This window comes from Actinoplanes sp. NPDC048796 (assembly GCF_040650035.1).
Classification (GTDB): Bacteria; Actinomycetota; Actinomycetes; order Mycobacteriales; family Micromonosporaceae; genus Actinoplanes.
Genome location: NZ_JBEZGO010000010.1, coordinates 228,199 through 283,520 on the forward strand (window position 1 = coordinate 228,199; position 55,322 = coordinate 283,520).

The 55,322-nt window shown below is 71.3% G+C and carries 55 protein-coding genes and 2 pseudogenes (2 of these 57 only partly in view); 19 read left to right on the top strand and 38 right to left on the bottom strand.

Annotation, left to right across the window (positions count from 1 at the left end; genetic code table 11):
• From AB0C26_RS33995 to AB0C26_RS34035, 9 genes are all read right to left on the bottom strand, one after another.
• Positions 1–260: the start of a YceI family protein gene (locus AB0C26_RS33995; RefSeq protein WP_360255963.1), read on the bottom strand. 415 nt of this gene lie to the left of the window's left edge; only the first 260 of its 675 coding nucleotides appear in the window; its start codon is at positions 258–260; its stop codon lies off the left edge, out of view.
• 214 nt (positions 261–474) lie between these two features.
• On the bottom strand, positions 475–1,458 hold the full coding sequence (locus AB0C26_RS34000) for an LLM class flavin-dependent oxidoreductase (RefSeq protein WP_360255965.1): 984 nt from the start codon (positions 1,456–1,458) through the stop codon (positions 475–477).
• An 89-nt stretch (positions 1,459–1,547) separates the two neighbouring features.
• Positions 1,548–2,150: a class I SAM-dependent methyltransferase gene (locus AB0C26_RS34005; RefSeq protein ID WP_360255967.1), complete on the bottom strand. Its 603-nt coding sequence runs from the start codon at positions 2,148–2,150 to the stop codon at positions 1,548–1,550.
• Positions 2,131–2,925, bottom strand: a complete 795-nt coding sequence (locus AB0C26_RS34010) for an ABC transporter permease (protein ID WP_360255969.1) — start codon at positions 2,923–2,925, stop codon at positions 2,131–2,133. Before AB0C26_RS34010 ends, AB0C26_RS34005 begins: the two co-directional genes overlap by 20 nt.
• The gene (locus AB0C26_RS34015; RefSeq protein ID WP_360255971.1) at positions 2,922–3,911 is read right to left on the bottom strand and encodes an aliphatic sulfonate ABC transporter substrate-binding protein; all 990 of its coding nucleotides are present in this window, start codon (positions 3,909–3,911) and stop codon (positions 2,922–2,924) included. The genes AB0C26_RS34010 and AB0C26_RS34015 overlap by 4 nt, the downstream gene beginning before the upstream one ends.
• A gap of 17 nt (positions 3,912–3,928) precedes the next feature.
• The gene (locus AB0C26_RS34020) at positions 3,929–4,738 is read right to left on the bottom strand and encodes an ABC transporter ATP-binding protein (protein ID WP_360255973.1); all 810 of its coding nucleotides are present in this window, start codon (positions 4,736–4,738) and stop codon (positions 3,929–3,931) included.
• A 57-nt stretch (positions 4,739–4,795) separates the two neighbouring features.
• On the bottom strand, positions 4,796–6,373 hold the full coding sequence (locus AB0C26_RS34025; protein WP_360255975.1) for a hypothetical protein: 1,578 nt from the start codon (positions 6,371–6,373) through the stop codon (positions 4,796–4,798).
• Positions 6,349–6,966 (bottom strand): prepilin-type N-terminal cleavage/methylation domain-containing protein, encoded by a 618-nt coding sequence (locus AB0C26_RS34030; protein ID WP_360255977.1) that lies wholly within the window; start codon positions 6,964–6,966, stop codon positions 6,349–6,351. The genes AB0C26_RS34025 and AB0C26_RS34030 overlap by 25 nt, the downstream gene beginning before the upstream one ends.
• The gene (locus AB0C26_RS34035) at positions 6,963–8,639 is read right to left on the bottom strand and encodes a putative Ig domain-containing protein (RefSeq protein WP_360255979.1); all 1,677 of its coding nucleotides are present in this window, start codon (positions 8,637–8,639) and stop codon (positions 6,963–6,965) included. Before AB0C26_RS34035 ends, AB0C26_RS34030 begins: the two co-directional genes overlap by 4 nt.
• Positions 8,640–8,777: 138 nt before the next feature.
• Here AB0C26_RS34035 and AB0C26_RS34040 point away from each other — a divergent pair, with 138 nt between their 5' ends.
• Positions 8,778–9,293: a SigE family RNA polymerase sigma factor gene (locus tag AB0C26_RS34040; protein ID WP_360255981.1), complete on the top strand. Its 516-nt coding sequence runs from the start codon at positions 8,778–8,780 to the stop codon at positions 9,291–9,293.
• The gene (locus AB0C26_RS34045; protein WP_360255983.1) at positions 9,290–10,120 is read left to right on the top strand and encodes a hypothetical protein; all 831 of its coding nucleotides are present in this window, start codon (positions 9,290–9,292) and stop codon (positions 10,118–10,120) included. Before AB0C26_RS34040 ends, AB0C26_RS34045 begins: the two co-directional genes overlap by 4 nt.
• Positions 10,121–10,152: 32 nt before the next feature.
• Here AB0C26_RS34045 and AB0C26_RS34050 read toward each other — a convergent pair whose 3' ends face one another.
• The 8 genes from AB0C26_RS34050 to AB0C26_RS34085 form a co-directional block, all read right to left on the bottom strand.
• The gene (locus AB0C26_RS34050) at positions 10,153–10,449 is read right to left on the bottom strand and encodes a DoxX family protein (protein WP_360255986.1); all 297 of its coding nucleotides are present in this window, start codon (positions 10,447–10,449) and stop codon (positions 10,153–10,155) included.
• Positions 10,446–12,665, bottom strand: a complete 2,220-nt coding sequence (locus tag AB0C26_RS34055) for a bifunctional diguanylate cyclase/phosphodiesterase (protein WP_360255988.1) — start codon at positions 12,663–12,665, stop codon at positions 10,446–10,448. Before AB0C26_RS34055 ends, AB0C26_RS34050 begins: the two co-directional genes overlap by 4 nt.
• A gap of 66 nt (positions 12,666–12,731) precedes the next feature.
• Positions 12,732–13,787, bottom strand: a complete 1,056-nt coding sequence (locus AB0C26_RS34060; protein ID WP_360255991.1) for an amidoligase family protein — start codon at positions 13,785–13,787, stop codon at positions 12,732–12,734.
• Positions 13,784–14,614, bottom strand: a complete 831-nt coding sequence (locus AB0C26_RS34065) for a hypothetical protein (protein WP_360255994.1) — start codon at positions 14,612–14,614, stop codon at positions 13,784–13,786. The genes AB0C26_RS34060 and AB0C26_RS34065 overlap by 4 nt, the downstream gene beginning before the upstream one ends.
• Positions 14,611–15,126 carry a SigE family RNA polymerase sigma factor gene (locus AB0C26_RS34070; protein ID WP_245923704.1) on the bottom strand — a complete coding sequence of 172 codons (516 nt, stop codon included), beginning with the start codon at positions 15,124–15,126 and terminating at the stop codon, positions 14,611–14,613. The genes AB0C26_RS34065 and AB0C26_RS34070 overlap by 4 nt, the downstream gene beginning before the upstream one ends.
• Before the next feature lie 55 nt (positions 15,127–15,181).
• Entirely contained in the window at positions 15,182–16,111 is a 930-nt protein-coding gene (locus AB0C26_RS34075; RefSeq protein WP_360255998.1) for a diacylglycerol kinase family protein, read from the bottom strand.
• Between the two features lie 11 nt (positions 16,112–16,122).
• On the bottom strand, positions 16,123–17,676 hold the full coding sequence (locus tag AB0C26_RS34080; RefSeq protein ID WP_360256001.1) for an alkaline phosphatase D family protein: 1,554 nt from the start codon (positions 17,674–17,676) through the stop codon (positions 16,123–16,125).
• 98 nt (positions 17,677–17,774) lie between these two features.
• A complete protein-coding gene (locus AB0C26_RS34085; RefSeq protein ID WP_360256004.1) occupies positions 17,775–19,007 on the bottom strand; it encodes a histidinol-phosphate transaminase in 1,233 nt (410 codons plus the stop codon).
• A gap of 220 nt (positions 19,008–19,227) precedes the next feature.
• Here AB0C26_RS34085 and egtA point away from each other — a divergent pair, with 220 nt between their 5' ends.
• From egtA to egtD, 4 genes are read left to right on the top strand one after another with little or no spacing between them, the layout of a single operon-like run.
• Positions 19,228–20,412, top strand: a complete 1,185-nt coding sequence (gene egtA, locus AB0C26_RS34090) for an ergothioneine biosynthesis glutamate--cysteine ligase EgtA (RefSeq protein WP_360256007.1) — start codon at positions 19,228–19,230, stop codon at positions 20,410–20,412.
• Positions 20,409–21,731: an ergothioneine biosynthesis protein EgtB gene (egtB, locus tag AB0C26_RS34095; protein ID WP_360256009.1), complete on the top strand. Its 1,323-nt coding sequence runs from the start codon at positions 20,409–20,411 to the stop codon at positions 21,729–21,731. The genes egtA and egtB overlap by 4 nt, the downstream gene beginning before the upstream one ends.
• Positions 21,731–22,462, top strand: a complete 732-nt coding sequence (egtC, locus tag AB0C26_RS34100; RefSeq protein WP_360256012.1) for an ergothioneine biosynthesis protein EgtC — start codon at positions 21,731–21,733, stop codon at positions 22,460–22,462. Before egtB ends, egtC begins: the two co-directional genes overlap by 1 nt.
• On the top strand, positions 22,459–23,406 hold the full coding sequence (egtD, locus tag AB0C26_RS34105; protein WP_360256014.1) for an L-histidine N(alpha)-methyltransferase: 948 nt from the start codon (positions 22,459–22,461) through the stop codon (positions 23,404–23,406). Before egtC ends, egtD begins: the two co-directional genes overlap by 4 nt.
• Positions 23,407–23,459: 53 nt before the next feature.
• On the opposite strand, the gene AB0C26_RS34110 is transcribed toward egtD, so the two are convergent.
• From AB0C26_RS34110 to AB0C26_RS34120, 3 genes are all read right to left on the bottom strand, one after another.
• Complete coding sequence (locus AB0C26_RS34110; RefSeq protein WP_360256017.1) at positions 23,460–24,692, bottom strand: delta-60 repeat domain-containing protein; 1,233 nt, start codon at positions 24,690–24,692, stop codon at positions 23,460–23,462.
• A gap of 154 nt (positions 24,693–24,846) precedes the next feature.
• Positions 24,847–25,101 carry a hypothetical protein gene (locus tag AB0C26_RS34115; RefSeq protein WP_360256019.1) on the bottom strand — a complete coding sequence of 85 codons (255 nt, stop codon included), beginning with the start codon at positions 25,099–25,101 and terminating at the stop codon, positions 24,847–24,849.
• Positions 25,101–31,235 carry a polymorphic toxin-type HINT domain-containing protein gene (locus AB0C26_RS34120; RefSeq protein ID WP_360256022.1) on the bottom strand — a complete coding sequence of 2,045 codons (6,135 nt, stop codon included), beginning with the start codon at positions 31,233–31,235 and terminating at the stop codon, positions 25,101–25,103. The genes AB0C26_RS34115 and AB0C26_RS34120 overlap by 1 nt, the downstream gene beginning before the upstream one ends.
• 154 nt (positions 31,236–31,389) lie before the next feature.
• Here AB0C26_RS34120 and AB0C26_RS34125 point away from each other — a divergent pair.
• The 3 genes and pseudogenes from AB0C26_RS34125 to AB0C26_RS34135 all read left to right on the top strand — a co-directional run.
• Positions 31,390–31,590 (top strand): annotated as a pseudogene (locus AB0C26_RS34125) (aminoglycoside phosphotransferase family protein); the annotation flags it as partial.
• A 459-nt stretch (positions 31,591–32,049) separates the two neighbouring features.
• A complete protein-coding gene (locus AB0C26_RS34130) occupies positions 32,050–32,496 on the top strand; it encodes a hypothetical protein (RefSeq protein ID WP_360256024.1) in 447 nt (148 codons plus the stop codon).
• Between the two features lie 60 nt (positions 32,497–32,556).
• The gene (locus AB0C26_RS34135) at positions 32,557–33,699 is read left to right on the top strand and encodes an alpha/beta fold hydrolase (RefSeq protein WP_360256100.1); all 1,143 of its coding nucleotides are present in this window, start codon (positions 32,557–32,559) and stop codon (positions 33,697–33,699) included.
• Here AB0C26_RS34135 and AB0C26_RS34140 read toward each other — a convergent pair.
• Positions 33,696–34,271: a DinB family protein gene (locus tag AB0C26_RS34140; protein ID WP_360256027.1), complete on the bottom strand. Its 576-nt coding sequence runs from the start codon at positions 34,269–34,271 to the stop codon at positions 33,696–33,698. The two genes, AB0C26_RS34135 and AB0C26_RS34140, sit on opposite strands and share 4 nt — an antisense overlap.
• Before the next feature lie 137 nt (positions 34,272–34,408).
• Here AB0C26_RS34140 and AB0C26_RS34145 point away from each other — a divergent pair, with 137 nt between their 5' ends.
• Positions 34,409–34,561, top strand: a complete 153-nt coding sequence (locus AB0C26_RS34145; protein ID WP_360256029.1) for a hypothetical protein — start codon at positions 34,409–34,411, stop codon at positions 34,559–34,561.
• A gap of 46 nt (positions 34,562–34,607) precedes the next feature.
• Here the strand turns inward: AB0C26_RS34145 and AB0C26_RS34150 are convergent, their stop codons facing one another.
• Positions 34,608–35,654, bottom strand: a complete 1,047-nt coding sequence (locus AB0C26_RS34150; RefSeq protein WP_360256032.1) for a hypothetical protein — start codon at positions 35,652–35,654, stop codon at positions 34,608–34,610.
• A 46-nt stretch (positions 35,655–35,700) separates the two neighbouring features.
• On the opposite strand from AB0C26_RS34150, the gene AB0C26_RS34155 reads away from it, so the two are divergent.
• On the top strand, positions 35,701–36,168 hold the full coding sequence (locus AB0C26_RS34155) for a YfbM family protein (protein WP_360256102.1): 468 nt from the start codon (positions 35,701–35,703) through the stop codon (positions 36,166–36,168).
• Positions 36,169–36,188: 20 nt separating this feature from the next.
• Here the strand turns inward: AB0C26_RS34155 and AB0C26_RS34160 are convergent, their stop codons facing one another.
• Together AB0C26_RS34160 and AB0C26_RS34165 are read right to left on the bottom strand one after the other, a co-directional pair.
• Entirely contained in the window at positions 36,189–36,656 is a 468-nt protein-coding gene (locus AB0C26_RS34160; RefSeq protein WP_360256034.1) for a hypothetical protein, read from the bottom strand.
• A complete protein-coding gene (locus AB0C26_RS34165; protein WP_360256036.1) occupies positions 36,653–37,291 on the bottom strand; it encodes a hypothetical protein in 639 nt (212 codons plus the stop codon). Before AB0C26_RS34165 ends, AB0C26_RS34160 begins: the two co-directional genes overlap by 4 nt.
• A gap of 60 nt (positions 37,292–37,351) precedes the next feature.
• On the opposite strand from AB0C26_RS34165, the gene AB0C26_RS34170 reads away from it, so the two are divergent.
• Positions 37,352–38,224, top strand: coding sequence for a hypothetical protein (locus tag AB0C26_RS34170; RefSeq protein WP_360256038.1), 873 nt, complete (start codon positions 37,352–37,354; stop codon positions 38,222–38,224).
• Between the two features lie 78 nt (positions 38,225–38,302).
• The gene (locus tag AB0C26_RS34175) at positions 38,303–38,776 is read left to right on the top strand and encodes an NUDIX hydrolase (protein ID WP_360256039.1); all 474 of its coding nucleotides are present in this window, start codon (positions 38,303–38,305) and stop codon (positions 38,774–38,776) included.
• 47 nt (positions 38,777–38,823) lie between these two features.
• Here AB0C26_RS34175 and AB0C26_RS34180 read toward each other — a convergent pair whose 3' ends face one another.
• From AB0C26_RS34180 to AB0C26_RS34200, 5 genes and pseudogenes are all read right to left on the bottom strand, one after another.
• On the bottom strand, positions 38,824–39,231 hold the full coding sequence (locus AB0C26_RS34180) for an RpiB/LacA/LacB family sugar-phosphate isomerase (RefSeq protein ID WP_360256041.1): 408 nt from the start codon (positions 39,229–39,231) through the stop codon (positions 38,824–38,826).
• Between the two features lie 10 nt (positions 39,232–39,241).
• On the bottom strand, positions 39,242–40,387 hold the full coding sequence (locus AB0C26_RS34185) for a zinc-binding dehydrogenase (protein ID WP_360256044.1): 1,146 nt from the start codon (positions 40,385–40,387) through the stop codon (positions 39,242–39,244).
• A 23-nt stretch (positions 40,388–40,410) separates the two neighbouring features.
• Positions 40,411–40,548, bottom strand: a pseudogene (locus tag AB0C26_RS34190) (dehydrogenase); the annotation flags it as partial.
• Positions 40,549–40,614: 66 nt separating this feature from the next.
• On the bottom strand, positions 40,615–41,481 hold the full coding sequence (locus AB0C26_RS34195) for a helix-turn-helix transcriptional regulator (protein ID WP_360256048.1): 867 nt from the start codon (positions 41,479–41,481) through the stop codon (positions 40,615–40,617).
• A 23-nt stretch (positions 41,482–41,504) separates the two neighbouring features.
• A complete protein-coding gene (locus AB0C26_RS34200; RefSeq protein ID WP_360256104.1) occupies positions 41,505–42,248 on the bottom strand; it encodes an SDR family oxidoreductase in 744 nt (247 codons plus the stop codon).
• Positions 42,249–42,332: 84 nt separating this feature from the next.
• Between AB0C26_RS34200 and AB0C26_RS34205 the strand changes: the two genes are divergently transcribed.
• Entirely contained in the window at positions 42,333–42,812 is a 480-nt protein-coding gene (locus tag AB0C26_RS34205) for a flavin reductase family protein (RefSeq protein WP_360256051.1), read from the top strand.
• On the opposite strand, the gene AB0C26_RS34210 is transcribed toward AB0C26_RS34205, so the two are convergent.
• Positions 42,809–43,171, bottom strand: a complete 363-nt coding sequence (locus tag AB0C26_RS34210; RefSeq protein WP_360256054.1) for a hypothetical protein — start codon at positions 43,169–43,171, stop codon at positions 42,809–42,811. The genes AB0C26_RS34205 and AB0C26_RS34210 overlap by 4 nt on opposite strands.
• A gap of 84 nt (positions 43,172–43,255) precedes the next feature.
• On the opposite strand from AB0C26_RS34210, the gene AB0C26_RS34215 reads away from it, so the two are divergent.
• Positions 43,256–44,689: a hypothetical protein gene (locus AB0C26_RS34215; protein ID WP_360256057.1), complete on the top strand. Its 1,434-nt coding sequence runs from the start codon at positions 43,256–43,258 to the stop codon at positions 44,687–44,689.
• Positions 44,690–44,692: 3 nt separating this feature from the next.
• Here the strand turns inward: AB0C26_RS34215 and AB0C26_RS34220 are convergent, their stop codons facing one another.
• Positions 44,693–45,460, bottom strand: coding sequence for a PIG-L family deacetylase (locus AB0C26_RS34220; protein ID WP_360256059.1), 768 nt, complete (start codon positions 45,458–45,460; stop codon positions 44,693–44,695).
• 106 nt (positions 45,461–45,566) lie between these two features.
• On the opposite strand from AB0C26_RS34220, the gene AB0C26_RS34225 reads away from it, so the two are divergent.
• Positions 45,567–46,736 carry a phosphodiester glycosidase family protein gene (locus AB0C26_RS34225; RefSeq protein ID WP_360256061.1) on the top strand — a complete coding sequence of 390 codons (1,170 nt, stop codon included), beginning with the start codon at positions 45,567–45,569 and terminating at the stop codon, positions 46,734–46,736.
• 70 nt (positions 46,737–46,806) lie between these two features.
• Entirely contained in the window at positions 46,807–48,264 is a 1,458-nt protein-coding gene (locus AB0C26_RS34230) for a GGDEF domain-containing protein (RefSeq protein WP_360256063.1), read from the top strand.
• Positions 48,265–48,471: 207 nt separating this feature from the next.
• Here the strand turns inward: AB0C26_RS34230 and AB0C26_RS34235 are convergent, their stop codons facing one another.
• The 4 genes from AB0C26_RS34235 to AB0C26_RS34250 are packed head-to-tail and all read right to left on the bottom strand — an operon-like array spanning position 48,472 to position 51,363.
• Positions 48,472–49,140 (bottom strand): glycosyltransferase, encoded by a 669-nt coding sequence (locus AB0C26_RS34235; protein ID WP_360256066.1) that lies wholly within the window; start codon positions 49,138–49,140, stop codon positions 48,472–48,474.
• On the bottom strand, positions 49,137–49,742 hold the full coding sequence (locus tag AB0C26_RS34240) for a class I SAM-dependent methyltransferase (protein ID WP_360256069.1): 606 nt from the start codon (positions 49,740–49,742) through the stop codon (positions 49,137–49,139). The genes AB0C26_RS34235 and AB0C26_RS34240 overlap by 4 nt, the downstream gene beginning before the upstream one ends.
• Positions 49,739–50,464: a PIG-L family deacetylase gene (locus AB0C26_RS34245; RefSeq protein WP_360256071.1), complete on the bottom strand. Its 726-nt coding sequence runs from the start codon at positions 50,462–50,464 to the stop codon at positions 49,739–49,741. Before AB0C26_RS34245 ends, AB0C26_RS34240 begins: the two co-directional genes overlap by 4 nt.
• On the bottom strand, positions 50,458–51,363 hold the full coding sequence (locus AB0C26_RS34250; protein WP_360256073.1) for an acyl-CoA dehydrogenase: 906 nt from the start codon (positions 51,361–51,363) through the stop codon (positions 50,458–50,460). Before AB0C26_RS34250 ends, AB0C26_RS34245 begins: the two co-directional genes overlap by 7 nt.
• 101 nt (positions 51,364–51,464) lie before the next feature.
• Here AB0C26_RS34250 and AB0C26_RS34255 point away from each other — a divergent pair, with 101 nt between their 5' ends.
• A complete protein-coding gene (locus AB0C26_RS34255; RefSeq protein ID WP_360256076.1) occupies positions 51,465–51,827 on the top strand; it encodes a VOC family protein in 363 nt (120 codons plus the stop codon).
• Here the strand turns inward: AB0C26_RS34255 and AB0C26_RS34260 are convergent, their stop codons facing one another.
• The 3 genes from AB0C26_RS34260 to AB0C26_RS34270 are packed head-to-tail and all read right to left on the bottom strand — an operon-like array spanning position 51,828 to position 54,545.
• Positions 51,828–52,427 carry a carboxymuconolactone decarboxylase family protein gene (locus AB0C26_RS34260; RefSeq protein WP_360256078.1) on the bottom strand — a complete coding sequence of 200 codons (600 nt, stop codon included), beginning with the start codon at positions 52,425–52,427 and terminating at the stop codon, positions 51,828–51,830.
• Between the two features lie 10 nt (positions 52,428–52,437).
• Entirely contained in the window at positions 52,438–54,165 is a 1,728-nt protein-coding gene (locus tag AB0C26_RS34265) for a DUF6461 domain-containing protein (RefSeq protein ID WP_360256081.1), read from the bottom strand.
• Positions 54,162–54,545 carry a DUF6220 domain-containing protein gene (locus AB0C26_RS34270; protein WP_360256083.1) on the bottom strand — a complete coding sequence of 128 codons (384 nt, stop codon included), beginning with the start codon at positions 54,543–54,545 and terminating at the stop codon, positions 54,162–54,164. The genes AB0C26_RS34265 and AB0C26_RS34270 overlap by 4 nt, the downstream gene beginning before the upstream one ends.
• A 58-nt stretch (positions 54,546–54,603) precedes the next feature.
• Between AB0C26_RS34270 and sigJ the strand changes: the two genes are divergently transcribed.
• A protein-coding gene (sigJ, locus tag AB0C26_RS34275) for an RNA polymerase sigma factor SigJ (protein WP_360256085.1) crosses the window boundary here: on the top strand, positions 54,604–55,322 show its 5' portion. 136 nt of this gene lie beyond the right edge of the window; only the first 719 of its 855 coding nucleotides appear in the window; it begins with the start codon at positions 54,604–54,606; its stop codon lies beyond the right edge, outside the window.

Below are 55,322 nucleotides of genomic sequence, written 5' to 3' on the forward strand. Positions count from 1 at the left end.
TCGGGGCTGGACAGGTGCGTGTCGCGGTCCGGGTTGTGCGTGGTGATGCTGGCCGCCTCGATGGACGCGGTCACCGACGAGCGGGCCGGGTCCTCACCGATGACAATCGTGGCGGTGCCCCGCGCGAACTCACCCCGGATCGGGCTGACCATCATGTGCTGGGCGAGGAAGCCGAGCCGTTTGTGGGCCTCGTCGAGCACATAGACGCCCGGGTCGGGAATGGTCAGGCCGTTCCATTCGCGGATCGGTCGGTCGACCATAGCTTCGCTTCACCCCTCGCCCCGTCGGTTACCCACCGATCTTAGGACGTTCGATTTTGAATTACCTGAGTGTGCGCAGGTCAGTGGCCGGGAACACTGTCGTGAAAGCGCGTCTTGGCCCGATTTGCGAGAGGCCCGCATCACAATGACGGAGCGTTCGTAGCGCAGGGTTTCAACAACCGAAACAAAGAGTCAACAGTGACAATCGCCACTGCTATCGGCTTTTGCCGGTGAGCTCGATCGAATGGATCCGGTCGGCCAGATCGGAGGCGTGGTGGGCCACGATCAGCTCGTCCGCGCCGACCGAGGCGGCGAAGGCATTCAGCTGGTCGGCCACCTCGTCGGCGGTGCCGGTGGCGGTGTAGCGGGTCATCGCGGCCAGCGACGCGCCGTTCGGCGAGGCCAGGAAGGCGTCGATCTCGGCGTCGGTGAAGTTCGCGCCGCGCGCGCCCCGGGTCAGCATCGAGCGCGTCCGCGCCCGGTAGGCGGTCGTCCTCTGCTCCTCGGCCGTCGCCCGGTCGTCGGCCGCGAAGACGTTCATGCCGGCGATCACGTACGGCTGGTCGAGCTGGTCGGACGGGCGGAACTTCTCGCGGTAGACGGTCACCGCGGTGTGCAGGGCGTCCGGGGCGAAGTGCGAGGCGAACGCGTACGGCAGGCCCAGCTGCGCGGCCAGGTTGGCGCCGAACAGCGACGAGCCGAGGATGTAGAGCGGCACGACCTCGTCGGCGCGCGGCACCGCCTGCACGCCCGGGACCCGCGAGCGGCCGTTCAGGTATCCCTGAAGTTCCTGCACGTCCGCCGGGAACGAGTCGGCCGAGCTGTTGTCGCGGCGCAGCGCCAGCATCGTGTTCTGGTCGCTGCCCGGCGCGCGTCCCAGGCCGAGGTCGATCCGGCCCGGGAACAGCGTCGCCAGGGTGCCGAACTGCTCGGCGATGACCAGCGGCGAATGATTGGGCAGCATGATCCCACCGGCGCCGAGCCGGATCGTCGAGGTGTGCGCGGCGACGTAGCCGATCACCACGCTGGTGGCCGACGACGCGATCGTCGGCATGTTGTGGTGCTCGGCGTACCAGACCCGGCGGTACCCGCTGCGCTCCGCGGCGCGGGCGAGCTCGACGCTCGCCTCGAAGCTGTCCCGCGCGGTCTGACCGGCGGAGATGGGCGCGAGGTCGAGCAGCGACAGCGCTGGCGCCATGGTGGGGTTCCTCCCGAAAAGTAGGTTCATGTTTGAACCTACTCCGCGGTCCTTACCTCGACACTGTGCCGGGCGTCACGGGCCGGGCGTCACCGGCGGCGGAACGCGTCCAGCAGGAACCACTCGTCGTCGTGGTGCACGAGCCGCTCGAGCCCGGGCCGCGCGGCCAGCGCCGCGTGCACGTTGAAGCCGTCGTAGTTGCCGCCGTCGGCCCGGTTGCTGAAGTGGACCGAGACGAGGTCGCCGCCCGGTTCCAGCCGCTCGACGAGCCCGTCGAGCAGCCGGTCGAGGTCCTCGGCGGACAGGTAGTAGAGCAGGTCGCCGACGACGATCAGATCGAACGTGCCCTCGGGCAGGCCGGCCGGCAGGTTGGCTTGCTCGTAGCGGACGTTCGGCAGGTCGGCCAGGCTGTCCCGGGCCGCGGCCACGGCTTCGGCGACCGAGTCGACCGCCAGCACCTCGTCACAGCGCTCGGCCAGCATCCGGGTGAGGAGGCCGATCGAGGCGCCCGGCTCGTAGCAGCGCCGGTAGCGCTCGCGAGGCAGGCTCGCCATCGTCACCGCGTACTTACGCCGGTCGTGCCATTTGGTCGCCAGGTCCCACGGGTCGTCCTTCACCAGGTACATGTTGGTGAAATGATCGACGGAGACCGAGGCCTGCGGGGGTTGCGCGTCATCCAGAGCTCTTGCCACGCCCTGAATTGTGCAACAAGCGGCTTTCGGCCACGCCGAGCACCGTGTCGCAGAGCTTGCCGATCACCGCCAGCAAAATGATGGCGAGCAGCATGATGTCGGTGCGCCCGGTGTTCTGACTGTCGATCAGCAGGAAACCCAGCCCCATCGACGACGCGATCAGCTCGGCCGCGACCAGGAAGAGCCACCCCTGAGCGAGACCGAGCCGCAGGCCGCTCAGAATGGCCGGAGTCGCCGCCGGGAAGAGCACTGTGCCGAGAAGACCGAGGCCCTTCCTTCCGTACGCCCGTCCGACCTCCACCAGCTGCGGATCGATGTGCGCGAGCGCGGCCGACACGGTCGTGTAGACCGGGAAGAACGCCCCGATCGCCACCAGCACGATCTTCGGCGTCTCCCCGATACCGAGCCAGAGAAGCAGCAACGGCACCCACGCGAGCGACGGCACGGCCCGGACGGCCTGGATGGTCGGCGAGAGGGCGACCGACGCCGTACGGGAAAGACCCACCAGCCCACCCAGGGCGAGCCCCGCGGCGCCACCCACCGCGAAGCCGATCAGGACGCGCTGGGTGCTGATGGCGATGTGGTGCCAGAGCTCGCCCCGCCCGAGCAACTCGGTGAACGCGGTCGCGACGTCGGTGGGCGGCGGCAACTGGGCGGTCGAGTAGACACCGGAGGTCGCGACCACCTGCCAGAGACCGAGCAGGGCCAGCGGCAGAACCAGGCCCACGGCGCCACGGCCGGGCCTGAGGTTCCTTTTGGTGGCCAGCAGCGTCACGACGCGTCCGTGGCGAACTTGGGTTCGAACAGCGAGTCGATCGCTTCCCGGGCCGACGCCTCGCTCTTCACGGTGGCGTCCGCCACCAGGACCGGCAGGATCTTCTCGAAGACCGCCTTCTGGGCCGCGCCCGGCACCGGGTCGATGTCGAGTTCGGTGCGCTCGGTGAGGACCAGCTTCGCCACCTCGGGCGAGATCTTGGCCTCGCGGGCGTAGAGCGCGACGGCGCGGTCCGGGTTGTCGAGGATCCACTTGCGAGCCCGCTCGTACGCGTTGACGACCGCCTGCGCGAGCTCGGGTTGCTTCCGCAGGAAGCTCTCGGTCGCGTTCAACACTCCGTACGAGTTGAAGTCGATGTTGCGGAAGATCAGCTTGGAGCCCTGGTCGAGCTGGCTCTGCGCCATGATCGGGTCGAGGCCGGACCAGGCGTCGACGTTGCCGCGCTCAAGCGCGGTCCGCCCGTCGGCGTGCTGCAGGTTCACCACTGTGACGTCGCTCGGCTTCAGTCCCGCGCTCTCCAGCGAGCGCAGCAGGAAGAAGTACGGGTCGGTGCCCTTGGTGGCCGCGATCTTCTTGCCCTTGAGCTGGGCCACCGAGCTGATCGGGGAGTTCTGGCCGACGACGATGGCCGCCCATTCGGGCTGACTGAAGACGTCGATCGTCTTGATCGGCGAGCCGTTGGCCCGGGCCACCAGCGCGGCCGCCCCGGCCGTCGAGCCGACGTCGATCGCGTCGCCGCGCAGCGCCTCGTTGGCCTTGTTGCTGCCGGCCGACAGCTGCCACGTGACGGTGACGTTCTTGCCGGCCAGTTCGGTCTCGAGCCACTTCTGATCCCGCAGCACGAGGCTGGCCGGGTTGTAGTACGCGTAATCCAGCCGCAGCGTCGCCCCCTGGCTCTGCTCGGCGCCCGCGTCCTCCCCCTCGACACATCCGGCCAGCAGCATCGTGACCGCCACCGCGGCGGCCGCCGCCCGTATCTTCCGCATCTCGCTCATCCTCTCGATCACAAACGCACGGGGGTGTGGACGCCGAGCTCACCGAGAAGCACGACCCGCAGCGCGGCCAGGTCGGCGTCACCACGATCCCGCGGCCGCTCCCCCGGCACCTCCCGGATCAGCCGCACGCCGGCCGCGCCGCCGCTCCTTTCGTTCGCGCCGCCCTTCTCGTTCGCGCCGAGCAGGACCACGCGGTCGGCCAGGTGCAGCGCCTCGTCCACGTCGTGGGTGACCAGCAGGACGGTGGTTCCGGCGGCCTTCTGTACCTCGGCCAGCAGGTCCTGCATCCGCAGGCGGGTGAGCGCGTCGAGCGCCGCGAACGGCTCGTCCAGCAGCAGCACCCCCGGCCGCCGCGCGAGCGCGCGGGCCAGCGCGGCCCGCTGCGCCATGCCGCCGCTGATCTGCCGGGGCCGGTGCCGGGCGAACGCCGCCAGCCCGACGACCTCGAGCCAGTGCGCGACCTCCTGCCGCGCCCGCTCCCCGGTCACCCCGCGCGGAAGCCCGTACGCCACGTTCTTCTCGACCGTGCGCCAGGGCAGCAGCCGCGGCTCCTGGAACACCACCGCACACCGCGGCTCGATGCCGTCGACGGCCCGGCCACCGACCCGGACCGACCCCTCACTCGGCGTGTCGAGCCCACCGGCCAGCCGCAGCAGCGTCGACTTCCCGCACCCCGACGGCCCGAGCAGGGCGACGACCTCACCCGCGGCCACCTCGAGCGACACCCCGGCCAGCACGGGTCGCCGCCGCCGGTCGGCCGTGAACGCCTTGCCCACCCCGTCCAGCGTGAGCGGAACCGCGCTCACGGCTGAATACATGTCGATGCGTCCATGGCCGGGAGCATACCCAGCATTCCTACATGTTCAATAGACTTATTACTTCTCGATCAGATCGGTCAGCGGCGTCGGCTTGCTGATGTTCGCCGGAGCGTTCCACTTCTGCAGCTCGGAACTGTTGCAGACGGCCACCTTCACCTTGCTCGTGCCGTCCCCGTGCACGTCCCGCGGCTTCGCGTTCTGGTCGGTCGGGGTCAGGCAGAAGCCGGCGGAGTCCTTGATCCGGTAGCTCGTCCCGTAGTCGCCGGTGGCGTGGTAGACGGTCCACTGCAGCTCGGGTGGTATCACCGTGGCGTCCGGGTCGCAGCGCACCACAGTGGTGTAGGCGTTCGCCGCTGTATTGAGGGGCGACTTGAGACAGAAAGGCTTGTTGTAATTCTTGTCGCTTTCATACCCTTTCCGGAGGTACGTAACGACGATCGGGCCCGTCTTGTAGACCGCTGGCGGGGTCGGCACCGGGTGGACCCACCGCTGGTTCCAGTCGACGACGCCGTTCGGCGATTGCTTGCAGAACCAGGCGATCATGTACGTCGAGCCGTAACTCTGATCGGTCACGTCGAGGCATCGGCTGAACTGTGCGTAGTTGACGAGCTGGGCGGTGTCGTCCCCGGCCATGCCGGTGCCGACGCCCGCGCCCGATCGCCAGATATACCTGGTGTAGTCAATGGTCTTGTTGTCCGACTCGATACATCGTCCTATGGAGATGCCACCGCTCGTGGCGGCCGGGGTCGTCACGTTCATACAGAGCGAGGAGTCCGCCGTCCCCTTCGTCAGATTGGTCACGGTGAAACGGCTGGTGCCGTCCAGCGCCCATTGGAACGTCCGATACGCGAACTTCGAGTCCTGGCTCGCGGGGCACGGACCGAACACGACCGGGTCGCCGCTCTTATGGGCCGAGCCCGAGTCCAGGCACATTCCGTAGTTGGCCTTGTTGTCCGACGACTCCGAGTTGATCAGTTTGAGGTAGAGGTCCTCGGTGTAACCGAACTGCTGGCGGCTGCTGCCGTCGCAAGCCTGCATCGTCGGCTTCGTGCCGGCGACCGGTGACCGGCTCGGCCCGGCGTCGATGCACTGGGTGCCTTTCACCCCGGCCGGAACACTGTCGATGCGCAGCTGACCACCGGGAATGTTGGTGTTGCTGGTGGTGAAGAGATACGTCGCGGTCAGCGTCCGGCTCACCTTCCGGCTGGTGCCGGTCGACGTCACCGCGGCGGTCGTCGGCACGCTGGTCGGCGGGCACGACAGCGGCTTGCTCTCCTGGTCGAAATAGGCCAGCGACACCTCGTACTTCAAGCTCTCGGTCGTGCCGGGCACCATCGCGTCGCCGGAGAGCGTACAACCGGGGAGGTTTTCCAACAGGCCGCTGTTCACGCCCTTGTCCGTCATCTTCGCGGCCGCCCGCACCTTGGCCATCATCATGTCCATGCCGGCCTGGGCGGCGTTGAGCGCGCTGTTGCGGTCCTGCAGGTTGCGGGTCGAGGTGATCTGCCGCAGCACGACCGGGGCGATCACGGCCGACATGGCCAGGACGATCGTGATGATGAGCAGCGCCATCGGCATCGAGCCGCGCTCGTCGGTCCGGGGGATCCTGATCACGCCGGCCTCCCGCTGCTGCACGGGTTCTCCGAGTTGGTGTTACGCGTGGTGTTCTCCGCGCTGAACAGCGTGTCGAACGGGATGGTCGTCGTGCCGACGGTGGCGTTGAGACGCAGCCGGATCTGGTAGAACTCGGGCGTGTAACCGGAACCCATGGCGTCGGCGCCGGCGCTGGCCGTGGCGTACGGCTGCTGGGTCGGGGTGATCACCGTGAAGGGCGGCGTGTCCGGCATCTGCGCCAGCTCGCCGGCGACGACCGTGGCCTTCCCCGGGCTGCCCGGCGCCGTCCAGCTGGCCAGGGTGAGCACGTCCTTGTCGAAGACGAGCTGACGGCACCCGGTGGGCAGGGCGAACTCCAGGTAGTAGCGGCCGCCGACGGGCACCTCCGCTTTGAGGGACACCCAGCTCGCGTACCGCAACTGGGTGTCCAGCCGGCGGAAGGCGGCCGCGACCTGGTCACGGGCGAAGGACGTGCCTTCCGTACGGTTGACGGCCGAGTACACCTGCATGATGCCCCCGAAGACCACCACCAGGACCACGCTCATGATCCCCATGGCGACGATCAGCTCCAGCAGGCTGTAGCCGCCGTCCTTCTCTTCCCGCTCAGCGTTCACGTGATCGTCCAGACGAAGGTGAGGACCGACGTCTGCGGCGGCAGCAGGTTCGCCGAGGTCAGCGTGACGACGTACGTACCAGGTGTGTCCGGTTTGCCGCTGATGTTGCCCGACGAGGGGTTGAGCTCGAGCCCCGGCGGCAGGCCGGTCGCCGTGATGCGCGGGCTCAGGCCGAGCACCGATCCGTTGTCGGTGGCCTTGAGGTTCACCTGCTTGCCGGCGGGCGATGTCTGGTCCGGTGCGAGCGGGTCGGGCGAGGTGAAGGAGAGCAGCGTCGTCGTCGTGATGGTCAGCACGAACGACTGCGTCGCCTTGTTGCCGAGAGCGTCGGTGACCGTGATCGCCGGAAGGTAGCGGCCCGGCACGGTGGCGACACCGGAGATGACGCCGGTGCTCGTATTCGGGGTCACCCCGACGGGCAGATTGGTCACGGCGTACGTGTAAGTGCCGTAGCCGCCGGAGGCCACCGGACTGATGCTGACCGCCGAACCCAGGGCCACCGTCTGGTCGGGCACCGCGGCCAGGGCGAGGCCGGGATAGACGACGTAGTTGAATTTCGTCGTCCCGGTGACCTGGTTCTCGTCAGTCACCGTGACCGTGACCGGATAGGTGCCGTCCGCCGTCGCGGTCCCGGTGATCAGTCCGGTGTCGGAGATGTCGAGCCCCGGGGGCAGGCCGTCCGCCGTGAAGGTCTTCGTCCCCCAGCCGTTCGCCGCGGTCGCCTGCACGGAGACCGGATCGCCGGCCCGGCTGCTCGTGGTCGCCACCGTCACCGTCGGCATCAGCACGATCTGGAAGGTGACCGGGAACGTGACGTTGCGCTCCTGCGGCGGCGCCTCGGTGACCTTCACTCGGTAGTCCTGGATGAGCGGCCCGGCGGTCGTGGCGCCGGTGACGAAACCGTTCCCGGCCAGGGTCAATCCCGCCGGCAGCGGGTCGACCACACTCCAGGTGTTGGGCAGCTGGCCGCCCTCGACCTTCAGCTCGACCGACCGGTCGAAGCCCTTGTAGAACACGGCGGTCTGTTGCGGCTTCGGCCCCGTCGGCGACGGCCGGTAGATGTCGAACGTCGGCTCCGCGGCCCGCGCCACCAGCGTCGAGGTGACGTACTGGCAGCGGCCCGAGCCGCAGGCTCTGTTGTTCCACTCGAGCAGCACCACGACCCGGAAGAACTGGAGGTCGTCCGGGGTGTTGAGCCACGACGGCGGGTTCTTGTCCGGGTCGTAGCCGACGCAGTCGCCGCTGACGCGCACGTCGCAGGAGCCGACATAGATGGTGCGGTCGAAGTTGACACCGTCCCACAGCAGGGTCCGGGTCTCGGTCGGTACGGCGGCGTCGTCACCGGAGGTGGCGGTGGCGCCGAGCAGCGGGTCGGAGGAGGCGAACGTCTTCGCCAGATAGGGCTGCACGATCGCCGGGGCCGCGCTGAACTGCTGCTTGACCTTGATCGCGCTGCGGCCGGTCAACAGCGAGCTGCCCTTGAGCCCACGGACCTGCTCGATCGCCATGTTGGCCAGCTGGACCGCGTTCTGCTGGTTCCGCTGCCGCGCGACGGCCTGGAAGCTGGAGATGAAGAACGGCACGGCCGCGGCCATCGTGATCATCACGAGGGTCAGCGCCGTCACCGTCTCGATGATGGTGAACCCCTCGTCCGCGCCCGGATCGCGACCCATGCACCCCTCCTCCACAGGCCCCATCGGCAGCGAAACGGCGAAAAGTAGGGAAACGGGCCACAAGAGCGGAACCCGGCTTGCCCGGCGCTCGCGAGGCCTTCTATCGTCGGGCCTTCGGATCTTCGGGAGGGCGGTGCCGTGCGCGAGCAGGCCTTCCACGCCTTCTTCGAGGCCCACCACGTCGAGCTGTCCCGCCTGGCCTACCTGCTGACCGGCGACCCCACCGCCGCCGACGACCTCGCGGCGGACGCGCTCACCGAGGTGTGGCGGCATTGGGAACGGGTCGCGGCCGCGGACGACCCCGCCGCGTACGCCAAGGGGATCGTCGCCAACCTGGCCAAGAACTGGATCCGCCGCCAGGGCCGGTCCCGCCGCGGCCTCGACCTGCTCGGCTTCCCGCGCCCGAAGCCCGCGCCGGACGTGCCCACGGTCCTCGACGTGCGCAGCGCCCTGCGCCGGCTGCCCTACCGGCGGCGGGCCTGCGTGGTGCTGCGGTACGCGTTCGACCTGCCGGAACAGGAGGTGGCCGACATCCTCGGCATCGCCGTCGGCACGGTCAAGAGCCAGACCTCACGCGGCGCCAAGCAGCTCGCCGAGCTGCTGGACGACCTGCGGCTGCCCGACCAGCTCGGCGGATGGGAGGTGGCCCGGTGACCGAGGACTTCCTCCGCTCCGAACTCCAGCGGGCGGGCGCGGAACACACCCCCGACCGTACGGCGATGCTGAACCGCATGGCGGCCAACCGCGCGGCCACCTCGTCCCCCCGGGGCCGCCGCCTCCGCCTGGCCGGCGCCGCCGCGGCCGTGACCACGGTCCTGGGCCTGGGCGGCGTGGCCCAGTGGGCCCTGGCCGGCGAACACGACCCGGCCCCACCGGCCGCTCCGCCACCGGCCGCCGCGCCCACCACCACGTCCCCGGCGCCCACCACCCCGTCCCCGGCGCCGTCGCCCACCACCCCGTCCGCGACGCGGTCGCCCGCCGCCACCGCCACCGCGACGACGCGGCCGCCCAAGTCGTCGCCTCCGCCCACCTCGCCGCCGGTCATCCCTTCCACCGGCACGGCGGAGGTACGCGGCCACCCCGGCGACACCCAGATCGAGAAGGGCACGTTGTGGTCTGACGGCTCGGTCGTGGCCGACGGCCAAAGCCAGGTCACCCTGAAAGCCGGAACCGCCCTGACCACCCTCGATCTGGTCCTGCGCCTGGAGCCCGCCACCGGCCTGACCACCGGCCAGGTCACCTCCCCCGACCCCCGCGTCAACGCCACCCTGACCCGCGACGACGGCGCCTTGCTCTACCGCTTCACGCTGGCCAAGGGCGAAACCCTCCCAGCCGGCGCGTACGTCTTCACGGCCCGCTACAACGGCGCCATCGCCGACCGCGACGCCACCCGGGACACGTACGAGGCTTTCGCCGACACCACCGTCGGCAACGAAAACAAGCGCCTCCACATCTACGGCAACTACTTCCCCACCCGCTAGAACTCGGTGGTCGCGCCCACCCCATCCGGCAGTTACCTAAGCTTTCGCGCCGCGCCCCGGCGGCCCCAGGCGATGAACAGGAACAGGGCGAACAGCACCACGGGCGTGATCGCGACGGGGCCGCCGTGGAGGATGAAGACCTGCGTGATGAAGGCGCCGACCATCAGGAGCATGAGCCCGGCGGCGGCCGGGAAGGCCAGGCGCGGGATCAGCAGGCCGATGCCGCCGGCCAGTTCGACCACGCCGATGAAGTAGCGGAACCAGGTGGCGGCGCCCATGTTTTCGAAGGTTTGCACGGCGTTGGCCTCGCCGATGAGCCCCGAACTCATCGCTCGACCGAAAGGAATATCTGTCGGCCGGTCGCGTGGGAGGGTCGTGCCAGCAGGTCGGTGATCTGGGCGGCGGGGGCGGGGCGGGCGAACAGGTAGCCCTGGCCCCGGTCGCAGCCGAGGGAGCGCAGCAGGTCGGCGTGGTGTGCGGTTTCGACGCCCTCGGCGACGGTGGTCAGGTCCAGGCTGCGGGCCAGGTCGACCACCGCCCGGACCAGGGCCGTCTGGCGGCGGTCGGTGGGGTCGGCCGGCATGAAGGACTTGTCGATCTTGAGAGTGTCGATGGGGAGGTCGCGCAGGTAGGCCAGCGACGAATATCCCGTACCGAAATCGTCGATCGCCACCCGGACGCCCTCGGCTCTCAGCGCGTGCAGGTGGGCCAGGGCCTGCACGCCCGAGCCGATCAGCACCCCCTCGGTGATCTCCAGGGTGAGCGCGGCCGGCGGCAGGCCGCTGTCGGCGATCGCGCGGTTGGCCTTGCCGGTGAACGACGGGTCGGTCAGCTGGCGTGGGGAGACGTTGACGGTCACGGCTACGCCGTAGCGGCCGTGCCAGACGGCCGCGTCGGCGCAGGCCCGGCGCAGGACGCGCTCCCCCAGCTCGACGATGAGGCCGCTGTCCTCGGCGACCGGGATGAAACAGTCCGGGCCGATCGGCGGGCGCCCGGCGGGCGTCCAGCGCACCAGAGCCTCGACGGCCACGATGAGGCCGCTCGACAGGGCCACGATCGGCTGGTAATGGACCGTGAACTCGTCGTTCTCCAGGCCCGCCCGCAGGTGCTCCACCATACGTACCCGGTCGATCTGCTCCTGGCGCAAGCGCGGGTCGAAGAGCTCGGCCCGGTCCTTGCCCGCCGCCTTGGCGGCGTAGAGCGCCAGGTCGGCGTCGCTGAGCGCCTCGGCCGCGTCGGCGCCCGGCTCCACCAGGCGGATGCCGGCGCTGCCGGTGACGTGCAGGGTGTGCCCACTGACCTCGAACGGGCCGCGCAGCGCGGCCAGCACGTCCGCGGCCCGGGCGGTCACCTCGATGACGTCGGGGGACGGCAGGAGAAGGGCGAATTCGTCACCGCCCGTACGCCCGAGCACCTCCTCCGGGCGCAGCAGCGGGCGCAGCCGGGCGGCGATCGCGACCAGCAGCTCGTCGCCGAGGGCATGACCGAGGCGGTCGTTGACGTCCTTGAAGCCGTCCAGGTCGAACAGGATCAGCGCGCGCGAGGAGGCCATCCCGGTGGTGAGCAGATGCCGGTTGGGCAGGTCGGTGAGCCCGTCGTGCAGCACCATGTGCCGCATCGCCGACGCCTGCCGCCGGGCCAGCCGCAGGGTGAGCGTCGTCCGGACCAGCAGCATCACGGTGATCACGGCGGTGAAGGTCACCGGCACCCCGATGTCCAGCACGTCCAGTTCATGTTCGTCGATGTCGCGGATCAGCGCGTACGCCGTGGCGGCCGGCCCGATCAGCACCAGCACCAGGTGCACCGCCATCAGCTTCCACGACCCCGCCTTGGGCACCGGGACCGCGTGGCGCGAGGCCATCGCCGGGTGCAGGGCGGCCGCCGCGACCAGGGCGAACGCCGCACCCCACCCGGTGATGCTCAGGTCCGGCCCGCGCACCGTGCCGGCCACCGCGACCAGGAAGAGACGGACATCCGCGGCGACGAACAGCACCGTGGCGAGCAGCACGAGCAGGTGCGGGCGGGTCAGCCGTTCCTGCAAGGCGAAGACCCGCAGGGCCAGGGCGAGCAGCAGCACATCGGCCAGCGGGTAGGCGAGGATTTCCGGGGCGGGATACGTGCCCGCGTCGAAGACGTACGGGTCGTACAGCAGGACCCAGGCGACGAGCACGCCCGTGCAGACGATGACGCCGGTGTCGGCCAGCCCGCCCGAGCGCCCGGTGACCGGATCGCGCGGCGGCAGCAGGGCGAGCCCGCAGAAGGCGAGCAGGAACGTCGCCGGGTGCAGCAGGTCGACGACGTTCCAGGTCGCCGAGCCGGCCCAGCTCAGCATGGCCAGGCCGGCGCACACGGCGGCGCCCGCCAGCAGGCGCCAGGCCACCGCCCGTTCGGGCCGGTACAGGCGTACGCCCAGGATGACGCCGGCGCTCGCGGCCAGCGCGATCACCCCGCTGGTGACGCTCTTGCCGGCCGGCCCGAAAAGCTGGGCACCGCCCAGCATCACCGCGGCGGCGGCCAGCAGCCACCACCACGCGTGCTGCCTCACGCCCTCATCTTCGCCGTCGGCCCCGCCCCGGTTCGCCGATTGTGCGAACTTCCCGGGACCGCGGTCTCACCGGTGGGCGGCCAGCGCCTCCGCGGCGAAATGCAGCAGGTCCTCGACCGACGGGACCGCGCTGACCGGCAGCGGCTCGGGGTCCTCGCAGCGGTCCAGCAGCAGCTCGACCAGCGCCGCCCGGTTCAGGATCTCGTCGGTCGAGATCATTCCGGGCAGGATCCGGATCTCGACGGTGTCGCGGATCGGCTGGTCGGCGAAGAGCTGGGTCAAGTTGACGTCGAAGTACTTGGTCAGGCCGCCCTCGGCGGCCGCCTTGGCCAGGTCGTCGAAGCCGGGCACGCCGTCGGCCGCGGCAACCAGGGACGCGGGCAGCGGGGCGAGCCGGCGGCAGGCCGGATTGGTTCCCAGGAGCTCGCGGAGCGGCTCGCGCCAGTGCGCGAACAGCCGCACGACGTTGGCCAGGGCCGACGGCCGGCGGAACGGGGCGCCGTCGACGTGCAGGTGGACGGCCGCCTCGTTCGGCACGGTGAAGCCCAGCTCGCGGGCCGGCCCGAGCAGTTCGCCGAGCGCTCGCTCGTGGTCGCGGGCCAGCGGCGGCGTGACGATCTCGCAGGGCCGTTCACGCTCGGCGCCCTGCGGAGCGGCCAGCGCGATCGTCGCCCCCGTTTCGTCGTCCAGGCGGACGACGTCGGCGATCGGCTCCGGCGTACGGCCCCACAGCTCGCCGGCCGCGTCGAGGACCCGTTCGAGCGGGGCGGCGGGATCGGCCTGGCGGGCCAGCAGCCGCAGCAGGCGCGGCTCGTCGCTCAGCACCCGGTACCAGCCGGGCAGCGCCGGCGAGCGCGGGTTGAGCCCGTCGAGCAGGGTGATGTCGTCGACCAGCGTGCACAGGAGCGTGCCGTCGGCCCGCACCACCTCGAAACCCTGCGTAAGGTGCAGGAACCGCCCCAGACCGGGCACCAGTGACGGTTCGCTGTCGGAGTGCCAGACCGGGCGGACCCGGCCGCCGTGCCGGGCGGCCAGGTCGTCGGCGAGCGTGCGCCGGCTGGCGCCGCGCGGCGCCATCAGCTCGATCTCGAAGCCGATACGCCGGCGCAGCTCCGCCGTCACGGCCGGATCGGCAGCGTCTGACCGGCTAGGATCCGCTTGCCGGCCTCGGCCTTGGCGTCGCCCGTGGAGATCTTCCACAGCTTGCCCAGCTTCACCGCGTCGTCGTAGTCGTAGCCCTTGGCGAAGAAGGCGTTGACGTTCTTCGCCTCCTTGGCCGCCTCGACGTTGGCCGGCGTCGGCTTCACCGGCAGCGTCTCGCCCGCGAGCAGCCGCTTGCCGGCCTCGATCTTGGCGTCGGTCGGGTCGGCCAGCTTCCAGAGCTTGGCCAGTTTCTCGGCCTCGTCCCAGGTGTAGCCGGCGTTGAAGAAGGCGTCGAACTGCTTCTGGTTCTTGTCGATCACCTCGCTCGACGGCTCACTCACCTCGGGGTGGGGCGTGGGCTTGATCGGGAGGGTCTCGCCCAGCAGCAGGCGGCGGCCGGCCTCGGCCTTGACGTTGCCCGGGTCGGTGTTCAGCTTCCAGAGCTTGGCCAGCCTGAGGGCGTCGTCGTAGCCGTACCCCGCCTCGAAGTAAGCCTTGTAGTAGTTCTGGAGCTCGGCCTCGCTGGGGCCGCTGGAGGACGAGGGGGACACGGCCGGAGCGGCGGCCGGGAGCGTGGCGCCGCCGGTGTTGGCCGGGTCGCCCGGCAGGAAGGCCGGCAGGTTGAGCACGCCGGCGATCAGGCCGGCGCCGAGCACGGCGCCACCGGCGGCGTAGGCACCCCGGCGACGGCGCTTGTACTTGCCGGCGAGCTCCTCCACACGGGCGTAGACGGCGGCCGGGTCGGGGGTCTGGTGCGAATACTTCTCGAAGACCACACGGAGCTGGTCCTCGTGCTGCTCAGTCACGACTTCTCCTCGACGGGGATCCGGTTCGCGTGCTCCGAGAGCCGGAGCGATTTCAATGCCCTCGACGCGTGGCTGCGCACGGTGGCGGGTGTGCAGTCGAGCAGATCGGCGATGGAGTCGTCGTCCAGCTGCTCGTAGTAGCGCAGCACCAGCACCGCTCGTTGCTTGCGCCCGAGCGTGGCCAGCCTGTTCCACAGCGCGTCGGCCTCGACGACATCCTGGGCATGGTCGTTCGTCATGCTGCGGGCGTCGTCGATCTCGACAAGGCGCTCCCCGACCGCGTGCACGTGCCGAACCGCCCAGCTGCGCCGCCACGACAGGTACTCGTTGAGCACCATGCGCCGCACGTACGCCTCCGGCGAGTCCGCCTCGCTGATGCGCCGCCATCGGACCTGCGCCCGGGCCAGGACCTCCTGAACGACATCCTGTGCGAGATCGTTGTCGCCGGTGAGGACGACCGCGTACCGCATCAGGCTGGGAAGCCGGGCCATCGCGAATTGCTCGAAGGTCACGAACACTAAGACGTCCCCCGGGCCGCTGTTGTGCAGTCGTACACCAAAGAATTTTTTATTTGTCCGGAACGCCGAGGGGGGCCATCACCCGAAGCGCGTTCGCGGCCAGCCCGATCCGCAGCGGCGTGGTGCCGCCGGGCTCGCCGTCGACCTCGACCCGGGCCGGCCGGTCGGTCTCGAGCCACAGCTCGTCGACCGCGAGGAAGGGCTCCTCGCGCAGGCTGCGGCGCTGGCCGGTCGCGGCGTTGCGCGCCGTCTCGCGCACCAGCTCGATCCTGGCCGGGCCACCGACGGGGTACGCGACCAGCAGCCGGTCGTCGGCGTTGGCGTCGCCGGTGATCGGGCGGCCGGCGTGATGCCCGCCGTTGGCCACGTACACCTGATGACTGGTGAAGACATGACTGCGTTCCCCGGTACGCACGGTGATGCGCAACGGGCGATGCCGGGTGAGCAGGCCGAGCGCCGTCAACGGGTAGGCGACCTTGCCCAGCACCCGCTTGAGCAGCGGCGGCGCCTTGAGCATGACCTCGGCCGACAGCCCGACGCCGACGTGGTTGGTGAACGCCTGGTCGCCGGCCAGGCCCAGGTCGAGATCGATCACCTTGCCCTCGGCGAGGACCGCGATCGCGTCGTCGAGGCCGAGCGGGATCCCCGCCGTACGGGCGAAATTGTTCGTCGTGCCCAGCGGAAGCAGGCCCAGGGCGATGTCGCGGTGGGCCAGCAGCCGGGCCGCCGTGCTGATCGTGCCGTCGCCGCCGCCCGCCACCAGCAGGTCGGGCCCGAGCCCGATCGCCTCGGCCAGGATCTCCGGCAGTTCCCGCGGCCGGTCCACCGGATAGGCCTTGAGCAGCGTGAAACCGGCCTCGGTGAGCCGCGAGCGGGCGCCCTCGTAGAGCTGCCGCCCACGCCGGGAGTGCGCGTTGACGACCAGCACCGCCCGGCGCTCGCCGCGGATGGCCTCGGTCAGCTGCTCTTTCGTACGCATCAGGGCCGACCCTATCGGGTCAGCACCGAGGTCCCCGATTCCACCGCGTACGAGGCGCTGGTGCTCACCGGCGCGTCCGGGACGTCGATCGTCTCCACGGTACGCACGTCGGTGTGCCAGACCGAAGGGTTGACCACGCAGCGCAGATAGCCGCGCCGCGACCCGTCGAAGTACTTGACGTGCGGGTTGAGGGCCGGGTTGACCGCCTTGAGCGGGCCGTCGAAGGCGATCGGGAAGTCCGAGCTGATCGAGGTGGCGGTGAACTCGACGGCGACCGGCCGCTGCTCCGGCTTGTCGAAGTCGGTGCGCAGCTCGCTGAACCAGGTCGAGTGGATGTCACCGGCCAGGATGACCGGGTTGGCGACCTTCGCGGCGGCCAGGTGCTTGAGGAACCGGGTGCGCTGCGGGGCGTAGCCGTCCCACTGGTCGAGGTTGGCCACGATCGGCGGGACCGGGGCGCCGGTCGGGTTGGGGAACTTGATCCGGCTCATCATGACCTGCTGGGCGACCACGTTCCAGCGGGCCGGCGAGTGGTCGAGCCCGGCCCGCAGCCAGCGCTCCTGGGCCTCGCCGGTGAGCGAGCCGGTGGCGTTGGCCAGGCCCGCCTCGGCCAGGCCGAAGTCGCCGGGGAAGCCGCCGGGCTGGTCGGTGCGGTACTGCCGGGTGTCGAGCACGTTGAGCCGCAGCAGCCGGCCGAAGTCGAAGCGGCGGAAGATGCGCAGGTCGGTGCTGCCCGGGCGCAGGTCGGCCCGGATCGGCATGTGCTCGTAGTAGGCCTGGTAGGCGGCGGCACGCTGCCGGGCGAACTGGGCCACGGTCTGGTGCTCGGCGCCGGTGTCGTCGATCTCGTCGATCAGACCGGCGTAGTTGTTCTCGGTCTCGTGGTCGTCCCAGGTGACGATCCACGGGAAGGCGGCGTGCGCGGCTTGCAGGGCCGGGTCGCTCTTGTACTGGGCGTGCCGGGCCCGGTAGTCGTCGAGCGTGACCAGTTGGTCGAGGCCGGCGGTCTGCGGCGCGGTGTGCCGGCGGTCGGCGAAGCGGCTGCTCGGGTCGTACTCGTAGATGTAGTCGCCCAGATGGACCACGACGTCGAGGTCCTCGGCGGCCAGGCCGAGGTAGGCCGGCCAGTAGCCGTTCTGGAAGTCCTGGCAGTTCACGATGCCGAGGCGCAGGCTGTGACCACGCCCGGCCGTCCTGGTCCGCCCGACGGGGCTGATCCGGCCCAGCGCGCGGAAACGGTAGAAGTACTCCCGGCCGGCGTCGAGCCCGCGCGCGTCGACGTGCACGGAGTGGGCGAGCTCGGGCCGGGCGATCGTGCGGCCCTGCCGGGCGACGCGGCGGAAGCGCTCGTCGTGGGCGATCTGCCATTCCACTTCGACGTGCTTGTGAAGCCGGGCGTGGACCAGGCGCGTCCAGAGGATCACGGCGTTCGGCAAGGGGTCGCCGCTGGCCACGCCGAGCGGGAACAGGTCGGCGGCCCGCGACGCATAGGCGGACGCGGGCGGCAGGGCGGCGAGCCCGGCCGCCGCGGCGGCTCCGGACAGGACGTGGCGGCGGGTCAGCATACGACTCCTCGACGTCGAGTGGGACGCGTCCAATCTCGACCGCCACCCTGTCACGAGGGTCACCACCCGGCGAAAGGCCGGTGACGCATATATGACCGCTACGCGTTGGCGGCCCGGCGGGCGGTGTATTCGCCGCCCGAGCGGTGCGACGGGTACTGGATGAGGTTGCTGGGGGCGTCGTCGAGGCCGCTCGACCAGCTGGTGTCGCGCACCCGGAACTGGCGGCCGTAGTCCATCATCCCGTCGATGAGCCGGTCGACGTCGCGGGCCGGGCGGACCACCAGGCGCATGAACTGGCTGGTCATGCCGAGCTTGTTGCCGCACTCGCGGGTGTAGACGCCGTGATTGGCCACCAGGTAGTCGCGCAGCGCCACCCCGGACCACTCGGTGGGCAACTTGACCAGGATGAAGTTGCCCTGCGAGGGGAAGACCGTGAGGCCCGGAACGCGGGCCAGCTCGCCGGCCATGGCCCGGCGGTCGCGGCTGAGCAGGCGCAGGCTGTCCTCGTACTCCTCCTCATGATCCTGGATCATGAAGACCACCTTCTCGGCCAGCGAGTTGAGGTTCCACTTGGGCAGCGCCTTGCCGATCTTGCCGGCGATCGAGGGGTTGGCCATCAGATAGCCGAAGCGGATGCCGTGCAGGCCGAAGTTCTTGCCCAGGCTCTTGAGCACCACCGTGTTGGGGCGGATCACCGCGTCGGGACCGACCGACGGGTACTGCTCCATGTCGGAGAAGTCGATGAACGACTCGTCGATGACCACCAGGTCGAGGTCGCCCAGCATGTCCATGAAGCGGATGACGTCGCGGCGCGGCAGGTAGCAGCCGTCCGGGTTGTTGACGTTGCAGACCACGGCCACGCGGGAGCCGCGGTCGCGGATGAAGCGCACGTAGTCGTCGAGGTTGAGCCGGAAGCCGTCGCGCTCCTGGAGCGGGAACATGTCCACCCGCTTGCCCGTCTCGAGCGGCTGGTCGGTCCAGCGGCCGAAGGTCGGGATCGGAATGGCCACGCTCTCCTTGATCAGCAGGTGGTCGATCCAGGTGATCAGCTCGGTCGAGCCGTTGGCCATGGCGACCGTCTGCGGATGGAGGCCGAGGACGCTGCACAGCTTCTTGGTAATGCTGGTGGAGTCGCTCGGGTAGTACTTCAGGATGTTCTTCAGGTCGCGGCTGAGCTCGTCGAACATCTCGGGAGTCGGGAAGTACGGGTTGCAGGGGATGCAGAAGTCCACGATCTCCACGCCCTCGCCCGCGGTGCGCGCGAGATCGAAGTAGGACGCGCTGTGCGCGCCCTGGTGCAGGATCGAGGTGTCGATTCCGGTCCCCGCCATGACGGCTCCTTGTTCGTGAGAGGTGGCCGCACCTCAGTACGAAGACCGGCATCGAAGGGTTCAGAAATTCTGTTTTCGCAGCTCACCGCCTTAAATGCGCCTTAACTCCACCTGTGAGCCAGATCACTTCGAGGAGATTGCCCAGGTCGGCGCGGGTTCATCCAAGGTCATGTGGGATCCGTCGCGGGAAAGTGTCGGACCCCGGCCTTAGCGTCGGGTCATGACCGAAACCACGCGCGCCGTGACAGCAACCGTGCTGCGCACCCAGGACGAGGTGGAGGCGCGGATCCGCGCCATCTGCTTCAAGACCGGCCCGCCCACCTACATCGGCGCCGAGCTGGAATGGACCCTGCATCACACCGTGGCGCCCTCGGCGCCGCTGACCCCGACCGAGATCCGCGACGCCCTGGGCCGCTACACGCCGGAAACCCTCGGCTCGTCCGTCCCACCCGACCCGCTTCCCGCGGGCGGCGCGGTGACCGTCGAGCCCGGCGGCCAGGTCGAGATCTCCTCCGCCCCCGCCACCTCCCTTCCCGCGCTGCACGCCGCGGTGAACACCGACACGGCGTTCCTGACCGAACTGCTCGCCGAGTCCGGCCTCTCCCTCGGAGAGCACGGCACCGATCCCTACCGCGAGCCCCGGCGGCTGGTGCGGACCCCGCGCTACGACGCGATGGAGCAGGCCTTCGACACCCGCGGCCCGGACGGGCGGGTCATGATGTGCGGCACGGCCGGGCTCCAGGTCTGCCTCGACCCCGGTCTGGACTCCCTGCGGTGGGCGGCCGTCTCCGCCATCGGCCCGGCGATGGTGGCCGCGTTCGCCAACTCCCGGCGGCACGCCGGGCGTGACACCGGGCTCGCCTCGGCCCGCATGGCGGCCTGGTGGGCGATGGACCCCCGGCTCACCCATCCGGTACCGGCCTTCGGCGACGACCCGGCCGGCGACTGGGCCCGCTACGCTCTCGACGCGCCGCTGACCTGCGTACGCCGCGACGGCGACTGCTGGGACGCGCCCCGGGGCCTGACCCTGCGCGACTGGGCGCGGGGCGCGCTGCCGTGGCAGCCGACCCACGACGACGTCGACTACCACCTCAGCCTGCTCTTCCCGCCCGTGCGGCCGCGCGGCTACCTCGAGGTGCGCTACCTCGACGCGCAGCCCGGCGGCGACTGGATCGTGCCGGTCGCCGTCATCGCCGCGCTCATGGACGACCCGGGCGACACCCTCGACCTGGCGGCCTCCACCGCCGGCCGCTGGACCGAGGCCGCGCGTCTCGGCGTCGCCGACCCCGCCCTGCGGCGTGCCGCCGCCGCCCTGCTCGACCGGGCCTGCCGCCGTCTCGGCGGCTCGGGCCTGGACCCGCATGTCGTCGAGTCCGCTTCGCGGCTCCAGGAGGCTTTGACATGACCATCGAGACCGAACGGCTGCGCGACCGCGTGGCCGCCGACATGATCCGCGCCCGTGAGCGCACCACCCTGCTGACCGAGGCCGTCGACGACGGCGACCTGATCCGGCAGCACTCCGCGCTGATGTCGCCCCTGGTCTGGGACCTGGCCCACGTCGGCAGCCAGGAGGAGCTGTGGCTCGTACGCGACGTCGGCGGCCGCGAGCCGGTGCGCCCCGACATCGACGAGCTGTACGACGCGTTCAAGCACACCCGGGCCGACCGTCCCGCCCTGCCGCTGCTCAGCCCGGCCGAGGCCCGGCGGTACGTGGCGCAGGTGCGCGACAAGGCGCTCGACGTGCTCGAGGCGGCCCGCTTGGAGGGCCGCCGGCTGACCGTCGACGGCTTCGCCTTCGGCATGATCGTGCAGCACGAGCAGCAGCACGACGAGACCATGCTCGCCACCCACCAGCTGCGGGTGGGCGCTCCGGTCCTGACCGCTCCCCCGCCGCCGGCCGTCTCCTCGCCGGTCACGGGTGAGGTGCTGGTGCCGGGCGGCCCGTTCGACATGGGCACCGACACCGAGGCGTGGGCGCTCGACAACGAGCGGCCGGCCCACCGGGTCGACGTCCCCGCCTACTACATCGACCGGGCCGCGGTGACCAACGCCCAGTACGCGGCGTTCATCGCGGCCGGCGGCTACGACGATCCGCGCTGGTGGAGCCCGGCCGGGTGGGACCATCGCCAGGCGGCCGGGCTGACCGCGCCGCTGCACTGGCGTCGCGACGGCGACGGCTGGGTGGCCACGTCGTTCGGCCGCACGGCCCCGATCGTCGCCGGCGAGCCGGTCGTGCACGTCTGCTATCACGAGGCCGAGGCGTACGCGGCGTGGGCCGGCAAGCGGCTGCCGACCGAGGCCGAATGGGAGAAAGCGGCCCGCTACGACCCGGCGACCGGCCGGTCCCGGCGCTTCCCCTGGGGCGACGAGACCCCGGACAACCGGCACGCCAACCTCGGCCAGCAGCACCTGCGTCCGGCGGCGGCCGGCGCGTTCCCCGACGGCGCGTCCCCGCTCGGCGTCCACCAGCTCATCGGCGACGTGTGGGAGTGGACCTCGACCGACTTCGCGGGCTATCCCGGGTTCGCCCCGTTCCCGTACCGCGAGTATTCCGAGGTCTTCTTCGGCCCCGACTACAAGACGCTGCGCGGCGGCTCGTTCGGCACCGACCGGTCGGCCATCCGGGGCACGTTCCGCAACTGGGACTACCCCATCCGCCGCCAGATCTTCAGCGGCTTCCGCCTGGCCCGCGACGCCTCCCCGGACGCGGCTCGGGACGCCTGATGTGCCGTCACCTGGCCTACGCCGGGCCGGCGATCCCGCCGGCCCGGCTGCTCTTCGACCCGCCGCACTCGCTGGCCCACCAGTCGTGGGCCCCCCGCGACATGCGAGGCGGCGGCACCATCAACGCCGACGGCTTCGGCGTCGGCTGGTTCCCCGGCCCGGTCCGCTACCGGCGGGCCACTCCGCTCTGGAGCGACACCACCCTGCCCTCGCTCGCGGCGTCGCTGACGGTGACCGGGATGCTGGCCGCCGTGCGCAGCGCGACCGAGGGCATGCCGGTGGTGGAGACGGCGGCGGCGCCCTTCGGCAGCGGACCCTGGCTGTTCAGCCACAACGGCAAGGTGGCCGGCTGGCCCGGCTCGGTGGCCAAGCTCGCCGCCGCGCTGCCGGCCATCGACCTGCTCACCCTCGAAGCCCCGACCGACGCGGCGCTGCTGTGGGCCCTGGTGCGCGACCGTCTGCGGTCCTCGTCCCCGGCCGAGGCGGTCGCCGCGACCGTGGCCGACGTCGAGGCGGTGGCGCCCGGGTCCCGGCTCAACCTGCTGCTCACCGACGGCGTGACCATCGTGGCCACCACCGTCGGTCATTCGCTGTCCGTTCGGCGCGGCGACGGCGTGCTGGTCAGCTCGGAGCCGCTCGACGACTCGCCGCAATGGCGGGCCGTGCCCGACCGTCACCTGCTCGTCGCCACCGCCGGCGACCTCGTCCTCACCCCCCTGGGAGCGCCATGACGACCACCGATGTGTACCTGGACGACGCCTACGTGGAACGCTCGCTGCGCGCCGACGTGGTGGCCGGGCTGACCGCCGACCCGAAGTGGCTGCCGCCCAAATGGTTCTACGACGCCCGGGGCAGCGAACTCTTCGAGCAGATCACCGAGCTGCCGGAGTACTACCCGTACCGGGCCGAGCGCGGCATCCTCGCCGCCCACGGCGGCGACCTGCCCGCCGTACGGACCCTGATCGAGCTCGGCTCCGGCTATTCCACCAAGACGCGGCTGCTGATCGACGCGCTCGCCGCGCTCGAGACGTACGTGGCCATGGACATCTCGGCCTCCGCCCTGGACGCCGCGGCCACCCGCATCGGGGCCGACTACCCGTCGCTGCGGGTGCACAACGTCGTCGGTGACTTCGGCCGTCACCTCGGCCATCTGCCGGACGGCCCCGACCGGCTGGTCGCCTTCCTCGGCGGCACCATCGGCAACCTCGAACCGGCCGAGCGGGCCAAGTTCCTGACCGCGATCCGCGAGGTGCTGCGTCCCGGTGAACATCTGCTGCTCGGCACCGACCTGGTCAAGAGCCCGCGGGTGCTGGTGCCGGCCTACGACGACGCCCAGGGTGTGACGGCCGAGTTCAACCGGAACGTGCTGCGGGTGATAAACGGTTCGCTCGGGGCCGACTTCGACGTCGACGCCTTCTCCCACCAGGCGCTGTGGGACGACCGCAACGAGTGGATCGAGATGCGCCTGCGGGCCCGCTGGCCGATGCGGGTCACCATCCCGGCCGTCGGCCTGGTCGTCGAGCTGGCTACGGGCGAGGAGATCCGCACCGAGATCTCCGCCAAGTTCCGCCGCGAGGGCGTCGCGAAGGAACTGGCCGAGGCCGGCTTCAGCCTCGACCAGTGGTGGACCGACCCCGAGGGCCGCTTCGGGCTCTCACTCGCCGCCGCGGTCTGACACCCCGTACACCACATGAAGAGCGTCCGTCCGGAAAGGCTGAGCGGGGGAACTCATCGGTTGAAGCGGAAGACCGCCACCGACTCCGTCTGGCCCAGGCCGCCGACGAGGAGTTTTCCGTCGGGCTGGGCCACCAGTGTGCTGCCGCGCTCTCGGCCGCCGTCGACGTCGGTGGTGTCCGACCAGAGCAGCCGGCCGTCCGCGCGGAACTCGGCGAGCAGGACGTCGTCGTTCTGTTCACCGGTGACCGTGATGCGGCCGCCGGCGCCGACGACCGGTGAGTTGAGCCGGCCGAAGGCGGTGGTCACGAGGCCGTCGCGGTCGAAGCTGCGGTCGGGGCGGCCGTTCGGCAGGAAACGCAGCAGGGCTGTACGCCGGGTGTCGTCCTTCTGCGTCCACGCGGTCACCAGGACGCGCCCGTCGGCGGTGACCGTCGGCCCGCCACCGCCGTCGATGCCCTGCGGCCCGGTGATGTCGCGGGTCACCCGGCCGCCGTTGCCGAAGGAGGGGTCGAGGGCGCCGTTCGGGGTGAACCGGGCCAGCATGATGTCGCCGGTGGGCTCGGGCAGGGTGCTCCACCACATGGTCGAGCCGCTCACCACGATGCGGCCGTCCGGGGCGACAGCCATGCCGTTCACCTGGTCGAAGTCGCGCTCGCCGACGTCGGCCCGCACCACCCCGCCGGTGCCGAACGTGGCGTCGGGCGTGCCGTCCGGCAGCAGCCGGGTGAGCACGGGCGGGGCGCTGCCGTCCTCGGTGGCCGCGTCGAACGCGACGAGCAGCTTGCCGCCGGCCAGCGCCGACAGCCCGGTCACCCGGGCATCGGTCACGCCCTGCCCCAGGTCGGGCCGGATCGTGCTCAGCACGGTGCCGTCACCGGCGTACGTCACCAGCAGGGGAAGCTGATGACCCTCGGGACTGACGGAGCCACCCACGACGATCCGCCCGTCCGCCAGCAGGGCGAGCGCCGACGGATAGTTCCAGTAACCGCTGGACTCGACATCGGTGCTGACCCGCCCCCAGACGCCGAAGGACGGGTCGGGAAAGCCGTCGGGCGTCAGGCGCAGCAGGTTGAAGTCGGCGTTACCGGGCGACATCGCGATGATCTTCCCGTCCGGCTGCACCGCCAGGGCGGTGATCTCGTCCCCCGGCCCGAAGTCGTCGTAGGCCACCCCGGTCAGGGCGAACGAGGTGTCGAGACTCGGTTTCCGGATCGCGGCCTGCGCCCCGGCCGGCGCGATCAGCGCCCCGGCCACGACGGCGGCCAGCAGAGTATGTACGCGCATGGCGACCACCTTCCTCACTCACGGTCCACGCTGGACGACGCCGGGTCAGTCTCGCGGGGCCGATGTGAGGTGGGTGCTAACAGTTCACGATGCGCGAGAGGCGCCCTTCCCGCCGGAACGGGAAGGGCGCCGATAAATCCCCCATCACGGATCGTCAGGAATCGCTGAGGTTCCTGGCCCACCGCGTCAGATGCTTCGCGATCTCAGGTTCCCGGGCGGAGACCTCTCCCGCCAGCCGGAGCAGCGTGGCCCGCAACTCCGGCTCGTCGGAGCGATCGATCTCCGTCAGGTACTCCCCCATCACCTCTTGCACCTTCACGGCGAAGCTCGAATCGACTTCGTCCGGCTCCGCGGTGTCGAGCATCTGCACGCAGCTCACCATGGCCAGAATGATGGGATCGACGTTCATTACGGGGCTATCCTCACATTGATGTTGGAGACGCCGGCGTCGCTGAGCCATCGCTGGGCCTGAGCCATCACGTTGGCGTTGGGAACTTCCCAGACCGCCTGCAGTCCGTGATATGCGGACGTTCCCGCCTGGCGCCTGGCCTCGTCGATCATAGAGTCCGACGTCCACGGAAGAACACCGTTCTTGCGGTCGATGACCTCGTTGCCGTCGATGCCGTCGAACTTCGCCGTGACGTCTCCGTCCCGTCCGGGCATCGACAGGCGGGGCACCTGCGCCCGGCCGGTGGCGATGTCCGAGCGGGCACCCGACACCCCCGACTCGTATTCGTACGCCCTCTGCTGCGCCGGCCGGGCCCGCGGGCCGGTACGCATGTCCGGTCCCTCGCCGACCCATTCGACGTGGTCCCGGGCGTTGGGGCTGGCGTTTCCGCAGTTGTTGTTGTGGACGAGTACGGGGATTTCGCCGGCTACCGCGTAGTACGTGTGCAGGCCGTCGACGGTGAGGTCGTACGTGATCTCCCGGTGCTCGTACGACCGGACCGCCGAAACCTGGACGTACGTGCCGGCCGACGTGCGCAGGAGCTCGCCCTCGCGCAGGTCGCCCGCGTCCACCCACTTCTGGCGGGTCTGAGACCAGAACGGGTGGTGCTCGGTCGCGGTGATCGTGTGGTCGGCGCCGTCCTCGCCGGCGTCGGCCACCGTGACGTCGACGAACTCCTTGTCGTCGTCGGTGCGGATGGTGTGCGTGACCTGCCGGTCACCCGTCTCACCGGTCTCCGGGTCGGTCGCCTGGACGGTGTCGCCCGGCTCCACCTCCTCGATCGGCTTGCTGGTGCCGTCGGCCAGCAGCACCGTGGTGCCGGCGACGAAGCTGTGCCGGACCGGGATCGGGCAGGAGGCCCCGTCGCCCGCGTCCTTCTTCGTCTTGGCCTTCGCCTTGGCGGCCAGGGCTTTCGCCTTGGCCTGGGCTTCGGCCGCCGCCTTCTTGGCCGCTCTCTCGGCGGCCGCCTTGGCCGCCGCCGCCTTGTCGGCCGCCGCCTTGGCCGCTGCCGCCGCCGCTTCCTTGGCCGCCTTGGCCGCGTCCTCGGCGCCCTTGATGATCGCCTTGGCCCACTTCAGCTCCTGGAAGAAGGTGACCACGGCCTTGCCGGCCTTGTAGATCGCCTCGGCGATCTTCTTGGCCTTGAAGATCTTGCCCCAGGGCAGCGCCCCGACGACCATCGAGACGCAGGCGACCAGGTCGCCCTTGAGGCAGTTGAGGATGTCGTTGATCCCGAGGAACTCCATCAGGATCTGCCCGCCGGCCTCCAGGATCACGTCGAGCGTGCTCTTGGACTGCAGCTGGTTGGCCTTGGCCAGATCCTCCGGCGACGGGCCCTGTGCGGCCGCCGGCGTCGCCGACGTGGTGGTGGGCCCGGCGTCCGGCACCAGACCGGTCGGGTCGCTGTACGCCACCGGGTTGTTCGCGGCGTACGTGTAGGCCGAGCCGGCGCCCGGCCCGGTGGGCATCGGGTCCCGGCTGTCGAACCGGCCGGTGCCCGGGTTGTAGTTACGGGCCCGCAGGAAGTAGTTGCCGTCGCCCGAGGTGTTGTCCTGGTAGGCGCCGGCGTACTGCAGCGGGTTCTCGATGCTCTCGCCCGGCAGCTGCTGCCCGGCCAGGGTGGGGCCGACCCGCGGCTTGCCGAACGGGTCGTAGTCGTATCCCTTCTCCAGCGTGCCGTTCGGCGCCAGCAGGTTCGCCGTGCCGCCCAGCCAGTCGTGGGTGTACGCGTGGACCCCGCTCGCCGGGTCGAGCAGCGCCAGGGGCTCGTCGTCGGGCCCGTACGTGAAGCCGCGCTTCTCGGTGACCGCGCCGCCCTGCTCGACGGTGTCGATGGCGATCTGCGGCAGCGTGCCGGCCACGTCCCACGACCAGCGCTGCGTCGAGGTCTGCTGCTTGAAGGCCGACGTCGAGGACTGCCGCAGCCCGCTCGCGTCGTAGGTGAACGTGGTCGACTGCCCCGACGCCAGTGTGGCCTTGGCCAGGCTGTTGTCGAGGTTGTACTCGAACTTGTCGCCACCGGCCTTGATCTGGTTGCCGCGGTCGTCGTACCGGTACTCGGTCTCCCGCTCGTGCGACGGGCCCTCGACCTCCTCCTCGGTGAGCTGGTCGGCGTCGTCGTACTCGTACTCGGTCTCGTCGTTGCCGGCCGTGCCGGTGCGGACCTGCTTGGTGCGGTTGCCGTTCAGGTCGTACCGGTAGTCGATCCGGCCGACCGGCTTGACCGTCTTGTCGGTGCAGGACGCCACGCCGTAGCAGGCCGAGAGGACCTGGTCCGCCTCGTCGTAGCTGTAGGCGACCGACTCGGCGACCCCGCCGCGGGTGGTGACCACCCGGCTCGGGTTGCCGACCTTGTCCAGCGTCAGGTCGTACTTGGAGACCGGGTCCTGTACGCCGGGCACGGCCGCCCCGGTGCGCTCGGTGCCGATCGAGGTGAGCCGGCCCGCGTCGTCGTAGACCCGCTTCTCGGCCAGGCCGGTCGCGCCGGGCAGCGTGGTGGTGGTCCGCCGGCCGGCCACGTCGTAGCCGAAGGACCAGGTGGCGCCGGCCGCGGTCTGCTTGGTGATCCGGCTGGCCGCGTCGTAGTCGTACGCCACCGTGGTGCCGTCCGGGTACTGCCGGCTCTTGATGTTGCCGCGCGCGTCGTAGTCGTACGAGAAGGTCTCGTCGGCGCGGCCGGCCTCCTTGCGGGTGACCGACTTGATCTGGTCCTCGTCGTCGTAGACGACCGAGCGGACGCCGGTCGGGTCACCGTAGGAGGTGGTCCGGTCCTTGGCGTCGTAGCCCCACTGGTAGACCGGGCCGCCGGTGCCGAGCGTGCGCTTGGCCAGGCGGTTGACGATGTCGTACTCGTCGACGATGGTCCGCTGGGCGATCTCGGCCGGGCTGAGGTCGTCGAGGTCGTCGTCGTCCCCGACGGTCAGCGTCTGGATCCGGTTGCCGTCGGCGTCGTACTTCGCGTACGTGCTGCGCCCGATCGGGTCGCTGGTGCGCAGCAGCCGCCCCGCCTCGTCGTAGTAGACCGAGGTCGTGTTGCCCTTGGGGTCGGTGATCGAGGACAGCGCGCCGTCCTCGCCGTACCGGTAGAGAGTCGAGTCCTCTTCCGGATCGTCCGAGTCGAACTCGGCGTTCGGCGCGGTGACCGTCCGCGGCTGGTCGTCGTCGTTGTAGGTGTAGCGGGTGACGTGACCGTTGGCGTCGGTGGTGGAGACCGTCCGGTTCAGCGCGTCGAACTTCGTCGTGCTGACGTTGTCCAGCGCGTCGACGCTCTTGACCGGGTTGCCGGCCAGGTCGTACTCGAAATGCGAGGTGAACCGCTCTTTGTCGGCCCCCTCGACGTTGCCGCGCGGCTCGGTGACCGAGGCCATCAGACCGTCGTCGGTGTACGTGAACGTGGTGATGCCGCCGGTCGGCGAGATCTCCTTGATCTTGTGGCCGGCCGCGTCGTACTCGGTCTTGGTCCGCGCCCCGCCCGAGTCCGTGATGCCGGTCTGCCGGCCCGTCTTGTCGTACTCCATCGCCGCGGTCCGGCCCAGGCTGTCCCTGGTGCCGGTGACCAGGCCACTGTTGGCCCGCTGCGACGTCGAGGACTTGCCGAACTCGTCGACCGTCTCGACGCTGCGATCGAGGTCGTCGACCTTGAAGTCCTTCACGACCACCTGGCCGTTCGGGTACGGCCGGCGCATCTGGATCAGGTTGTCGTTGTGGTCGTACTTGTAGCTCGTGGTGAAGTCGGCCTTGGTCGCCCCGGGCACATTGCCGCGCGGCGAGGTGACCGACTCGACCAGGCCCTTGACGTTGTACGTCCAGCTCGTGACCAGGTCGGCCTCGTGCTTCATGTCGATCGCGGCCGTGGCCCGCCGGCCGGCCGGCGTGTACGTGTAGAGCAGCGTGCGGCGCGCCTCGAAGGTCGCCTTGGGCAGGCCGTTGTCGAAGTAGGTGTACGAGGTGGACACCCCGCCCGCCGTCGTCGACTTCTTCAGCCGGCCGGCCGCGTCGTACTCGCTGATCTCCGGATTCTTCTTGGACGGCTGGTAGACGGCGACCATGCGGTCGAGCTCGTCGTAGACCGAGCGGGTGGTGTAGTTCTCCCGCTTGGCGCCGGCCACGGTGCCCCGCGGATCGGTCTCCGTGACCTTGCGGCCGACCTCGTCGTAGCCGTACTCCATCCGCCGGCCCTCGGGCGAGACGGTGGCCTTGGTCAGACCGGCGTTCACTTCACCGTTCGGGATGTTCTCCAGCTTGGAGACCTTGCCCAGCCGGTCGGTGACGGTCAGCGGCCGGCCCCGGTCGTCGTACGTGTAGGTGATCGAGTGGTTCTCGGGGTCGGTGCTCTTGATGAGCTCGTCGAACTGGTTGTACTCGTCCTTCCACGTCTGCCCGTCGGCGTCGACGTGGGTGGTCGGGTTGTTGCGGGCGTCGTACTGGGTCTTGGTGCTGAATTTCCGGCCCGGCGCGAACTGCTCGATCAGGTTGCCGGCCGCGTCGTACTGCGACTCGTGCTGGTTCTGGTTGCCGTTGACGACCAGGTTGCGGTTCAGCGTCGAGTCGTACCGGTGATTGTTGGTGTCGCCGTTGCCGCGCTGCGAGTGCAGCAGCACGTTGCCCTTGTAGCCGTCCCAGACGACCACGTTGTCGGCGTCGGTGGTCTTCGCCTCCTGCTTGGCCGCGTTCCACTCGAACGTCGTGGCCGCGCCCAGCGCGTCCAGCTGCCGGGTGACCCGGCCGGTGGCGCCGTACTCGTTGGTGAACGTCACCACCTTGCGCGGGTCGACGGCCTGGGTGAGCAGGCGGGCGGCGTTGTACCGGTACTGCCAGATCTGGCCGGCGGCGTCGATCACCTTGGTCAGCAGGCCGTCGGTGTAGAAGTACTGGGTCTTACGCCCGTCCGGCAGCGTGATCGACTGGATCAGCCCGCCGGCCGTCTTGGCCACGGCCTTGCGCCCGGAGGCGTCGGTGACCGTGATGCCGGTGTCGGCGTGCGCGAACCGCAGGCCCACCTGACGCGGGTTGAGGATCGAGGTGAGCCGGCCCTGGGCGTCGAAGGCGAACACGATGTTCTCGCGGGTTACCAGCTCCCAGCCGTCGCCGGCCCGGCGCAGCGTCGACCGCACACCCGGCGGCCGTACGTATCCGGCGCCGTCGGCCTTGAACACCGTGTCCGAACCGTCCTCGGCGCGGACCAGGACACCACCGTCGACCGGGGTGACCTTCAGGTCGTACACCCAGGCCCAGCCCGGCCCGAAGGCCGAGGCGCCGGTGTTGAGCGACGAGTACCCGCGGGTCGAGCCGAACGGGACGCCGAACGAGACCATCGACAGGTCGCCCTCGGTGAGGGTGAACCCGCCGGTGCCGGTGTTGACGCCGATCGCGCGCACCGCTTGGCTGGCGTTGGTCATGCCCAGCGCGGCCGAGCACCCGCAACCGGCGGCCTGCCGGTCCGGGATGGCGGGCGGGTCGATGGTCGTCCGCGGTTGCGCGTTCTCCGAGTTGGCCGACGGCACCTCGCCGTCCGGGTAGAGCCCCGTGATGGTGACGAAGTAGCTCTTCGTCGCGTCGAGCTGCCAGCCCTCCTCGGCGCCCAGCGACTTGCAGTAGCTGCGCAGCTCGCCGCAGCCGTCGTTGCCGAGCTTGTCGCGGCCGAGCACCGCCGATTCCTGCTTGGTCTGCGACTCGGTGTCGTACAGGTCGACCCGCCACGAGTCGAACCCTTGGTCCTTGAGGTTGAAGTAGGTGACGAGCGAGGTGTCGCCGACCACGAATCCGGGCCGCAGCAACACATCCACAAAAGCTTCGCCCGGCGCCGCCGCAGCGGCCCGGGCGAGTGCGGCCTTGCCTATTTTCTCGGCTTTGCCGCCGGCTTCGACCAGCGGCGGTACGACCGGAGGCCGCTCATTCTCGGCCAGGGCGACCTCGCCGGCGGCGCCGGCCGGGACTCCGCGCTGCTGCGGCCCCTGTCCCGCGGTGACCTGAGGAACGTCGCCGGGATCGGCGAGGGCCGGCACCGACGCCGGCGGCGCCAGTGTTCCGACCAGAAGAAAGGCGCTGAAGCCCGCCAGCCAGCGGGCCCGCGCGAAACGACGCGCATACGACATGTTCGATGACCTCCCCGTGAGATGACCTCCGGGAGCGAAACATGCAGATGCATCTATAAGCTTGATCTGTCCTAGATCTGTCACGGTGGTCTGACTGATCCACAAGGGCCGGAATTCGGTGTCGCCCCGGCCCGGAATCCGATGGAAAACAACGGTGAACGAGGAAGTTCTCCCGGGCGGCAACACCGTCGGCGCGACCCGCGTCGGTGACGCGGTCCACAAGCGAGCATCGCCGTGGACGGCGACCGTGCACGCGCTGCTGCGCCACTTGGAAAGCGTGGGCTTCGAGGGTGCCCCACGGGCCCTCGGCTTCGACGGCGAGGGCCGCGAAATCCTCGGGTACCTGCCCGGCGAGGTGATCGGCGGCCGGGTTCCGTGGCCGGCCTGGGGACGCCGACCGCTCACGCCGCCTGCACCTCCTGCTGGACGCCTACGGCTACGAGGGCGACCGCTCATCCTTCGGCGCCGTCATCGTCACCCGGACCCGCCGCCAGTCCGCGGTCATGCGCCAGCTGGCCGACTCCGGCGACCCGGCGGCGATCGCCCTCCTCCCTGTCGCCGCCAACCTGGAACAGTCGGCCCAGGAAACCGAAAACCTCCCGCCCGGGTTCTGGACGTGAGACTTCTCGTCGCGCAGCGGATCCGAGCTGGGCGGGAACCGAACGGGTTCGGCCGAATGGGCGGCGGGCGAGCGCTGAACGTCAGAGGCGAGTAGCGCGGGCGGAGTGGGCCGCCGGTCGTTGGGCCGATTCATGCCAGCAAGCGGAACGTTAGCGTCGGGCCGGACGGGATCGTCTGACAGTTCGGAGGCGCGGTGGCATTCGGAGCCAAAGGACTCGCCGGGGGCGGCGTGGTGGTGGTCGCGGCGGCCGCCGTCGTGGGGTGGGGGCTTCTGCGCGACGACCACGTGACCGCCGGCAAGCCGGTCGCGGTCCCGAGCGTGGCGGCCAGCGCGGCGCCGCTCGACAGTGCCCATGCGACGGCGTTGTCGAAGCAACTGACCTCCGGTGACGAAGCGCAACTCCGCCGCGCGCTGGCCGTGCCGCCGGGACAGGCGCTGGAACCGGCCGCGGCCGGGCAGCTGGCCTCGCTGGGGTCCATCACATTCGACCTCGGCAGCTTTCGCTATCTCGACGGGAGGACCGCCCGGGTACGGGGACGGGTCGCCACGCCGCCCGCCGGTACCGATGCGGAATGGACGTTCACGCTGGCCCATCTCGGGCCGCAGTGGATGCTCGTGGACGGGCGGCCGGCCGCATGAGGATCCGGGGCGCGCTGACGGGGCACCGGCCGGGAACTCGAGAAGCGCACCGGGAAGCGCATCCAGCCGTTCTACTTCGACTACGGCGACAACAGCACCACCTGGGCGGCCGACCGGCTCGTGGCCGGCTGCCTGGCCGAGTACATTGCCGCGGTCTCCGAGGCGTACGGCAAGAAGAGTGGTGGTGACCGCAAGGTCATTCTGGTCGGGCATTCGATGGGCGGACTGGCGTCGCTGTACGCCGCCCAGAACGACCGGGTGCGGGATCGCGTCGGCGGTCTGGTCACGTTCGATACCCCGTACCTCGGAAGCCCGTTCGGTAATACCGCCGTGGCCAAGGTCTGGCAGCAGGTGCGACTGAACAGCGAAAGCTGCACCATCACGAACGACGCGATGCTGCGGATCGCCGCCCCCACCCTCGTCGGCCCGCTGGCCGGTGCCATCGCCGAGCTGAAGTTCGACGAAAACGCGCTGGACGGGCTGATCGAAGGCACGATGACCCCGGCGCTGGCCGTCTATCTCGGTGTCGCCACGCTGACCGCCGGGTGCGGCCACATCAAGGTCACCGAGCACGGGCCGGCGCTGGATCACGCGGCCGCCGCCCTCAAGCAATACCTCGGCCGGCTGGCGCCGGGCACGACGGTCCGCGACCTGACGCCGGTGACGGCCGGCGGCGAGGTGGCCCCGGGATGGAGCGTCGTGGACGACACGAACGCGGGCGGCGTCGACTGTAGCTACAACATCGCCAGCCCGGTCGCGAAGAAGGGCGACATCTACTTCTGCAGCCCCAGCGCGGCGATGGCCGACGCCCGCTGGGTGGAGACCGGGCGAGCTTCGATGCTGTGCCTGAGCGATCCGATGAGCCGAAGGGTGGTGCGATACCGGATGGAGGGCGCAACCGGCGGCGCGGCGTCACCGACCGGACCGGCGGAACACAGCGGCACGCCGGCTCCCCTCCGCCTCGACCTCGACAACGGGGCGAAGTGCCGGATCCGTAACGGCGGCAGCTGGGGCGTTCAGGAGGAGAACCCGGACCTCGTCGGCTTCCACAGCTGCGACGGCGGTCTGGTGGTGTGGGCCGGCCGGAGCAGCCGGACCGGGATCAACCAGTCCGGCAAGTCCTGGACGGTCCGCACGGGCAAGGAGACCGGCGGCCTGACGACCCGCGAGGTTCGGGTGGCCTACTACGTGGCGACCGCCTAACGCTGGAAGGTCTGCGCGGCCTTCTCCAGGCGGTCGCGGTAGCCGGGCCACCAGTCGCGCTCGGCCGGTGGGAGGTTGGACAGGCCCTCGCGGACGCCGGCCGCGCCGTCGATGAGCTCGCGGACGATGTCGGCGTGGCCGGCGTGGCGGTGGGTCTCGGCGGTCACGTGGACCAGGATCTGGTGCAGGGTCACCGGCTCGTCGCCCCACCACGAGACCCGGCCGGGGCCGTCGACCGGCAGGGCGGCGATGGTCTCGTCGGAGTGTGCCCACACCCGGCGGTACAGGGCGATGATGGCCTCCCGGGACTCCTCCGGGGTGGCCCACATGTCGGCGTTCCACTCGGCGTCCGGGTCCATCCACGGCATCGGCTCGGCGAACGGGCGGCCGAACGTCTCGCCGAAGTAGCCGCCCTCGACGCCGGCCATGTGCTTGACCAGGCCGAGCAGGTTGGTGCCGGTCGACACCAGGGGGCGCCGGGCGTCGTACTCGGAAAGGCCGTCGAGCTTCCACACCAGCGCCTCGCGGGCCTGTTGGAGGTAGCGGTGCAGGGTGGCGATCAAGGGATCCATGGTGGACAGAATGCCCTACTCGGGCGTCCGGTACGGTCCCCGGCCCGGTTCCGACCGCACCGAACTGGTTCTTTCGACGATGCACCATCGTCCGAAATGCCGATCTAGCCGATCATCAAGGCGCGGAGACTTGCCCGATGCGCCGCACACCGCGCCACTCCGACCGCGAGTGGCCGGGCCAGCCCAGGCCCCGGCTGTGGGACCGCCTGACCTCGTGGGAGCGCGCCCTGGTGATCGTGACAGTCCTTCTGCTCCTGTCAGCGGGCTGCATGGCCGCCCTGGGAGATTAGCCCGTTCCGCGGCTTCTGCGCCGGGCGACCAGGACCCCGACCGCGGCTAGCCCGTTCCGCGGCTTCTGCGCCGGGCGATCAGGACCCCGACCGCGGTTAGGGCCAGGACCGCGCCGGTGATCACGATGCCGACCGGCACGCGGGCGGACGATTCTGAGACCGGAGCCGCCGCCGTCGCTGGTGCGGAATTCACGGCTTGAGTCGACGGGGACGCCGAAGCCGGCGCGGGCTCCGAGGCAGGTGCCGGATTTGTCAGCCGATAGCGCAGAATCTCGGGTTTAGCGCCCTCCGAGATCGTCAGCAGGGCATCGCCGTCACGGCTGTAGGCGATCGATTCGCCCTGCGGCTCGTCCGGCAACGCCGTCTGGCGAGGCTCTCCCCCGGTGATCGCCGCGACCACGTCCCCGTCGCGTACGTCGAATTCGAACGCGTCGGCGTACGTCCTCAGAACCGCCCTCGTCCCGTCCCGGCTCACCGCCCCTCCGGTGATCACCAGTCGCCCGGCCAGCGAGAACGGATTGCTCGTCGTGGTCATCGGCAGCCGGACGTCGCCGGCCCGCTTCAGCGCCGTCGTCTTCTTCAGCGGCCCCGCCGGCACGTACGCCCCCGCCCCCAGCGGCGTTTTGGTCACGATGACCGGCGTACCGTCCGGGCTGAGCAGCAACGCCTCCGCGTCGTGGGCCCCGTCCGGATATCTCAGGCGGAAAAGCTCGGGTTTACGCCCACCCGGCGCCAGCCGCCACAGACCGACAGTCTCCCGTACGGCCGAATTGTCCCCGATGTCGGCCACCCACACCGTGCCGTCCGCGCCCAGCGCCAGGTCTTCGGTGTCCCGAGGGCGCGACGGATACGCGACCGTCCGCACCACCTTGCAGCGCCCGTCCAGGAAGAAGATCCGCCGCCCGGCCGGATCGTCGGCCCCGTCGTTGACGACCACGAAACCGTTCTCGGTGGTCGCCATCCCCGAGATCTCGTTGAGCCGGCCGTCCCCGACCCGGCACACCCGCTCGGGCGCCGCCGCCGCGTACGCCGGACCGGCCATCGCCGCCACCAGCACCGCCGTCACCGCCACCGTTCCGGAAAGGCGTCTCACCGCTGACCCCGTATCCCCCCGCTGCCTGTACCTTCTCCGCGTGGGAATGATATTCGTAGGCCGCCGCCTGCCGAACGACGAAGTCGAGGCCGTCCTGGACGACCCCGAGGCCATAGACGCTTTGCTGTACGGCGACGGCCCCGGCCAGATCGACCTCGACAAGTCCTGGCACGCCCTGCATTTCCTGCTCACCGGCACCACCTGGGACATCACCGAGGGCGCCGGCTCGGCCCTTCTCGGCGGCACGGTGGTCGGCGACGACAACGGCTACGGCCCACCGCGCCTCCTGCGCCCCGCCGAGGTCCGGGCGGTCGCCGACGCTCTGACCCCCATCACCCCCGACATTCTGCGCGCCCGCTGGAATCCCAAGGCGCTGTCCGAGGCCGAGATCTACCCCGACGCCTGGGACCCCACCGACTTCGGCCACTACCTGGAGCCCAACTTCACCACCCTGCGCGACTTCTACCGGGCCGCCGCCGCCGAGAACCAGGCCGTCCTGATCGCCATCACCTGACCGCCTCGACCCATGCGTCGTCAGCCCGGCCCTCGACGACGAGTCGGCAGGCGTTCCACCGCGCTGGCCGGGACGGTGGCGACCAGGTAGTCCTCGGCCAGGTCGGACTGGATGGCGATGGTCGGCGCCCGGCTGACGTACCGGACGGTGAATGTCGTCTCCCGGAGCCGCGTCCCGTCGTACCCGGCCAAGCTCTCCGGCAGTTCGCCCACCAGCCGCACCTCGTCGCCCGGCCGGAGCGGGGCGTCCTGCGCGACCTCGCGGCGCTGCACGGCCGTGATCTCGCGAATCAGGGCCTCGAGCGCCTCCGTGTCGGCGCCGTAGTGAACCAGCAGACCCGCCTCACCGAAAACCGTCTCGGATTCGGCTCGGCTGAGGTCCGCCAGCGCCTCCGCCGCCGCCTCGGCCAGCCCGGGCGACGCGGCGACCTGCTCCGCCAGGGCCTGCAGCAGCCGGGCGATGACATTCTCCGCCGTGTGCTCGTTCACGACCACATCCGCCACTTCCGGCCGGCGGCCCCCGGCCATTCGCGGAGGCGGGCGGCCAGCGTGCCGCCGAAGGCGACGGTCCACTCGTGGGAGGCGTACGCGATCCAGTCGTGGTACTGGTCGGTCCAGACGCCCTCGGCGCCCGTGTAGACAGGGGCGAAGTCGTCGTCCACCTCGACCAGGCAGTCGACGTCGCCGGCCTCGCGGAGCTCGATCACGCGCGTACGGCCGAGCTCCCGGAGAACCCGGCGGACCTCGGCGGCGCCTTCCCCGTCCCACATCGACTCGTCGAGCACGAGCACGTCCGGCGGCACGCCGGCGCCGAGCATGGGGTGCCAGACGCCCGCGTCGCTCACGCCCCAGCGGCGCCGCACCTCCGTACGCCAAGCCTCTGATTCCTCCGCGGTGAGGACCCGCCGGTACGGAAGCGGCGCGGCGGTCAGATCTGGTTGGGCCAGCCAGTGGCGGACCTCGGCGACGAAGAGCTCGTCGGGGAAGGCGAGCAGGGTGGCGGCCAGGGTATCGGCCGGCGGGAGGTCGTCCGGGTCGAGGCGCTCGATCTCCACCAGGAGCTTGCCGGCCTGGCGCCGCATCAGGTAGCGGCGCGCCCGCCGGTACAGCGTCGTCGGGTCCATCGGCGCATTGTGCCTGGGTGCGGGTATCTTCGACCCGGCCGGGGTGTGGGGAGGGCTGGGATGAGGACGGCGACGCGGCGGTTCGCGCTGTGGCGGACGGACATCGACGAAGGCGTCTGCGCGGCGCCCGAGGAGTGTGTCCGTGAGCTGCGGGACCGCGAGACCGTCACGGTCGTGATGGAGCACCGCCAGCTCGGGACCACGGCCGTGCGGGCCGAGTTCACGTCGACGCTGCGGCAGGACGTCGAGTGGGAGTTCACCGGCATCTCCTGGCCGCCCGACGTGCGCCCGGGCGTGCTGGTCACGGTCACCTGGCACAAGGCCAAGGACGCCGTCGTCGTACGGACCGCGCCGCTGGACGAACCGGTGCGGGTCGACGGCGTCGACTACTTCCACGAGTACGACCCGAAGGTGGTGACGCGCGAGTTCGATCCGGGCAAATCCAACCGCGGTCACGTTCTCAACGCCGTACGGCGTCAGGGCCGTGTCTTCGAGGACGGCAGCGCCGTCCTGCCCGAGGAGCGGGTCAGTTCCCTGAGCGGGCTGGGCCGCGGCGCGAAGGCCGCCTTCCTGCTGCGCAACGCCGTCGACCAGCTGATCCGGGAGGGCTTCCTGACCCGCGTCGAGGGCAGCGTCGACTCGTCCGGCTACCCGTCCTACCCGCCGGCCGACGGCCAGAAGACGGCCGACATGCTGTTCTACGCCCCGCTGGTCGAGCCGATCGAGTTCGCCGACGAGGACGGCGAGCACGGCGACGGCGCCGAGCGCCGGGACCATTGGGTACGCGGTTTCGTGCGCCGCCTGCCGCCCGGCGCCCACCCGTCGGAGAAGCAGCTGAGCGCCCACGAGCAGGCCGTGGAGAACGCCCAGATCGGCGCGGGCGAGCTGGCCCCCGGCTACACCTTCGTCAAGCGTCACCATCGAAACGGCTGAGGTTCCAGTACGCCGGGAGCGCCGTCCCGCACAGCGCACAGGTGAAGTCGCCGTGCCGGTAGCCGATACGTTGACCCGGTGACTTCCACCGACTACACCGCCACGTTGCCGCGCAAGCGCATGGGGGCCGCCGCCCTCCTGACCGACGCCGCCGGCCGGGTCCTGCTGGTCGAGCCCACCTACAAGCCGTACTGGGAAATCCCGGGCGGAGTCGTGGAGGCGGACGAGTCCCCGCACGCGGCCGTGGCGCGCGAGCTGGCCGAGGAGCTGGCCCTGACCCTGAAACCGGGCCGCCTGCTGGTCACCGACTGGGTGCCACCCCGCGAGGGCCGCACCGAAGGCGTGATGCTCGTCTTCGACGGCGGCACCCTCACCGAGGACCAGGCCACCCGGATCCGCGTACCACCCGAGGAGTTGCACGGCTGGGCCTGGTCGACGGAGCGCGAGGCCGAGGAACGCCTCTCCGGCCTGCTGGCCCGCCGCATCGTGGCCGCCCTCCGAGCCCGCGCAGCCGAAACAGCCGTCTACCTCGAGAACGGCTATGTGGTCTGAGAATCGGCCGCCGGGTTGGAGTCACGCCACCGCCGGCGCGGTAAGCATCAACCGAGCCGTTTGATGTTCTCGGCCTCGTCCGGGTCGGGGGTGGGCTCGGCCAGGAAAGCGCGCAGGACCTCGACGGCCACGTCGGGGGCCAGGCGTTTCAGGCTCATGGCCAGGACGTTGGCGTCGTTCCAGAGGCGGGCGCCCCGGGCCACCCACGGGTCCCAGGCCAGGGCGGCCCGGACGCCGGGGACCTTGTTGGCGGCGATGGCCGTGCCCGTGCCGGTCCAGCACATCACGACGCCGTAGTCGGCTCGGCCCTCGACGACGTCCGATCCGACGGCCCGGCCCAGTTGCGGCCAGGTCGCGAAGGACGGGCGTACCACCTCGTGGCCGTCGTCGGTCAGGGCCTGGAGCACCGCCCGGGTCGTGTCGTTCTCGTCGTCGCTGCCGAAGGACACCCGCATGGCTGTCAGCCTATTGCAGCCACGGGTCGACCAGGATCTTCGCGTGCCGGCCGGCCCGGCCCAGCTCGTCGAAGGCGTCCGCCACGCCGTCGAGGCCGACCACGCCGGTCAGCAGGGGGCGCGGGTCCAGTTTGCGGCGGGCGACCAGGTGCAGGGTGGCGCGGAACTCGGCCGGGTCGTAGCAGAACGAGAAGCGCAGGTCGATCTCCTTGTTGCTGGCCATCGTGGGGCGGAACGTGTCCGGTTGCATGCACACGCCGACCACCACCACCCGGGATCGGAACGGGGCCCGGGTCACGATCTCCTCGATGACGCCGGGCACGCCGACGCACTCGAAGACGACCGCGCCGCGCGGGCCGGCGCCCAGGCGCTGGGCCGCGCTCAGAGCCGACCACCAGGGAAGACCCGGCACGGTACGCAGGGCGTGCAGCGCGTCCAAACCGGTGCCGTACAGTTCCGGCGCCGATGTGACCGGCCCGGTGCCGAGCATGCTCCACGGGGATTCCAGGGCCGGGTCGACCACGACGTCGGCGCCGCACGACCACGCGAGTTCCCGCCGGCCGGCCGAGTAGTCGCTGGCCACGACGTGGCGTACACCCAAAGCTTTGAGCATCAGGATGACCGCCAGGCCGATGGGACCGCAGCCGATGACCACCGCGGTGTCACGCCGGGACACCTGGCCCCGGCGGACCGCGTGGTAGGCCACGGCCAGCGGCTCGGTCAGCGCGGCCAGGTCCGCCGGCAGGCCCGCCGGCACCGGCATGGCGGCGTCCTCAGCGACGAGCATGTACTCCGCGTACGCGCCCGGGGCCCGAGTCGACAGACCGATCATGTGGATGTCGTCGCCGTGCCGGATCAGCGGCAGGGCGACGACCGCCTGGCCCGGGCGCCAGCGCCGCCGGCAGCCCGGACCGTAGGCGTCGACGGCGCCGGTGAACTCGTGACCCATGACGACCCGCTGCTTGGCGCGCATGAAGTCGGGGTAGCCGACCTCGGCCGCCACGTCGGCGCTCACGTCCGGGTCGACCCGGACGTGCAGGTCGGAACCGCAGATGCCGGCCCGGGTGACGCGCAACCGGATCTGGCCCGGCCCGGGCGCCGGACGGGGAACGTCGGCGACGTCGAGCTCACCCTCGTGCAAGACCACCGCTCTCATGCGTTCCATCGTCATGCATCACTTCACCACGACACCACCCCCGCGCCGCCGAAGAACGCGCCGGCCGGGCCGCCGTCGGGCGGGGCCGCCAGCCGCAGGGCGGTCGCCGCGCCCCGCTCGGGCGTGCGCTGGCCGCGGAAGCCGTTGAGGCCGGTCGCCACGTTCGGGCCCCGGCCCGGGGTCCGCGACCACGCTCAGCAGCCGCTCCCGCGCCCTGGCCATCCTGATCAGAACCGCGACCCGCCGCCGAGCCCGGCGACACGCTCGATGAGCTCGACCGTCTGCCGCTGGTCGAGACAACTGGTGACGAGCCGGGCGAAGGTGTCCCGGCACTGCGCCACCTCGGCCGCTTGCCGTACGAACCGATGCGTGCCCCGATACTGCTCGATGTAGACGACGTCCAGGTCGGGTGCCCCGGAGAATTCCAGGATCGCCATGGAGGTGCCCAGCAGGGCGTGCTCGCCGGCGTCGAAAGGCCGGATCCGGACGTCCACGGTCGGCAGCCGCGACATGGCGACCAGATGGTGCAGCTGCTCGGTCATCACGGTCCCGTCACCGATTCTCCGATGAATCACCGACTCGTCCATCACCGCGAACAGGGTGAGCGGGCGTGCCCCGGTCAACCGCCTCTGGCGGCCGAGACGAAGCGAGACCGCGCGGTCGGCCCGAGCCGGCTGACTGTCGTACACCAGGGAGAACAGCGCCCGCATGTACGCCTCGGTCTGCAGTAGCCCCGGCACAGCCACCGGCTCCCAGTTGTGCATCACCGACGCGTCGGCTTCGAGCTGGACGAACGGGTGGGCCCGCACGATGTCGCGATACTCCCACCACCACGCCCGCTCCCGTGGCGACCGGGCGAGCTGCATCAAAGACTCGCGGTACTCCCGGTCCTCCACGCCGTAGAGGGCGAGGAGGTCCTTGACATCGCGGGCCGTCACCGCAACCCGCGCGGCCTCGATGCGGGTCACCTTGGCCGCGTGCCACTCGAACTCGCGCGAGACCTGCTCCTGGGTCAGCCCGGCGGCCTCGCGGCAGCGCCTGAGCTCCGCGCCGAGGCGGCGACGGCGAACCGTGGATCCCTCTTCGGCAGACACCAGCCCATCGTGCCAGCAGGGCCTCAGCTGGGGAACGGGCCGCGTACGGTCACTCCGCCGTCGACGGCGAGGGTCTGGCCGGTGACGTAGGAGGCGGCCGGGGAGGCCAGGTAGACGGCGGCCGCGGCGGCGTCGGCCGGGGCGCCCAGGCGGCGCATGGGGATTTCCGGCACGTCCTCCGCCGCCTGGTTCGTGTTCGCGACGGCGGTCGCGAACGCGCCGCACGCGACGATGTTCATGCGGATGCCGTCGGCGGCGTACTCGGCCGCCACCGTTCGGGCGAGGCTGGCCAGTCCGGCCTTGGCGGCGCCGTACGCGGCCTGTTCGGGGGCGGCCATGATGCCGGCCACCGAGCCGACGCTGACGATCGAGCCGCCGCCGCCCTGGGCCAGGAAGGCGCGGATCGCGGCGCGGGCCGCCCGGGCGACGTAGCGCAGGTTCATCTCGTACGCCACATCCCAGTCCTCGTCGGTCATCTCGTGCAGCTTGACCGCGGGCACGAACGCCACCTGACCCCCGACCACCGTGACGAGGGTGTCCAGGCGGCCGAACGAGGAGACCGTACGCGCCACGAAATCGTCGACGTCGGAGCGGGAGCGCACGTCGCCGCTGAGCGCGAGACCCCGGTCGCCGAGCTCGGCCGCCGCCTCCCCGGCGCGGGCGGCGTCGATGTCGGCGACCGCGACCGAGGCCCCCGCGGCACCGAAGGCCCGCGTGATCGCCCGGCCTATGCCCGTCCCTCCGCCGCCGATGACCAGCGCTTTCATGCCGTCCAAGGGCGCCATTGACTTCAACCCCACTTCAGGTTTTAACGTTGCTGCGGCGGTGGCACGGACAACAAAGGAAACACTGTGACAGCGGAGCAGTTCAAGGCGGCCTTCCGGCGCTATCCGACCGGGGTCGCGGTCATCTCCGCCATCGGGCCGTCCGGGCCGGTCGGGCTGACCGCCTCGAGTGTGGCCTCCGTGTCGGTGGATCCGCCGGCCCTGTCGTTCTCGGCCATGGGTACCAGGTCGGCCCACGCCCTCCTCGAGGCCGAGAGCTTCGTCGTCAACCTGCTCGGGCCCGAGAGCGCCGAGGTGGCGCGGCATTTCGCCAGCAGCGGCGGCCCGCGGTTCACCGAGGAGCAGGGCTGGACCTTTCTGCCCACGGGCGAGCCGGCGCTGCGCCACGCCCTGGCCTCGCTGCGGGCGACGCCCCTGCACCGCCTCCCGGTCGGGGATTCGACAGTCGTCGTCGCGTCCGTGCACGAGGTCTTCCTCGGGCCGGTCGGCGGGCGGCTCGTCTACCACGACCGGCAATTCATCGCGGCCGAGGCCACGCCGGCCTAGGTACGGGCCAGCCACCGGCCGGCGAAGGCGACCGCCACCGAGCCGGCGGCCAGGCCCACGGCGACGAGGATCGCGCCGACCAGCCAGAGGCCGGATTCGTCGGAGGTGGCCGCCTTCGCCGACCAGGCGGCGGTGAACACCACCGTCATCACCGCCGCCACCATCAGCGGGTGGGCCCACCGGGCGGCGACCGCCGCGAGAACGATGAGGGTCAGTACGCATCCGGCGACCTGCCACCACGCGTACGGCCCGCTCACCGACTCGGTCGACGGGTCGGTCACGTAGCCGCTCTCCCAACCGAGCCAGGCCGCCCAGGCGGCGAGGGTGAGCACGGCGACGACGAACGGGGTTTTCCACATGCCCGTCATCCTTTCGCCATCGAGGCGGGCCGGTCCTGAGTACGCGGGCTCAACCATTCCGCTGATCGGTGGCAGTCTGTCGGAATGGATTTCGACTCCGGCGCCGGCCTGCTGCACCGCCTCACTTCGTACCAGCCCGACCGCGAATGGGACGCCCCGGTCGACGACCGCCGGGTCCGTCACGACCTCACCCCGAACGATCCGGAGACCTTCCCACCGCCTTACAAGACGTACGGGCCGGGCCTGCCCACTGTCGAGCTTCCCCGCGACCTGCCCGCCTCCGGCGTCCCGGCCACGGCCGTCCTGTCCGGCGCGGCTTCCCCGCCCCAGGCGCTCGACGCCGCGCAGCTCGGCCGCATCCTGTTCCTGGGCGCCGGTGTCGTGCGGACCTCCGTGCGCAACGGCCGCCGTTTCGTGTTCCGCGCCGCCGGCTCGGCCGGCGCCCGTTTCCCGCTCGAGCTGTACGTCTCCGCGCGCGGCGTCGCCGGCGTTCCGGACGGCGTGCACTGGTACGACCCGATGGCCCACGCCCTGCTGCAGATCGCCCCGCCGGCCGGCGGCGACGCCACCACCCTGATCGTCACCGGTGTCCCGTGGCGCACCGGCTGGCGCTACGCCGAGCGCGGCTTCCGGCACGTCTACTGGGACGCCGGGACCCTGCTGGCCCAGCTGGACGCCGCGACCGCCTCGGCCGGCCTGGAACCGCGCCTGCGCACGCTGTTCCCCGACACCCGGGTCGGCGAGCTGGTCGGCGCCGACGGCACCCACGAGTTCCCGGTGGCCCTGCTGACTTTCGGCGACGGTACGCCGGCGGTCGCCCCGACCGGCCCGGCCACTGCCGGCGAGCTCCCGCCGGTCGAGTTCCCCCTGGTGACCGCGGCCCAGCACGCCGGCGACCGGGACACCCTGGGCGCGCCCTGGCCGGCGGCCGTCACGGTCGGCACCCACCCGGGCGAGCAGACGCTGGACGAGGTGATCCGCCGGCGCGGCTCGCAGCGCCGCATGGACCGCACGAAAACGGTGCCCCGCGCCGACCTGGAGTGGGCCATGTCCGCGGCCACCCGCGGCGTCGACGTGCCGCACTGGGTGGTGGCGCACGGCGTCGACGGCCTGGCCCCCGGCCTCTACCGGTGGCCCGGCCTCACGCCGGTCGTCACGGGCGACCTTCGCGGCGAGCTCGAACGGGTCTGCCTCGGCCAGTCGCTGGCGGCCGAGGCCGCGTACGTGGTCATCGCCGCCCGGCCCGGCGACGCGCTGGACGACCGGTCCTACCGGGCGGCCCAGCTCGCCTCCGGCCTCGTCGAGGGCCGGCTGCACCTGGCCGCCTACGCCACCGGCGCGACCGCCACCGGCATGACCTTCCTCGACTCGGAGGTGCCCGCCCTGCTGCACGAGCCCGGCGATCTGGTCACCCTGCTGTTCACCTGCGTGGGCATCGGCGAGTACAAGTCCCGTCCCGGCGGCGCCCCGGGCGCTCCGGTCGAGGTCCGTACGGTCGTTCCCCGGATCGTGGAATGACGGTCAGCAGGCGCACTGCCAGCGGGCGGTCGTGAGGTCCCACCAGCACGACGGGCACGGGGTGTGCCCCGAGTTCGGGGGCACCCACGCGACGAAGGACTCCTCGCGCACCCACTCGGTGTACCGGTCGACGCCCATGGCACCGATGAGGGCCGCCGTCTGCGTCCCCTGGGCGGCCAGCGCCCGCACCTTGCGGCGCACCGTCGCGTCGTCCAGCACCAGGTCCACGGTGAGGGCGCCGTCCGGCACCACGACGGGGTAGCCCGGTTCGAAGATGCCCAGGCCGTCGTTCAGCGGCGCCCAGCGCCGGTGCCAGCGCTCGCCGACCGCGCTGCGCAGCAGCCGGGCGCCGGGGGCGGCCGCCCGGGCGAACGCGGCGGCCGTCCACCGGGCGACCGCGCGGTGGTCGGCGTGGCCGGTGTTGCCGTCGAGTCCGAAGGTGACGACCGTGTCGGGGCGGATCTCGCCGATCAGGGCGGCCAGCTTCGCGACCGCCTCGGCGGCCGGGACGTCCGCGCAGCCGCCGTCGGGACAGCCGAGCCAGTGGTGCTCGGTGACACCGAGGATCCGCAGGCAGCGCGCCAGCTCCGTGGCCCGTTCGGCGGCCAGGCGCGCAGGCGGCCACCGCCGCGGGTCACTCGTGCCGTGCTCGCCCCGCGTGGCGGTCACGCAGACCACCCGGTCGCCGCGCTGGGCGGCCAGCGCCATCAATCCACCCGATAGATATGCTTCGTCGTCCGGGTGGGCCCAAATTCCCAGCAGTGTGTTCATGCCGGCCAGCCTCGGGCCGCCCGCTTGCGGTGCGCTTGCCGGAGACTTGCCGGGTCTTCATCGGTTGGTCAGGTGGATGTCGGATCTGGTGCGCAGGATATCGATCATGATTCCTGGTTTGGTCGCGGGCGTGTTGGTGGCGGCGCTGGTCCCGGCCGGTCACCCGGCCCCTCCCGCCCCTTCGCTCCCGCTCGGCGACTCCGGGCTGGCCGAGACGCGTACGGCGCGGACGCTCGAGCGCGGTGTGACGCTCACCCGGATCGTGCGCGGCACCGAGCCGGCGGCCGCCGGCGACATCAACACCACCACCAAGGGCCCGTGGCGGGTCAACGTCCTGACCATCGACCCGGACCGGGCGCGGGGGCACCTCAAGGCGACGTACGGCGCCGATCTGTCCCGCACCGAGACGGTCACCGACCTGGTCGCCGCCGAGGACGCGGTGGCCGGCGTCAACGCCTCGTTCTTCACGTTCACGGCGAGCCGGCTCTACCCGGGCACGCCGGTGGGATTGGGGGTGTACGGGGGCCGGCTGCTCAGTGAGCCGACCACCGACGGGACCGAGGCCGACCTCGTCATCGACTCGCGCCGCAACACCTTCGCGGTGGGCCGATTGTCGTACGAGGGAACCGTCGTCAACCCGCGCACCAAGGCGTCCCTGCCGATCGCGCAGATCAACGACCCGTCGCCCGCCGTCGCCGAGTTCACGCCGGAATTCGGCGCGCGCACGCCGTCCGGTGACGGCACGGAGGTCGTGCTCGACAAGCGGGGTTGCGTCGTACGCGTCGCCGCCACCCGCGGAACCGCCCTGGCCAAGGGCCAGACGTCGGTGCAGGCCGCCGGCGAGCAGGCGGCGGCGCTGACCGCGCTGGCCAAGGGATGCCTGACCGTGAAGCACCGGGTGACCGACGCTTCCGGGCGCCGGGTGGCCCTCGAACCCGGGACGTACGCCGTGAACGGGCGTTACCGCCTGGTCGAGAAGGGCGCCGTCGTGGTGCCGGACGGCACCGGCAGCTTCTTCGACCGCAACCCGCGCACCATCGCCGGCACCAACCGGCGGGGCGACCTGGTGCTGGCCACCATCGACGGCCGGATGGCCACCAGCGTGGGCACGACGATGGACGAGACGGCCGAGGTGGCCAAGGCGCTCGGGCTGCGCGACGCCATCAACCTCGACGGCGGCGGCTCGACCACGATGGTCGCCGACGGCGCCGTGGTGAACACCCCCAGCGGCGGGTCGCAGCGCCCGGTCGGCGACGCGCTGGTCTGGGACCACTGAGGGATCCTCAAGTCGGCTCCGCCACTACCGATGCTGGGCAGGTCGGTGGTGGCGGATCCGTGAGGGGACCATGAGGAACTGGAAGGCCGCGTATCTGAGCCTGGGTCTCCTGTACGTGGTGGTGCTCGCCCTCTCGGTGAGCGCGCTGTTCAGCGGACACCAGCATTACGACCAGGTGGCCGAGGCCGCCCGTAGCGTCTTCGGCCTGATCGGGCTGATCGCGGCCGTCCAGGCCTCGCGCACCGCGGGGCCGGCGTGGCGGGCGGTGGCGCTGAGCTTCCTGGTGCTGGTGGCCTCGCCCGTGTTCGCCCTCGCCGGCACGACGATGATGGACGATGTGACGCACGTGGCGTTCGTCGTCTCGCTGCTGCTGGCGCTGCAACTGTTCCCGCTGCCGGCGACGTCACGCCGCGAGCGCTGGAAGACCGCGCTCGACGCCTCGGTGGTGCTGGTCGGCGGCTGCATGCTGCTCTGGTACTTCTCGTTCGGCGCCTACATCTCCCAGCACGGCTTCTCCGGCGGCGTCATCGTGCCGGCCGCGGTGTACCCGATCGCCGACCTGGCGCTGCTGTTCAGCGTGGCCCGGGTGCTGCTGCGCGGCACGCTCGGCTCCACGCCGCGAGCGCTGCGCATGCTGACGGCCGGCGCGCTCGTGCTGTTCGCGGGCGACGCGGTCCACGGCTACCTGCGCAGCCACGAGCTGATCGACACGCACTCGCCGTGGCAGTTCATCTGCTGGCTGACCGCCGACGCCCTGCTGGCGGCGGCCGCGGTGGAGCAGAGCCGCGGCGCTGAGGAGCGGCGCGAATACCGGCGGAGGTTCCGGGTCGCGCGCTACATGCCGTTCGCCGCGATCGCCGTCGCCAACGGCCTGATGCTGACGGCCGCGGCCCGGTCCGGATCGTTGTGGCCGTGGGGCGGCCTGGCCCTGGGCGGCACCCTCATCAGCGTGATCGTGCTGGTCCGCCAGACCCTGGTGCAGCGGGAGAGCGACGAGCGGGCGGTCACCGACGGCCTGACCGGCCTGGCCAACCGGGTACCGTTCCGGGCCACCTCGAACCGCGCCCTGGACCGCGACGCCCGAACCGGCAAGCACAGCGCCGTCATGGTGATCGACCTGAACGACTTCAAGGCCATCAACGACACCCTCGGCCACAAGTCCGGCGACCTGGTGCTGGTCGAGTTCGCCCGCGTCCTGCGCGCCTGCGTCCCCGACTGGGGCCTGCCCTGCCGCCTCGGCGGCGACGAGTTCTCAGTGGTCCTGCCCGGCCTGGACTTCCCCGAGCAGGCGTACGACGTGGCCGGCCGCATCGCCTCGTCCCTGGCCCCGGTCATCATCGACGGCAAGCTGATCCCGCTGCGGGCCAGCATCGGCATCGCGGTCTCGGCCCCCGGCGAACTGACCCACGACGTCATCGTGCACCGAGCCGACCTGGCCATGTACAGGGCCAAGGCCCTCGGCCCGGAGACCCGCTGGGCGGTCTGGCAGGAGCACTTCGAACAGGAGAACGCCCCCACCGCGGCCTGATACGCCGGCTGGGACGGCGCCGCCGACGCTGTCGTCCCGACCACTCCGGCTCCTACCGCCACCATGGCCAGAACCCCCGTATACGCCCACAGCCGGATCGCCTTCCTGCCCGAACAAGTTCCTGCTGTCTTCTCTCGTGTCGAGAGGTGAAACCAGGCGGCATTGAACCAGTACACCTCTGCTCGGTGCGGAACAGGCGACCAGCGGCTATGTCGGCTGGAGGCCGGCGGCCAAGGTTGCCAGGTGGGCTGAGAAACCGTGCGGGGCGCGGGCGATGGGGCGGGCGCTGGTCGTCACCGGGCAGGCGGGGTCGGTTGCTATGTGGGCACCGGCGGCTTGGAAACGGGCGATCAGCTCGCGGTCCTCGTTGACGGGGACGGGCGGGAAGCCGCCGGTCTCGGCGTAGGTGATGGCGGCGAAGCCCAGGTTGGCGCCGTGCACGTGGGGCTGGGTGGCCCGTCCGTAGGCGGTCTCGTAGACGGTGCGCAACGTTTCCGGCCAGCGGCCCCAATCGTCGACGCGGACCGTGCCCAGCAGCAGGTCGGCGCCGGCTCGGGCGTGCGTCAGCTGCCAGTTCAGCCAGCGGCATGGTACCCGGCTGTCGGCGTCTGTAGTGGCCAGCCACAGGCCGTCGGTTCCGGCTCTCATGGCGTACGCGGCGCCGGCCGCCCGGGCCGCGCCGACGTTGCGCGCGTTCGTGGTGAGCACGTGGGCTCCGGCCGTCCGGGCCGCCGCGGCGGTGCCGTCGGCGCAGGCGTCGGCCACCACGATGAGTTCGGCCGGGACCGGGGACGGGCACGCCCGCAGCGCCCGCAGGCAGGCCGGCAGCAGGGACTCCTCGTTGTGCGCCGGCACGATCACCGCGAGGCGCTTCACGCCAGGCCCTCGCGCTGGGCCACCGATCGGGCCTCGGTGGTGCGGGAGAAGACTTCGAGCAGGAAGTCGGCCTCCTCCAGCCGGGACAGGCGCGCCAGTTCGGGCCGGGCGGCGAGGGCCCGGTGCACGTCGTCGCCGGAGCGGGCGTGTTCCTCGACCGGCCAGCGCCAGTGCACGGCTATCAGGTCACCGCCGGGTTCGAGCGAGTCCACCGCCCGGGTCAGCAGCGTGTCCAGGTCGGCGTCGTCGAAGTAGTAGCCGAGTTCCGACAGCACGATCAGGTCGAACGTCCCGCCCGGCCACTCCGCGGGGATGGTCGCGCGCTCCACCGTCACTCCGGGCGCCCCGGCCAGTCTCTCGGCGGCCGTCGTCACGGCGCTCTCGACCGCGTCGACGGCCAGCAGCTTGTCGCATCGCGGGGCCAGCCGGGCGGTCAGCCGGCCGGTGGAGCATCCGGGCTCGAAAGCCGACCGGTACCGGCGGGCGGGGGCGATCGCGACGGTCAGGGCGTGCTTGCGGGCGTCGTACCAGCGCGACTCGAAACTCCAGGGGTCGGCGTCGGCCGCGTACATCTGCTCGAAGTAGTTGATGGGTGTCGTCATGTCAGCACCACTTCGAACGGGCGCGCGAACCGCGCGAGAACGTGCGGGGGCAGGATGGCCGTGTCGGCCGGATCCGGCCCGAGTGGGCGGATCTGGCTCGGAAAAGCCTCGACGGCGGCCTGTTTGGCGGCCAGGACCTCAGGACTCAGCGGTACGCGGCGAGCCCGCTCCCACGGCACACGGGTGTCGCCCGGCGCGGCCCAGTGCCAGGTCCAGATCGGATACTCGAGCAGCCGGGCACCGGTCCGGGCGCAGGCTTCGGCCGCGGCCCGGCCCACCGCCTCGTGGTCGGGATGACCGTCGCCGCGCCAGGTGGCCAGGCACCACTGGTCCTTCCGGAGCAGCCGGGTCAGTGTGTCGGTGAGGGCCGCTTCGCCGACCTCGCCGTCGGGATGCCCGAGCCGTACGACCGGTGACGTGCCGAGTCCCAGCCGCTTCATCGCTTCCGCGGTCTCGTTCCGGCGGATCCCGGCCAGCCGCTCCCGGGTATGGACGGTCGAATCCGGGTGGGACGCCTCCCCGTCGGTGACGGCGACCAGGGTGACGTCGCCGAGCGTTGCCATGAGCCCGGCCACACCCAGGATCTCGTCGTCCGGATGGGGCGCCACCACGAGCGGCGGAAGCGGCCCCGGCTCCCCGGTGAGCACCGGCCATTCGTTCATCGCCGTCCAGCCGCGCCAGGTCGCCTCGGCTGTCCCCGCCCCGCTGATCTCGGTCACCACGGCTTGCCGCTTCCGGACAACAGGGCCGCGCCGAGCTGTTCGAGATCCTTCTCGGCGTGGCTCTGGCGGAGGTAGACGGTCAGGTCGGCCACGCGGCGGGCGTGCGCCTCGTCCCGGCCGAGCGGGCCCGCGCCCAGCGCGCGGCCCACACGGTCGAGGACTTCGGTGGCGGCGGCCTCGACGGTCGCCCGGGCCCTCAGCGCCAAGCGGTGCGCGTTGCCCGCCGGGTCGGCGTCGATCTGAGCGGCGGCCCCGGCCAGGACCGCGCGGGCCGCGCCCAGGGCCACGTCGACGGCGCCGAGATGGGCCAGGCCGTGCGGGCCGAGGTCGGTGGCGGCGAGCAGGCGGTCGGCCACGCCGACGGCACCGCCGTACCAGCAGGCCGCCACCCCGACGCCGCCGTGCCAGAAACCCGGACGGTCCACATATCGGCCGGGTTCTCCCACGGGCCGGGCGGGGGCGGTGTCGAAGCGAACGGTGCGGCTGTCGCTGCCGGCCATCCCGATCGCGGGCCACGTTCCGTCGACCGGCACCGCGTGCGGGGGCTCGTTCCGCACCGCGAACAGCCGGATCCCGTCCTCGGCGGCGGCCGTCACCAGTGCGTCGGTGCACCACGCGGCCCCGGAACACCACGGGCGCTCACCGGTCAGGCGCCAGCCTCCGGAGGTGCGCTCAGCCCGTACGGACGAAGGCGCCGCCGCCCAGACGCCCCACCTCTCGCCGGACGGGGTTTCGGGCTTTTCCAGGTCGCCCAGCTCGACGCGGATGGCGACGGCGTCGGCGTGGCCCTCACCGAGGCGGGCCTTGACCAGATCCTCGCGGCCGAGCTCGGCCAGAAGGCGGAAGCGTTCAGCTGTGGCACCGTGCCCGGGTAGCGGCAGATCAGGGGGGATGATCATGAGCGGGCATTACCCCGGCCGGCCGAACTCAACCAACCGCTGGGCCTGGCACGACTGTCACCCGGGCGGAAACTGTCGTACCCCCGCCCTACGGTGAGGGCATGGACTGGAAAATCGAGCTCGTCCCCGTGCCGGTGACCGATGTCGACCGGGCCAAGGAATTCTACGTGCGGGTCGGCTTCAACGCCGACCATGACCAGCGGGTCAGCGACAGCCTGCGGTTCGTCCAGCTGACCCCGCCGGGCTCGGCCTGCTCGATCTGCGTGGGCGAGGGCATCACCGACAAGACACCCGGCACCCAGGAGATCCAGATCGTCGTCCCCGACGCCGACGCGGCCCACAAACACCTCGTCGAGGTGGGCGTGGAGTGCACCGACGTCGATCCGCAGCCGTGGGGCCGGTTCGTGCACTTCAAGGACCCCGACGGCAACAGCTGGGCGCTGCAGGAGCTGCCGCCCCGCTGATCAGGTCAGATATCCCCTCTCGGCGAGGAAGCCGGCGTGCCGCTCGTAGTGCGCCGGCTCCCCGGGCGCCAGCGTGCCCAGCCCGTCCACATAGCGGTTGAACATGCTGAACGCCGCCGCGATCAACACCGTGTCGTGGACCGTCCGGTCGTCGGCCCCGGCCGCCCGGGCCCGTTCCACGTCGTCGCCGGTGACGGCCCGCCCGCTGACACGCACCTTGTCCGCCAGCGCGAGCAACGCCTCCATCAGCTCCCCGCCGCCACCGCCGTCCGCGCCGCCGCCGCCCACGCCACCCCCGCCTGCGCCGTCCGCGCCTTCACTGTCCGCGCCTTCACTGTCCGCGCCTTCACTGTCCGCGCCTTCACCGTCCGCGGCGGCGCCGGCCAAGCGGCGGGCCACGGCGCCGTGCGTCTCGGCGCAGAAGGTGCAGTCGTTGCCGCGGGAGACGTGGGCGGCGATGGTCTCGCGCTGGGCCGGGGTCAGCGGGGACGGCCCCCGCAACAGCGTCTCGGCCAGCCCGTTCAGCGCCCCGGCGGTCTCCGGGTAGGCGGCCAGCAGGCCCACCATGCCCGGAAGCGGGGGCAGTTCGATGTGCGGCACGCGGCCACCCTCATTCCTCGATGCGATATCCAGAGCCCGATGCGAACACACGGGTCACGTCGGCGGCGGTGATCCCCCGGCCGGTGAAGCGTTCCACAGCCGCCAGACCCTTCTCCGTGCGGTATCCCCGCTCAGCGAAGTCGATGCCGGCCAGGGCCTCGGTCACCGCGGGCGGCGTCTGTTCGCCGCCGAACGGCTCGAAGGCGGCCAGCAGCTCGCCACGCTCGGCGAACGACAGCCGCGTCATGGCGTTGACGTTCCAGAACATGCTCGCCGCCCGCCCACCGGCCGACGCGGCGCGCAGCACGCCGGGGTCAGCTCCTCGGTAGCCGTTGTCCTCGACCAGGACGACGGCGTCACCGGCGTCGAACGCCGCCACCCACGGATCCACCGACCGCCGCAGGGACAGGTCGCGCTCGATGACGTCGATCGGTTCCGGCCGGTCCGGGTCGGCGCCGAACGCGCGCAGCGCCGCGGCCATCGTCGCCCCGGTCACGACGGTGACCGTGGCCGCCACGGCCAGGCGGCTGCGGCGCACCCAGCGGTAGGCGTGCTCGGGGCGGGCCTCGCGGGCCGGCCCGGTTTCGCCGCGGAGCCGGTATCCGAGCTCGTCGGTGCGCTTGTGCACGGTCTGCGGAGCCGGCGGGGCGGCCCAGACCACGAGTTTGTACCGCTCGAACTCGGTGTCGCCGCTGTCCCGGTCGACGGCGTGGACCCGTACCCGGTAGTCGCCCGGCCACGGCGGCGTCTGGTGGCGCAGTCGCCCACCGACGGTGCCGTCGGGCGAGACGATCGAGGCTTGGCCCTCGGCCGCGTGCCAGCTGAGCTCGACGACCTCCTCCCAGCCGTCCTCCACCTCGGCCGGAGCTTCGGCCAGCACCGCCAACTCGACGCGAAGGTGCCCGTCGGCGACGCCGGTGCGCACGACCACCCCGCCGTCCGCGGCCACGGCCAGCCCGTTGCCGGAGAAGTCGCCGACAGCGGGAAACGCCCCCTCGACCATCCCGAACCGGTGTCCCGCCACCGTCACCGAGCCGAACATGTGGCGCGGCAAGAGGTATCCGGCCCTCACCTTCTCGAGCAGCGCCGCCGCGTACGCCTCAGGCATCGGAATCTCCCGCAGCACCGGAACCGCCGCACCCAGCGCCAGCCCGACCACGGCCGCGGGCCTCGACACGAGGCCCGGCGGGTCGGCCTGGTGAACGACGGCCCCGGCCACCGCGACGGCCAGACCGGTGTGGACGGCCCCGTGCCGCCTCGCGATGGCGGCCTCGGTCTGAGCACCGGCCGCGTCCATCAGGGGCGCGACGGCCGGGTGCGTTCTGAGCGTTCGCACCAGGTCGGTCACGCGGGCGCTCAGGCCCGGCCGGAGGCGTTCCAGCAGGGTGGCCGCGGTGACCGCCTCGCTGTCGGCGCCGCCGGACGCCACGAAGGCGAAGCGGGCTTCCACGGGCTTGGGCAGGTAGCCCGTGGAGGCGGCGGTCCAGTCGTGGCGGGCGATCGCCCGTTCGAGGGCACCCAGCAGCCGTTCCGGCGGGAGCGGGCCAAGAACCCGCAGCGTGCCCACCACTTCGGGCTCCGCGTGGTGCCGCGGGTGGGGCGGCCTCGCACTCTCCTCGGCGGGCGCGGCCAGGCGGCCCAGCAGCAGAGCGGTCGGCTCCGGAACCCGTTCGGCGAACGTCGGCATGGCGCGGGCGACGAAGGCGGCCAGATCGTCGATCGGCAATACGTCGGTCATCGGGGAGCGACGCTATCGGACTTACGCCCCGCGTGGGGAGTTCCGCGCGGCGCCGCACTCTTCAGCAGCCACCCTGAGGAGGCGAGGATCGCCAGCCCGTTGAGCCCGTGCAGCGCCGTCCACAATCCGCCGATCTCGGCAATCACCACCTGCAACGAGTCCAGCCCCACGACGAGCAGGGACACCCACACGAGCCGCGCCGGCAGACGCCCCGCCGCGGCCACGATCGCCATGATCAGTGGTACGAAGAAGATGACGTACCCCATGGCGTGGTGCAGCCGGTACGAGCTCGCGTGGAACCCCCCGGTGGTGGCGAACACGAACTGAGCGATGACGATCAGCAGAAGCGCCGCCGCAAGGAAAGTGAAAGTCTTCCGCATGCCTACTCGACGACGCAGCCTCCGCGATTGTGCCGTGCGTCGGGTAGACATGGCGAACATGAGCGCGATCACCGTCGAGCGCCGTCAACTGCTCACCCTGGCCTACCGCATGACCGGCTCCCTGGCCGATGCCGAGGATGTGGTCCAGGAGACGTACGCCCGGTGGTATGCGCTCACCCACCCCCAGCGGGACGCCATCGACAACCCCGCCGCTTGGCTCACCACTGTGGCCAGCCGCGTCTGCCTGGACCTGCTGGGTTCGGCCCGCTCCCGCCGCGAACGCTATGTGGGCGCCTGGATCCCCGAGCCGCTGCCCGCCGGATACGCGGACCTTTCCGACCGGGTCACCCAGGACGAGTCCCTCACCATGGCCTTCCTGATCGTCCTGGACGCCATGACCCCCGCCGAGCGCGTGGCGTTCCTCCTCCACGACGTCTTCGGTTACCCGTTCGCCGAGATAGCTACAGTCCTCGGCCGTACGCCGGTGGCCTGCCGCAAACTCGCCTCATCAGCCCGCCGTCGCGTCGGCGAATCCCGGGTGCCCCGCACACCGCCGTCCGGTCAGGCCCGCGTGGTCCGCGCCTTCAAGCAGGCGTGGGAGGCGAAGGACATCGGCGCCCTGATCGCCCTGCTCGACCCGGACGCCGTCGTGACCGCGGACGGCGGCGGCCAGGTCAGCACGGTGCGGCATCCGCTGCACGGCCGCGACCAGATCGCCCGGCACGCCGCCAGTCTGTTCCGCGTCATGCCCGGCATGGACATCCTGGAACGCACGGT

Excerpts from the sequence above, each read along its gene's own strand:
- AB0C26_RS34000 (WP_360255965.1), bottom strand. The coding sequence starts at position 1,458 with ATGGCGCCAGCGCTGTCGCTGCTCGACCTCGCGCCCATCTCCGCCGGT.
- AB0C26_RS34015 (WP_360255971.1), bottom strand. The coding sequence starts at position 3,911 with ATGCGGAAGATACGGGCGGCGGCCGCCGCGGTGGCGGTCACGATGCTG.
- AB0C26_RS34020 (WP_360255973.1), bottom strand. The coding sequence starts at position 4,738 with ATGTATTCAGCCGTGAGCGCGGTTCCGCTCACGCTGGACGGGGTGGGC.
- AB0C26_RS34035 (WP_360255979.1), bottom strand. The coding sequence starts at position 8,639 with ATGGGTCGCGATCCGGGCGCGGACGAGGGGTTCACCATCATCGAGACG.
- AB0C26_RS34050 (WP_360255986.1), bottom strand. The coding sequence starts at position 10,449 with ATGAGTTCGGGGCTCATCGGCGAGGCCAACGCCGTGCAAACCTTCGAA.
- AB0C26_RS34075 (WP_360255998.1), bottom strand. The coding sequence starts at position 16,111 with ATGCGTACGAAAGAGCAGCTGACCGAGGCCATCCGCGGCGAGCGCCGG.
- AB0C26_RS34080 (WP_360256001.1), bottom strand. The coding sequence starts at position 17,676 with ATGCTGACCCGCCGCCACGTCCTGTCCGGAGCCGCCGCGGCGGCCGGG.
- AB0C26_RS34085 (WP_360256004.1), bottom strand. The coding sequence starts at position 19,007 with ATGGCGGGGACCGGAATCGACACCTCGATCCTGCACCAGGGCGCGCAC.
- egtA (WP_360256007.1), top strand. The coding sequence starts at position 19,228 with ATGACCGAAACCACGCGCGCCGTGACAGCAACCGTGCTGCGCACCCAG.
- egtB (WP_360256009.1), top strand. The coding sequence starts at position 20,409 with ATGACCATCGAGACCGAACGGCTGCGCGACCGCGTGGCCGCCGACATG.
- egtC (WP_360256012.1), top strand. The coding sequence starts at position 21,731 with ATGTGCCGTCACCTGGCCTACGCCGGGCCGGCGATCCCGCCGGCCCGG.
- egtD (WP_360256014.1), top strand. The coding sequence starts at position 22,459 with ATGACGACCACCGATGTGTACCTGGACGACGCCTACGTGGAACGCTCG.
- AB0C26_RS34110 (WP_360256017.1), bottom strand. The coding sequence starts at position 24,692 with ATGCGCGTACATACTCTGCTGGCCGCCGTCGTGGCCGGGGCGCTGATC.
- AB0C26_RS34115 (WP_360256019.1), bottom strand. The coding sequence starts at position 25,101 with ATGAACGTCGATCCCATCATTCTGGCCATGGTGAGCTGCGTGCAGATG.
- AB0C26_RS34120 (WP_360256022.1), bottom strand. The coding sequence starts at position 31,235 with ATGTCGTATGCGCGTCGTTTCGCGCGGGCCCGCTGGCTGGCGGGCTTC.
- AB0C26_RS34140 (WP_360256027.1), bottom strand. The coding sequence starts at position 34,271 with ATGGATCCCTTGATCGCCACCCTGCACCGCTACCTCCAACAGGCCCGC.
- AB0C26_RS34145 (WP_360256029.1), top strand. The coding sequence starts at position 34,409 with ATGCGCCGCACACCGCGCCACTCCGACCGCGAGTGGCCGGGCCAGCCC.
- AB0C26_RS34155 (WP_360256102.1), top strand. The coding sequence starts at position 35,701 with ATGATATTCGTAGGCCGCCGCCTGCCGAACGACGAAGTCGAGGCCGTC.
- AB0C26_RS34165 (WP_360256036.1), bottom strand. The coding sequence starts at position 37,291 with ATGGACCCGACGACGCTGTACCGGCGGGCGCGCCGCTACCTGATGCGG.
- AB0C26_RS34170 (WP_360256038.1), top strand. The coding sequence starts at position 37,352 with ATGAGGACGGCGACGCGGCGGTTCGCGCTGTGGCGGACGGACATCGAC.
- AB0C26_RS34180 (WP_360256041.1), bottom strand. The coding sequence starts at position 39,231 with ATGCGGGTGTCCTTCGGCAGCGACGACGAGAACGACACGACCCGGGCG.
- AB0C26_RS34185 (WP_360256044.1), bottom strand. The coding sequence starts at position 40,387 with ATGAGAGCGGTGGTCTTGCACGAGGGTGAGCTCGACGTCGCCGACGTT.
- AB0C26_RS34200 (WP_360256104.1), bottom strand. The coding sequence starts at position 42,248 with ATGAAAGCGCTGGTCATCGGCGGCGGAGGGACGGGCATAGGCCGGGCG.
- AB0C26_RS34210 (WP_360256054.1), bottom strand. The coding sequence starts at position 43,171 with ATGTGGAAAACCCCGTTCGTCGTCGCCGTGCTCACCCTCGCCGCCTGG.
- AB0C26_RS34215 (WP_360256057.1), top strand. The coding sequence starts at position 43,256 with ATGGATTTCGACTCCGGCGCCGGCCTGCTGCACCGCCTCACTTCGTAC.
- AB0C26_RS34220 (WP_360256059.1), bottom strand. The coding sequence starts at position 45,460 with ATGAACACACTGCTGGGAATTTGGGCCCACCCGGACGACGAAGCATAT.
- AB0C26_RS34225 (WP_360256061.1), top strand. The coding sequence starts at position 45,567 with ATGATTCCTGGTTTGGTCGCGGGCGTGTTGGTGGCGGCGCTGGTCCCG.
- AB0C26_RS34230 (WP_360256063.1), top strand. The coding sequence starts at position 46,807 with ATGAGGAACTGGAAGGCCGCGTATCTGAGCCTGGGTCTCCTGTACGTG.
- AB0C26_RS34240 (WP_360256069.1), bottom strand. The coding sequence starts at position 49,742 with ATGACGACACCCATCAACTACTTCGAGCAGATGTACGCGGCCGACGCC.
- AB0C26_RS34250 (WP_360256073.1), bottom strand. The coding sequence starts at position 51,363 with ATGATCATCCCCCCTGATCTGCCGCTACCCGGGCACGGTGCCACAGCT.
- AB0C26_RS34255 (WP_360256076.1), top strand. The coding sequence starts at position 51,465 with ATGGACTGGAAAATCGAGCTCGTCCCCGTGCCGGTGACCGATGTCGAC.
- AB0C26_RS34265 (WP_360256081.1), bottom strand. The coding sequence starts at position 54,165 with ATGACCGACGTATTGCCGATCGACGATCTGGCCGCCTTCGTCGCCCGC.
- AB0C26_RS34270 (WP_360256083.1), bottom strand. The coding sequence starts at position 54,545 with ATGCGGAAGACTTTCACTTTCCTTGCGGCGGCGCTTCTGCTGATCGTC.